The following is a 57671-nucleotide window of genomic DNA, read 5'->3' on the forward strand; positions in this document are numbered from 1 at the left end:
GCCTATAGCAAACTATAGCATTTACATACTCAGAATTATTTTCATATTTATTAGATAACACATGAATAGGAGCAAAGAAAGAGTCTAGCTTTGCAACCACACGCTCAAACTTTAGTAACTTATCCGCAAAAATTGGTTTTACGTTGTTTTTGACCTTATAATTTTGTACAGTAAATATGCGTTTCTCACTAAGTGGGTGAGTGCGGAAATATTCCTCGGTGTTCTCATGCTCAATACTTTTAAAATAATCAAAAATCTCTTTCATACCTGAATTATCATAGCCAGATTCATCAAGGTACCTTAAAGCATAGCTATCTGCTACACTTTCTTGCTCTTGAGAATAGTTAAAAAATATCCTTGAACTGAGTGCTACACCACTAAGCAAAATTGCACCAGCAACCTGAGGGTTAATGATAATACTAGAAACTAATCCTACCATATAACTAATCATTGCTATCGATTGAAAATAACCCATAGCATTACTCATTTGCAATATATGACCAGCAGATATGTGAGCAATCTCATGTGCTAATATACCAAGCAGGACATAAGGTTTAGCCGAGTATTGCAAAAGTCCTAAATGAATGAAGATACTGTTGTTGTTAATTACAAAAGCATTAATCGAATTATCATTAATTATAAAAACTTTCATTCGGTCACTATCAATGTTTGCAGCGAAAAATAAAGGTTGCGCTAGCTCTTTCACTATTGCTTCCACTTCACTATCTCTAATAATGTTAATAGAGTAAGCATTATTATAATATGCAAAAAAGAACAATAAGGTCAAAAACTTAGCAATTCTAAACATGGAAATTCTGTGCTTGTATAATTTATAGGAATTCTATATTTTAACACTTAAATTATATAAATTTATAAACGCTAGTTTAATTTTTTAACGTAACTGATAAGTTTGTCTATGGTAGTTAACTTAATTTTATGTTGTTCAGCAAATTTAAGTAACTGAGGTAAGCGCATCATAGAGCCATCATCATTCACTAATTCACAAATAACTGCTGAATGATCAAACCCTACTAACTTTGCCATTTCAACACTCGCTTCAGTATGACCAGCACGTTGTGCCACCCCACCTTTATGTGCAATTACAGGAAAAACATGACCTGGAGTTATGATGTCATCCTGAGTGCCATCCTTGTTGATAGCAGCATGTATAGTTTTCGTTCTATCCTCTGCTGAAACACCGGTTGTAATGCCATAACGTGCATCAATTGATGTAGTAAATGCGGTATGATTTTCACAAATATTTTTCTTTTCCATGAAATTAAGGCCCAACCTCTTCATGTGAAATTTAGTCATTGCTAAGCACACAACCCCTGTACCGTACCTAACCATAAAAGCTATATGTTCTGGTTTTACTTTTTCAGCTAAGACAACCAAATCACCTTCATTCTCTCTACTTTCATCATCAACTAAAATGAATAATTTACCGGAACGAGCATCCTCTAATACATCTTCCACAGAAGAAATACCGGGTAGACTCATTGAAGCATAAGTGGCCTGTACCATAATAATTTACTTAAATTCAATCTTAACTATTTTATACAATTTCTCTCCATTTGGCACTGTCACTTCCACATACTCACCGACTTTTTTGCCGATTAAGGCACTCCCGAGTGGTGAACTAGTAGATATTAACTGCTTTGAAACATCAGCTTCATATTCGCCTACAACCTTATAAACATATTCCACTTCACCGTTATTATCACTTAACATGCTTAATGTCACAGTTGCACCAAACATTACTGAATCACCAGACAAATTTTTTACTTCTATTACTTCCGCATGTGAGAGCTTACTTTCTATCTCCATTATACGGCCTTCAATAAAACCTAACCTTTCCCGTGCTGCATGATACTCTGCATTTTCAGACAAATCACCTTGATCACGAGCATCAGAAATAGCCTGTATCACAGAAGGTTTTTCTTCCTTTAATTTTTCAAGTTCGGCTTGCATATTCTCAAAACCTTCCCTCATCATAGGAAATTTATTAATAATGGATGAAGCCATAATCACCACCTAAACGCAATTAAATTGAGTAACGAAATTACTCACAATGTTAAAAATATCACCTTTTATATCATTACTCATGTCATTTGACAACTTTTTTAAAACCCCAGGGTGTACAGTATGAAAATAATTAATAAGATCATGTTCAAATTTATTAATGTAACTTATTTGTATTTTACTTAACTGATTATATAGGTTAGAAAAAATATACATCAGCACTACTTGCTCTTCTATTGACATAGGTAAATGTTGTTTTTGCTTTAATAACTCGACAAGATATTTACCCTTATTCAAGGATAATTGAACACTAGCATCAAGATCAGAACCAAATTTTGCAAAATCTTCTAATTCTCTATATTGAGCTAAGCTTAGCTTTATAGAACTAGCAACTTTCTTCACAGACTTTAGTTGTGCAGCAGAACCAACCCGTGAAACTGACAAACCTATATTTACTGCAGGTCGAAATCCTTTATAAAATAATTCAGACTCAAGAAAGATCTGCCCATCGGTAATTGAAATAACATTTGTTGGCACATATGCAGATACATCACCAGCTTGAGTTTCGACAATCGGCAAAGCAGTTAAAGACCCCTGCCCTTTTTTATCAGACATTTTAGCAGCTCTTTCAAGCAAGCGAGAATGTACATAGAATATATCTCCAGGGTAAGCTTCACGACCAGGAGGACGTCTGAGTAATAAAGACATCTGCCTATATGCCACAGCATGCTTAGATAAATCATCATATACAATCAAACAATGCATTCCATTGTCACGGAAAAATTCCCCAATAGTGCAACCAGCATAAGGTGCTAAAAATTGCATAGGCGCGCAGTCAGATGCACTAGCCACAACTACAGTTGTATACTCTAATGCTCCGCTTTCTTTCAGCTTATTTACCACTTTTGCTACTGTTGAAATTTTTTGTCCAATAGCAACATAAACACAGTAAATTTTTTGATTTTCGTTTGCCTCATCGTTAATCTTCTTCTGATTGATAATAGTATCAAGCGCAATAGTAGTTTTACCAATTTGTCTATCGCCAATAATTAATTCACGCTGCCCTCTACCTATTGGAATTAGCAAATCTATAATTTTAATTCCTGTTTGCAGTGGCTCATGCACAGACTTACGATCAATAATGCCTGGCGCTTTAGATTCTATATCCATTCTGTTTTTGGCTCTAATTTCCCCACCTTCGTCTATAGGATGGCCCAACGCATTTACAACTCTCCCTAACAATTCATGCCCTATAGGCACATGCACAACATCACCACTACATTTTACAACGTCCCCTTCTTTCACATCACGGTCATTACCAAGCACAACTATTCCAGCCGTATCATGATCTAAATCAAGAACTATTCCTTCTACACCGCTTGCAAAAAATACCTTTTCACCGAATTTTGCTTTTTCCAGCCCATAAACCAATGCGATACCATCTGTTACTGAAATTACTTCACCTATATTTTCCCGCTTTATAGGATTATCAAACGTCTCAACTTTTTCCCTTATTACACTTGCTATCTCAGAAACATTCATACTGTTCTTCATACAAAATTCCTTACTTTTAATATTTCCATTTTACTTAAGTCAACTAACCTATCTAAGTAACTTTTTAGCGAAGCATCGATCAAATTAAAACCATACCTAACTACGAAGCCACCTAGTATAGAAGGGTCAACCACATTGCTTACTTTTATTATTTTACCAAGAAAGCTCAAAGATTCAGTAATTATTTTTATATCAGATTCCTTTAAAGCTTCTGCTGACTTTATAGTAATTTCGAATTCATTTTCATTTTCTTTTGCAAGACTTAAGAATTTTTCTAATATAAGGATCAATAAACTAGAGCGTTTGTTTGCAAATATAACCATAATAAATTTTACTAAATTTTCACTCAAGTGCTCATTTATAGAAAGCATCACTTCTTTTTTGTGTGCAAAAGAAATCATAGGATGAGATAGGTACACAAAAACATCACGTTGATCCTTAAAAAAAGCCAATAAAAATTCTACTTCTTTCCTTATAATACCTAACCTGCTTCCTGAGACATGAAATAGCACTCTAGCGTAAGATGAAACTAAATTATTGTATTGGGTCTTTTTCATATTAAATCCAGTAAATCTAAATTAATTCAGCTACAAACCTTCCATTCTTCAATCCAAGCATTTTTTATATAAACAGATCCTCTCTTTAAGGAAAGAAAACATAAATCATATCTGACTGAATAATCTAAAAAACTAAGGTTTGTACTTAAGAAATACTTAGAAGAATTTATAATAGACTGACATTGAAGATGAGATATTGGTATTTCTTTTCCAAGTAAACTTGTTTTAACTTCTATAAAAATCAGCTCCTTTTTTTTAGATACAATTAAGTCAATTTCACCGAACTTACAACGGTAACGGCGTTTTATAACATTATACCATTTCATCTTTAAATATACCAAAACTAACAACTCGCCAAAGTAACCTACAAAGTAGCGTAACCTCCTTACCATAAGAAGAACAATTATGATAACAATTAACTTTGTGTAACTACTTTACCTCCTTCTCTATTTTTACTATAAATCTTACCTCTTGCTGCAATATCCCTATTAACCAGTTCTATCACTGCCATTGAAGCGCAATCACCCTTTCGAGTGCTAAATTTTATTATTCTAGAATACCCACCTTTACGATCTTGATAACGGCTGGCTAAGACGTTTAATAACTTATCAACTGCTAACTTACTATTATGAAGGCGTGAAAGCAAAAGTCTTCTACCATGTAAAGTATTCTTATTCTTAGCAATTGTAATAAACTTTTCGACATATGGACGAAGTTCCTTAGCTTTTGGTAAAGTAGTTACAATCTGCTCATGGTTAATTAATGAGATAGATAGATTCTTTAACGTCGATAATCTATGTTCAGTGCAACGAGATAGTTTACGTTTTTTTATTCCATGTTTCATATATCACCTAATCTTCATCAGTATGTTGTTTAGCCAACTCATCTATATCCTTAGGCGGCCAGTTTAGCACATTCATACCCAAAGACAAGCCAAAATTAGCCAAAACTGCCTTAATCTCATTCAAAGACTTCCTGCCAAAATTAGCAGTTCTTAACATTTCACCTTCTGTCTTTTGCACAAGATCACCTATATAAGTGATGTTTTCGTTTTTCAGACAGTTATGAGACCTGACAGATAATTCCATTTCATCTACCTTACACAATAAGACAGGGTCATAACCCAAATCTTTAGCACCACTAGACGAAGAAACCTGCGATTTTTTATAACTTACATCAGAACTAATAAAGGGCTGAAGTTGCTCCTGTAATATTCTTGCAGCAGAGTCAACAGCTTGACTTGGAGAGATTGTACCATCAGTTTCAATTGACAATATCAGCTTATCCTTATCAGTCACTTGGCCAACACGACTATTCTCTACCCTGTACGAAACCCTGTTGACAGGGCTATACAAAGCATTAACTGGAATAAAACCAATTAGATCCTGTTCACTCATAAGCTTCAAAAGTTCATTTTCTTTATACTTAGTTACAGGAAGATAACCTTTTCCGCTAGCCACATATATGGTCATGTTAAGCTCTACATTTTGCCCCAGCGTACATATTAACAAATCTTTATTAACAATAGAGCATTGATCATCAGTTTCTATCATCCCAGCTAATACCTGGCAAGGCCCTTTAGCGTTTAAATTTAAGCATTTATTAGAAGCACCATTTAATTTACACCTCAACATGCCCATATTTAATACTATATCAGTTACGTCTTCTCTTACCCCTTGAATTGAAGTAAACTCATGAGTTACACCTTCAATTTTTATTCCATAAACAGCACTACCTTTAAGAGAAGATAACATTACACGTCTTAATGCATTACCTAATGTTAAAGCAAAACCACTTTCCAACGGTTCTAGGACTATATCACTTTTTTCACTTGAATCATCTGATATTACCTTAACTGAACTAGGTTTAATCAATTTATCTAAATTGCTACAGAGAGAAACATTATTATTATAATACATAAAACAACCTTTTCAAATATCTTATACTCTTCTTTTTTTTCTTAACCTGCACCCATTATGAGGAATTGCGGTTTTATCTGCAATTGAAGTCACAGTCAACCCACAGCTCTGAAGTGCTTTAACCGCAGCTTCGGTACCAAAGCCAGGACCACGAATTATTACAGAGACAACCTTCATACCAAATCTCTCCATTGCATTCTTCGCAGCAGTCTCCGCAGCCTTACCTGCAGCATAAGGTGTGGATTTTCTCGAACCTAAAAAACCACATGCACCCACAGAAGTTTGACATAGCGTATTACCATGAACATCAGTTACATTTACAAAAGTATTATTAAAAGTTGCACGAATATGAACAACACCAGTAATAAACTCCTTTGTACTCTTACCAACCGTTTTGACTTTTTTCATTAAAACTCACAATAATAATAAATTTTATTTTTTCCCAGCAATAGGCAACCGAGATCTACCTTTACGAGTCTTAGCATTAGTATGAGTCCTTTGCCCTCTCAAAGGTAAACCTTTTCTATGTCTCACTCCTCTATAGCATCCCATTTCCACTAAAGATTTTATGTTCATAGCCACTTCTTTTCTGAGCTCACCTTCTATAACATAATTTTGTCTAATGAAACTGCTGATCTTTTCTATATCTTCATCTCGTAATTCTGAAACACGTTTGCGCTTATCAACTTCACAAGCGTGACAAATTACATTCGCAGTAGCAATACCTATACCATATATATAAGTTAATGCAAAAGGAACACATTTCCTCACTGGAATATTTATGCCTGCAATACGTGCCACTGGTACCTCGATACTTTATTAATAACAACTCTTAATTTATACCATAAAACAACTCAGAGTCAAACCAAATTACAAGAAATTTTACTTTCAATCTCTTGCGTTACCTCATCAACACTCAAATTAGCGTCAATTGTTAATAATTTGCCTTTATAATACTCGCGTAAACCTTTCATTTGAAGGTGATATTCACTTATTCTCTTATTAATTGCAGACATATCAGCATCATCAATTCTTTTCTCTAACCTCGTACTTTTACATTTAGCACAAGTAGTATTCTTAAAAGAAGATACACTATATATGCTTTTACAGTCCAAACACGCGAGACGATTTTTTAATCTATCGATTGCAATATTATCGTCAAGCTGCAGTTCAATTACAATATCAACATCCCTATTATATTTTTCTTGCAAAACTTGAGTCAAAAAATGAGCCTGGTTTAAATTTCTCGGAAAACCATCTAATAAGCAACTATAATCCATTAATGCAAGCTGGTCATGCAATAATCCACATATAATTTCATCTTGAATTAAATTACCAGATTCCACGGTACCCTTTATTTTTTTACCTAACTCACTGCCATCAGATATAATATTCCTTAATAAATCCCCCACTGAAATTAATTTTAAATTATATTTTGCTATTAACAAGCTTGACTGAGTACCTTTACCAGAACCTGGAGGACCAAAAATCGTAATGATCATCTTACTTTCCTCGTTTTAGACTCATATTTCTTTATCCAGCTATCGTACCTATTCGAAAAAATATAAGATTGTATTTGCATAATAGTATCAGTAATAACGTTCACTATAATCAGTAAACTCGTCCCACCAAAAATAAATGGTATATTATAATAATATCTCATAACTTCAGGTACAGTACATATGACTACCAAATACGCAGAGCCAATGAATGTCAACTTAAAAACTATATCTTGAAGATAATCAGAAGTATGTTTCCCAGGCCTTCTACCAGGTATAAAACCACCATTTTTTTTAAGAAAATCTGCGTTTTCCTCTGGATTAAATATAAAATTGGTATAGAAAAAATTAAAAAATACTATCAGCACCAAATAGGCTACAATATATACTACTTTATTTGCCATAAAGTAATTTAAAATAAAATCAGAAAAAGCGTGCCCCTTATAGAAATTTGCAATTGAAATAGGTGTCAATAAAATTGCATTAGCAAAAATGGTTGGTACTACACCAGATAAATTAATCTTCAATGGAATATAAGTAAAATCGTCATTATGTAATCTTTTAAATTGCTTTTTAGGATGTTGAACAATAACTTTTCTATAAGAAGACTCTACAAAAATGACTAAGACTAGCAGCAAAAAAAACAATACCAAAACAAAAAGGATAATAAATAACGATACGCTACCGTTTTTATTTAACGTTAACAGAGATGACAAAGCGCTGTGTAACTCTGATATTATGCCCGTGAAAATGATTAATGAGATACCATTGCCTATACCGCTAGCACTGATTCGTTCACCAAGCCATATTAAAAGCATAGTTCCACCTAAAAGGCTGAAAACACCTATTGTACGAAACATAACACCAGGTTCGATTACAACCAATACCCCTTCCCTATTCATCCCTTCCAATCCAACCAAAATTGGAATTGATTGAAATACACAAATTACTATGGTCAGGTAGCGTATATAAGAATTCATCTTTCTACGGCCTGACTCTCCATCATTCTTAACTTCCTTCATTCCTTTAATCGCAGAAGAAAGCAACTGAATAATGATAGAAGCCATTATATATGGCATAACGTTCAATGCTAGAATTGTCATTCTAGCCAATGCACCACCAGAAAATAAATTAAATACTCCAAAAACACCTGAGCCCTCTTTGGGAAATATATCATTAATTACATCAAGATTAATTCCAGGAATAGGCACATAAGTACCCAAGCGATAGCAAATTAAAGCTATTAGCGTAAAAAATATACGTTTTAATAAATCGCCTTTATATAACAACGTAGGATCCAAGCTATTAAATGCGGATTTATTGCCCATGATTTACGATAGTATTTCCACACTACCACCAACTGAAGCTACAGATTTTTTTGCAGCTTCTGACGCAAAATCAACATGAAACACAAATTTTTCGCTCAACTTACCTTTATTAAGAAGTTTAATTTTATCCTTAATAGACTTTATAAAACCTAATCTATACAGCCTCTCCTTATCTATAACAGAGTCTTTTACTATTTTTTTAGCTTCCATTAAGTGCTGTATATCGCCAACATTAATTATAGAATATATGTTCCTACGTATAGGCTTAAAACCTCTTTTAGGCAAACGAGTGTATATAGATTGTTGTCCACCCTCAAAACCATTTATGGAAACCCCACTTCTAGCCTTTTGCCCTTTATGCCCTCTACCGGATGTTTTACCTTTACCACAACCGATACCTCTACCCAGCAACTTAGGCTTCTTTTTCTTAGATAACTTAGTAAATATAGAGTTTAATTTTACAGCATTATTCATACTTTACCTGTTTCCAACTATCTCGCTAATCTTTTTGCCTCTTTTGCTTGCTACCTGACGAGGAGATAACATACTATCAAAAGCCTTAAATACCGCACATATAACATTATGAGGATTATTTGATCTAGTGGATTTAGCTACCACATCCTTTATACCTAACACCTCAAAAACTGATCTAATCGCTCCACCAGCAATAATACCTGTTCCGGCTCTTGCGGTTCTTAAAACTATCTCACCAGAACAAAATTTAGCTTTAATATCATGATGCAAAGTTCTACCTTCACGCAAGTACACTCTAATCATCGATTTCTTTGCAGCATTTACAGCTTTGACTCTTGCTTCAGAAACTTCTGCGTGCTTACCTATTCCACATCCTACCCTACCCTTCCCATCGCCAACAACAACCAAAATTGAAAATGAAAATCTTCTGCCACCTTTGGTAACCGTTGTTACTCTTCGTACCGAAACTAAAAGCTCTGATAAATCATTATTATTTTGTAAATCCTTTATAACCATATTCAAAACCTTCTAAAACTCAAATCCAGAACTTCTTAAAGCCTCAGCAAATTGAGAAACTAATCCTGTATATTTATACGCTCCACGATCAAATACTAGCTTTTGTTCTAATTTCAGACCAGATAAGCGCTCAATCATTAAAGAAGAAACCTGTTTTATAGTTTCAGCATTGACTTTTCCTTTACATACATCCTTAATTTTAGCATCCAAAGTAGAAGCTGAAGTGAGAGTTACTCCTTTTACATCATTAATTAACTGGACATAAAAATGCCTATTAGATTTAAATATGGATATACGCAAGCGTTCAGCGCTCTTGTCAAGCTTCGCTCTATTACGCAACTTCCTTTTTTCATAGTTACTTAAAAAATTATATAACCTTCTCATCTTAATTACTTCTTTTTACTTACAACTTTACGCAACATAAATTTACCCTTTATTACAATACCCTTACCTTTATAAGGATCGTACTTCCTAATCCTGCATATATCAGATGCCACCATATAGACTTTTTGCTTATCCATACCACTAACTACTAAGTGAGTTGGCTTTATGCACTTAATCTCAACATCTTTAGGCACTTTATATTTAACATTATGGCTATAACCAAGATACAAAGTCAAATACTTACCATCACACTCTGCCTTATATCCAACACCATTAATCTCAAGATTAACAGAAAAACCATCAACCATGCCGTTAATAATATTATTAATATTACTCCTATAAGTGCCCCACATAGGCTTTATTTCATCATAATCATCTTTATCTTGATCCACAGAAAGGAGTAGCTGATTATCAACAATCCGGCATACAACATCACTGATTAAGCTAAGCTCTTTTTCAGCCTTAGCACTCTTTATTAACATCCTACCATTATTATATTCAACTGAAATACCAGCAGGAATATTGATAGGAGCAGCACCTATACGAGACATGAATTTCTCCTATTATTTAAAACACACGACACAAAACTTCTCCACCAATCTTTAACTTATGTGCATTATAATCAGTCATCACTCCTTTGGGTGTCGATATAATAAAAATACCAAGACCATTATATGCTTTAGAAATGTCCTTATACTTAGAATAACAACGACAACCAGGCTTTGACACCCTAACTATGTCACTAATTACAGGTGACTTCTCATAATACTTCAATTTTACAATGAAAGAAGGTAAATTATCTACAACTTGCTTTTCATAATCAAGGATATACCCTTCATCTTTTAAAATCTTCAGTATAGAAGAATTCACTTTAGAAAACAACACTCTTGTTGTTCTATGCATTGCCAATTGAGCATTACGTATCCTTGTTAAAAAATCACCAATACTATCAGATAACGCCACAATATACTCCTTATATTATATTTACCAACTAGACTTTGTAACTCCTGGAACTTGCCCAAAAGAACATAAATCACGCAAAACAATTCTACATAAACCAAATTTTCTATATACTCCTCTTGGTCTCCCAGTTAAAGCACACCTATTTCTAATTTTGGTTTTAGAAGAATTTCTAGGCAATTTTTTAATTAATTTATTTTGAGCTGTAAACCTTTCTACAATAGACAAATTCTTATTATTTATTATAGATTTCAATTTCTCTCTTTTTTCTTTATATTGATCGCACAGCTTTATTCTGCGAAGATTTCTTTCTATCATAGATTTTTTTGCCATATATTTCTCCTCTCAATCAATCAAAAAAAGGAAATTTAAGAGCCAGTAATAATTCCTTTGCTTCCTTATCACTAACTGCACTTGTTATAATATTAATATCCATACCTCTAATTTTACTTATTTTATCATAGTCTATTTCTAAAAACGAGATATGTTCCTTTATACCAAAGGAAAAATTACCATTACCGTCAAATTGCTTCACACTAAATCCTCTAAAATCTTTTTCCCTTGGCAAAGCAATATATATCAATCTTTCTAAAAACTCATACATTTTATCTCTACGCAAAGTTACTTTGCAACCTACTGTAGCACCTTTTCTGATCTTGAAGCCAGAAATAGATTTTTTTGCAAAAGTTGATAAAGGCTTCTGCCCAGCAATCAAATATAGGCTATCAAGTGGTTCATTTATTGCTTTACTATCTGTAGCAGCATCTCCAACGCCCATATTGATACACACCTTGACAAGTTTAGGCACTTGCATGATATTGCCGTAATTAAACTTATCCTTTAAGGACTTTACTATGCTATCTTTATACAATTCTTTAAACATATCAACCTAATCTATCACTTCTCCAGAAACTTTTGCAAAACGCACTTTTCTACCTTCTATAACCTTAAACCCCATTCTAGTTGGAGTTTTATATTTAGGGTCCAATGTTGCAACGTTGGATATATCAATAGCTAACTCTTTATTTAATATACCACCACTACTACCAGCTTTTGGTTTAGTGTGTCTCTTATGTACATTTACCCCAGAAACAATTACTTTCTTTTTAGCATCACATACCACAACTTTAATCACTTTACCAATTTTTCCCTTATCTCTACCAGTTAAAACTATAACGTCGTCACCACTTTTTATTTTAGCACTCATTATAAAACCTCAACAGCTAATGACATTATCTTCATAAAAGAACCAGATGATAACTTTTTTACCGGACCAAATACCCGAGTGCCAAGTGGTTCACCTTGATCGTTAATCAAAACCACAGCATTGCTAGAAAAACGAATTACAGAACCATCAGATTTTCTAATAGGGCTTTTCACCCTCACCACAACTGCTCTATATACTTTTCCCTTCTCAACCTTCCCTCTTGGAGTAATAGATTTAGTAGATACAATAACTGTGTCACCTATAGATGCAGACTTTCTACCACCCAATAAACCAATACAAAGCACTGCACGCGCACCAGAATTATCAGCTACTTCCAACAATGTATTTTTTTGAATCATATAAATATCCTATTCAATGTGAGCTATTAACAACAACCCATTTTTTAGTAGTAGAAATAGGCTTGTGTTCTTGTATTAAAACCTTGTCCCCTTGTTTACAACTATTATTCTCATCATGTGCTGTATACTTCTTGTATTTTTTTATAACCTTTTTATACAGCTCATCCTTATACACTTGTAATACCGAAACCTTTACAGTCTTATCACACTTAGCCTTAGTTACAATACCACAAAAAACCTTTTTAGGCATTCTTTTCCTCTCTTCTTCTTTTATTTAATGTAGTTAGAATACGAGCTATGCTCTTTCTTATTAAGCTAAAACGCGAAATATTGTTGCACTGCCCCAACTTCTTTTGAAAAACCAAATTAACAAACTCTTTTCTCAAATTCACAAGAATTTCATGCAATTCTTGTGAAGACCTCGATTCAATGTCAGCTATATCCATTGCAACTCCATTTAATTATGATTAGATACAAATTTACACTTCATAGGAAGCTTAGCGGTTGCCTTTTCAAGCGCCAATCTTGCTAAATACATGGGAACATCACTGCTAATCTCAAACAACATTCTACCGGGCTTAGCTTTAAACACCCAAAATTCAACACTACCTTTTCCCTTACCCATACGTACATCTGCCGGCTTTTTACTAACAGGGGTATCAGGAAAAATTCTTATCCACACTTTACCAGAGCGTTTTAATGTTCTAGATATTACACGCCTTGCAGTTTCAATATGCTTAGACTGAATCCTACCTGCTTCTACAGCTTTTAAGCCATAATCTCCAAAAGATAATGTGCCACCACCTTTTGTATTACCCTTAATTCGCCCCTTAAATACCTTCTTATATTTACTCTTTTTGGGAACAAACATCTCAATATACCTTAATTACCAATATAAACCCAAACCTTAACTCCTATAATACCATATATAGTTTTTGCTTCACAAAAAGCATAATCTATATTAGCACGTAAAGTGTGTAAAGGCAAACGACCTTCTTTATACCATTCAGTACGAGCTATCTCAGCTCCGCCAAGGCGCCCAGAACAACTTACTTTAATACCTCTAGCACCCATCTTCAAACAACTTTGAATAGCTTTTTTCATCGCTCTTCTAAATGAAACCCTTTTTTCTAACTGTTGCGCAATGCTGTTTGATATTAAAGTTGCATCTATTTCAGACCTTTTAACTCCTACTACATTCACTTCCACATTATTTTTTACTTTTTCAGCTATTTTTTGCTTTATCTTCTCAATATCTGAGCCTTTCTTACCTATTATCACTCCAGGTCTAGAAGAATGTATTATTACAGACACCAAATCGATTGTACGCTCTATAATTATTTTAGAAACACCAGCATGCTTAAAAGATTCATTTATATAACTGCGAATAGATAAATCTTGATGCAACCCTTGTTTATAACCCTTCTCAGCATACCAAACAGACAACCAAGTATTAATTATTTTTAACCTAAATCCTTTAGGATTAACGTTTCCCATACTTTTGCACTTTCCTTATTAATTTTCTATTTTTATGAATCATATAATTTCTCCCAATTTTACAGTTATATTACTATAACGTTTACTAACTCTATTAGCTCTACCCATAGCTTTTGGACATACCCTACGCAAAGTAAGAGACTTACCTATTGAAATTTCTTTTATATATAAATTATCGATATCCAATCCATAATTATATTGAGCATTAGCAATCGCAGAATTTAATACCTTCCTTATAAGACCCGCAGCTTTCTTTTCACAAAATCTTAATTGCAAAGTGGCAAAAGAAACTTTTTTATTACGTACTAAACCAGCAACCAAATTCAATTTACGAGGAGTTGATTTTAAAACCCTAGAACCAGCTTTAACTATTACATCTCTGTTTTTCATATCAATTACCTTCTTGTCGCCTTTTTATCACCACTATGCCCAGTAAATTTACGAGTGGGCGAAAATTCACCAAACTTATGACCTATCATATTCTGATCATTAACATTAACAGGAATGTAATCCTTACCATTATAAACAGCAAACTTTAAACCTAAACAATTAGGAAGAATTACAGAAGCCCTGGAATGAACTTTTATAGCCATGTTAACAAACCCCTTGTTTAAAGCATTATTCACCGACTTTAATATAGAAGGATGACAAAAAGGAGGCTTCCACGCAGATCTACTCATAAACTAACCTTTCAATTGTTTTATATACTTATCACTAGATTTATTTTTCTTCCGAGTTTTCTTTCCTTTTGTTGCAACACCCCAAGGAGTAACAGGATGACGACCACCAGAGGTTTTTCCTTCCCCACCTCCATGAGGATGGTCAACCGGATTCATTGCAACCCCACGCACAGTAGGTCTAATTCCAAGCCACCTACTTCTTCCAGCTTTACCCAGCTTTCTATTCTTATGGTCAGGGTTAGATACTACACCAATAGTAGCCTTGCAAGAAGATAAAATCAACCTAATTTGACCAGACCTGAGTCGTAATAAAATATATTGGCCATCACGACCAACGATTTGCGCATAACAACCAGCAGCTCTAGCAATCGCAGCACCATTACCTGGCTTCAGCTCAACATTATGAACGAAAGAACCAACAGGTATATACTTGAGTAGCAAACAATTACCTGGCAAAATATCAGCATCATTTCCAGCTGTAACAATATCACCAGGCTTCATACCTTGAGGAGCTAATATATAAGACTTAATATCATCTTCCTTATATGATATTAACGCTAAAAACCCACTTCTATTTGGATCATACTCTATTTTTTCAACTATACCTTGACCACTTCTATTACGCTTAAAATCTATAACTCTATACTTCTTTTTGTGACCACCACCCCTATGACGAGTTGTAATTCTACCATAATTATTTCTTCCACCACTGGACTTTTTACCGGATGTAAGAGACTTTTCTGGCTCATCTTTTGATAAACCAACTTTACTTACTAACACAGTCCCACGAGAAGACGGAGTAACAGGATTAAAAAATTTCATACCCATATTAAACGCTCATTATATCTAATTTTTGACCATCTATCAAAGAAAAATAAACTTTCTTTTTCTGTTTTTCACAACCAATCACACCCCTGAAACGCCTATATTTAGGCTTAATTCTAACAACATTTATAGAAGAAATTTTAACATCAAATAGAGACTCTATTGCCAACTTTATTTGACGCTTATTTACATTTACAAAAACATACAAAGAATATTTATTAAACTTCTCCCTCAAAAAAGAGGCCTTTTCTGTAATTATAGGAGATTTTATTATATTATTATATTTGATCATAACAATCTACCTTCAAGATGCTTTAAAGTATCCTTTGTCAACATCACGCATTCGTGATTCAATATATCAAAGACATTTAACCCAATAGGTTTGATTAAGTCTACATAATGCAAGTTTCTAACAGCATGCAACAAATCATCTCCATAATCACCAACTATCAAAAAGGAAGAAAATTTAAAATTTTTAATACATTTACACATTTCAGACGTTTTCTTCACATCAATATTTAAATTATCCAGAATAATCACTTGATTATTTAAATACTTTAGAGATAAAGCAATTTTTAACCCAAATTTGCGTACCTTCTTATTAAGAGAATAAGTATGACTCCTCACAACAGGGCCGAAAATAATCCCACCACCTCTAAATTGAGGAGATCGCAAGCTCCCTTGTCTTGCCCTACCGGTACGTTTTTGACCATAAGGTTTAGCTGTTGTACCAGAGACATCACTGATACCTTTTGTTTTATGAGTACCAGCTCTTCTCTTCGCTAATTGCCATCTCACTATATCATGCAAAATACTCAATTTTTGCTTAGCAGAAAATATCAAAGGATTGAGCTGAGCAGTACCTACATTATTATTAGATAGATTAACTAAATTACATTCCATAACTAACTTACCAAATTACTAGCATCATCATTTACATCTAACAGTAAACCTACCGGAAAAGGAACATCTTTATGTAAAGATTTTTTAACTGCATCTCTTACAAAAACATAGGAATTTTTAAACCCAGGAACATTATTACCCTTCACAGCAATTATACTATTTTCATGATCAATGGATAATATCTTCATATTTTGTGCAGTTATTCTGCTGTTACCTAAATGACCAGCCATTTTCTTTCCTTTGAATACTCTACCAGGATCCTGACATTGACCAGTGGAACCTTGTGATCTGTGAGCAATAGAAACACCATGAGATGCCCTAAGCCCACTGAAGTTATGCCGCTTCATCACACCAGCAAATCCTTTACCTATAGAATAACCCGTAATATCAAGATATTGACCAACCACAAAATGATTGATTCCCACTTTTTTACCACATTCTATTCCCGACAGGTCATTTAATCTACTTTCGTATAACTTACATTTATTATTTATACCCTTTTTCTTTAAATATTCCAACTGAGGTTTTGCTATATTTTTAAAATCTCCTGTGCCTAAAATGATTGAATTATAGCCACATTTATCTTGTCCTTTTATATCAACAATATGAGTTTCGCTGAGATGCAATAAAGTTACAGCCATGCGACTATTGTCAGAGTATATAGCAGTATGACCAATATTCGTCATTAATAAACCAATTCTCCTCAGTGAATTTATTCTCTTCATTTCCTTCTCCTAAACCTTAATTTCCTTGACTTTTAAATCCACTTCTACGCCAGCAGAAAAAGATAAACCTGTAAGCATCTGCATCATAGTAGGAGTAAGATCATGTAAAACAATCAAACGCCTAGAAGTTCTCATCTCAAACTGTTCACGAGATTTTTTATCAACGTGAGGAGATCTATTAACAATAAATTTAGAATCTTTTCTTGGCAATGCAATCGGACCAGATAATTTTGCATTGGACCGCTTTAATTCATCAACAAATTTTCGAACACACTCCTCCAATAAAGAACAATCGAAAGCCTTAATGTTAATATATATATCTTGCTTCATCTTAGTTACTACTCTCACTCCAAAATTTCAGAAACAACACCAGAACCAACAGTTCTACCGCCTTCTCTTATCGCAAAACGCAATCCCTTATCCATTGCTATCGGTACTTGCAATTCTACTTCTACACTCACATTATCTCCTGGCATTACCATCTCCTTCCCATCTAGCAATTTTATGCTCCCAGTTACATCCGTTGTCCTTAAATAAAACTGTGGCTGGTAATTTGCAAAAAATGGTGTATGCCTTCCTCCTTCCTCTTTCTTTAATATATAAACCTCCGCCCTAAACTTTCTATGCGGCGTTATCGTCCCCGGTTTTGCTAATACTTGCCCTCTCTCTACTTCTTCTCTTTTTGTTCCTCTTAACAATATTCCTACATTGAGTCCTGCACTCCCCTTATCCAGCAACTTCTTAAACATTTCCACACCTGTGCATATCGTCTTTTGCGTCGCTTTCAGACCTATTATCTCTATCTCTTCTCCCGTCTTTATCTCTCCCTTCTCTATCCTTCCTGTTACCACCGTTCCTCGCCCCGATATCGAAAATACATCCTCGATTGGCAATAAAAATGGTAAATCCACAGGCCTTGGTGGAACCGCCACATACTCATCTAACTTTTCCATCAATTTATCTATTGATTTCTTTCCATATTCGCTACTGTCATCCTCCAGCGCTTTCAATGCAGACCCCACTACCACAGGCACTTCATTCCCTGGAAATCCGTATTTATTCAGCAATTCCCTCACTTCCATTTCCACCAAATCTATCATATCAGCATCAGCAACATCAGCTTTATTTATATACACCACGATATATCCAACACCTACCTGCTTCGCTAGCAATATATGCTCTCTCGTTTGTGGCATTGGCCCATCAACCCCGGACACTACCAATATCGCCGCATCCATCTGGGCTGCACCTACTATCATGTTCTTTACATAGTCAGCATGTCCAGGACAATCAACGTGTGCATAATGCCTTTTTTCCGTCTGATACTCAACATGCGCTGTTGCTATCGTTATCCCCCTTTTCCTTTCTTCTGGCGCCTTATCTATCTGATCGTACGCTACAAAATTTCCATAATGCTTTGTTATCGCCGCTGTTAACGTTGTCTTCCCATGATCCACATGTCCTATTGTTCCCACATTTACATGCGGCTTTCCAAATGCTTCCACTACTGCTGTCATAATTTAAACTTTTCTACCTAAAATACAAATACATCAATAAATAATATGTTGATTTTATAAAAATACAAATACATCAATAAATAATATGTTGATTTTATAAAAATACAACAAAAAAAAAGAGCGGATAGTGGGAATCGAACCCACGTCACTAGCTTGGAAGGCTAGAGCTCTACCATTGAGCTATACCCGCACAATGGAGGAGGTAGGATTCGAACCTACGTACGCAATGCGGACAGATTTACAGTCTGTTACCTTTAACCACTCGGTCACTCCTCCACAAAAATTTGTTAAGAGAACGCTATTTTAGTACCTTAACTCAAGCTTTTATTGTATTTAATACTAAACGCCTAAAATTAAAAAATCAAGCAATAAAACCTACCCTGATTAAAATCATGCAGATTTCATTTTATACAACACAATATTGCCAATAAAACGTCTAAATAAATAATGCGAATCATGCGTACCTGGCGCTTCTTCTGGATGATATTGCACAGAAAAGACTGAGTAATCCTTCATCATTATTCCCTCTACACTATTATCAAATAGAGAAATGTGAGTAATTTCAACATTACTTGGAAGAGAAGCTGAATCAACAACAAAACCATGATTTTGGCTAGTGATCTCAACTTTTCCACTAATTACATCATAAACTGGATGGTTACTCCCTCGGTGACCAATATCCATTTTGATGGTCTTTGCTCCCAAAGTAATCGCAAGTAATTGATGACCCATGCATATGCCAAAAATTGGTATTTTAGATTTTATAATAATGTCTATCTCTGAAACTACACTTTCTCCTATTTCTTGCGGATCACCAGGACCATTTGAAAGCACTATACCATCTGGATTCATACTCAACACTTTTTGAGCAAAACCTATGCTTGGTCTGATTAATTCAACTGTACAACCAAGTTCTGTTAAGCGTGAAACTATACTGATTTTTACGCCAAAATCAACGATTACAACCCTATATTTTGCATTAAGGTCACTTTTAAAATTACTATGCAAGCTGACTTTATTGGTTATTTCTATCCCATTTACAGATTTGTATTCCTTCAATTTGTCCAACACATGCGTCTCGCTTGACGGGCATATCATTCCACTTTGAGATCCATGTTTTCTCAAATGTCTCGTTAAAGCTCTAGTATCAATTCCTGATATCCCAATCACGTTATTTTTCTCTAACCAATCATTTAAACTGATATATGAAGAAGGGTGGGACATAGAAGAAAGTTCACGCATAACCACACCACTTGCAAAAATTTTCTCTCCTTCATTATCTTTATGGTTTATTCCAATGTTACCAATATGAGGAAAAGTGAACGTTATAATTTGATCAGCAAAAGAAGGATCAGTTATAGTATGCTGATAACCGGTCATACCAGTGGTAAAACAGACCTCACCTATGCACTTGCCTTTTTTACCTACTGATTTTCCCCAAAAGCACTTGCCATCTTGTAAAACTAAAACCGCATTCTGCACTTAACTCTCTCTTACTTAACTCATTTAAAGTATTATATAAGAATTTTAAATCACAAGTAAGCAAATACTAAAGTTTTCTTTAATTTATATAATTAAAAAAATTCAAAATTATAAATAGCTTTCCTTTTTTATTATTTAGCCAATATTATAGCAAGTTTAACTTGTGTAAATAGGCAATAGCTGTTATAGTTCATGTCTCATGTTAGGTAAATCTACATGGATAGAAAGGTTTGTCTCATTACAGGAACATCGTCTGGCATTGGAAAAAGTTTAGCACAATTACTCATTAAAGATGGATGGTTTGTGGTTGGCATTGCAAGGCACACTGAAAAACTGGAAAAATTAAAAGAAGAATTAGGTAGTAATTTTTTACCTGTAATGTGTGATGTAGGTAATTGCGAAAATATTAGAAATTCGTCTGATTTTTTAAAAAGGCAAAATATTACACCAAATCTCTTTTTCCTTAATGCAGGATGTGGTGAGATAGAAAATGAATTTCATACCGACACTCATAGAAAAACATTTGAAACTAATTATTTTGGGGTTATTAACTGGATTGAAGAATGGCTTAGTTACAACCATTCAGCAACTTTTGTGATAATATCCTCTCTTGTTGCTGTGCATGCAACGCCACATGCTTCTGCATATTGTGCAAGCAAAGCAGCACTAAGAAGTTGCTTTGAATCACTAAAAATTCAATATGCTAATAGCGCTACAAAATTTATTACCGTAATGCCAGGACCAGTAAAAACCGATATGCTTAAATCTAATAAACTGCTTCCCTTTACATGGGAACCACAAAAGGCTGCAGCATATATTTTAAAAAGTGTATTTAAAGGAAAGAAAGTTATAGCGTTTCCAATTTTTTGGCAGTTATTTTTTCATATTTTACGAATTCTTCCCACTAAAATGGTTGTAAGAATCTTACGATAATCACTAGATATTCAAAAACATCTTGTAAAGCTAAACCCTCTCTCTAAAATTCCAAATTTAACCACGAGGCGGCGAAGAACAACATGAAAAAAACTTTTAACGTGCCCTTTCATAAAATATGTTGACTATCTCCATATTTTATATTAGGTATACTCCGGGAGTTATGAAATGGAGGTTTATTATGTCAAATGAAATCCAACCTAAAAATAAGTTACTAATTCTAGGAGCTGGCTTACTATTCTTTGCGATGGTGTTCCCATCATTTTTTCTCTTAGCAAAAATAGCCATAGGATTAGCTATGATCGCAATTGCAACAATCGCGGTAAAAATTTTCTCAAAAACAATATCAAACGCTCTTGAATAAAGAAAAAGTAGATCAGAATCAGGCAGCAAAACAAACAACACAAAGTAAAATTATAAACCTAGCTATTGGATTAATATTTATATTTGCAGGAGGATTATCAATGCTCATTATAACAAAAACTGGCTTAATTGCAGCATGTGCAGCTATAACTGCTTTAGCTCTACACGAATATGTTAAAAATGAAAAAATAGGAAAAGAGATAAATGATAAATTCGATAAGGCAGCTGACGATACAATCAATTTTATTGTTAGCAATGTTGAAAAACTTATTCCAACAAAGCCGCCAGGCATAACAGCCTAAACTGTCTCCGTTCAGCAGAGTGGTTTAAGAAACAATAGATAGAAGGTTTTGAAAAGGGTTCAGCCTTCTTTTTATGTCGGTCTTGAGGAACTTCTTGTACAATTAGTTTTTCTTGAGAAAATGAATCTAACATTTTAACACTCCCTTTAACTCTTACATAATATATTGAAAAATAATTAATCTAACTTATAACTTGCAGCTTTATCAGCTTGTTAGGTAGAATTATTAAAGAACTAGTTGAACAGACGTTATGACTAAATTCAACTCCATCCACAAGTTCTCCGCTTGTTACTCCAGTTGCAATAAACACTGATTCACCTCTTGCCATATCTTTTATGGTGTAGATTTTTTCTGGGTCATCAATATTTAAATTTTTTGCTCTTTCTCTTAACTGATCTGTATCAAATATTAATCTTCCCTCCATCTGTCCACCGATTGAACTCAGCGCTGCAGCCGCAAGCACCCCTTCTGGTGCCCCTCCTATTCCGATATACATATCGTGATTGCCATTTACTAGTGAAACTACGGCCACAACATCACCATCATCTATTAGTTTAACTTTTACTCCTAACTTTCTGATTTTCAATATTAATTCATCATGCCTTTCACGATTAAGTATAGTTACTGTAAGATCATTTACTTTACATCCTTTTGCCTTGGCTAAATTGTCTAGATTCTTTTCAATGCTATTTTTTAGTGAGACTACACCCTCTGGGAGATTTTTTCCTACTGCTATCTTTTCCATATAAACATCAGGTGCGTGTAAAAAATCACCTTTTTTCGTTGCAGCAAGAACGGACATTGCCCCTTGTTTATGGTGAGCGCAGATTGTAGTGCCTTCAAGTGGGTCAACAGCAATGTCGATTTCAGGACCATTTCCAGTGCCAACCTTCTCGCCAATATATAGCATTGGTGCTGAATCTCTCTCACCTTCACCAATTACGATAGTACCATTTATTTCCATTGAATTTAATACTGTACGCATTGCATCAACTGCAACCTGATCAGCCTTTTTTTCGTCACCGAAGCCTGCTAGTTTATATGCAGCAAGTGCTGCAGTTTCGGTCACTTTAACTAATTCATAGGCTAAATCTTCCATCATTTGCTTTAAGAACTATAAATAAAGCATTCAATATATATCATGCTACTTGAAACTGCAATATGTCTTGACTGGTTGTGGGAAAGTTGCTATAATAAATTAGATAGTAATAGTGGTAAAATTTGACATGACTTATGAAGAGATAAAGGAAATTGTAACTCAAAATCCTGATATAACTGCTGAGGAGTTTGGTGAGAAGTTAAAACAAAGTGGGACAACGGATACAAAGATTTGTGATTTATTTATGGATATCATCCGTTCAACTTTAAACGATCGTAATACATTTCTAAAAGCTGTTGAATTGCTCGCGAAGTCAAACATTAAAATTGATATTGGAGATACTGTTTCTAAGACTGTATTGGATTATGCTGTGGTATGTGGACAACCTGACGTTATAAAGATATTTTTGGAAAGCGGTAAGTTTGATCAAAAAAGAAAATTGAATGCTTTCTCTCTTGCTATTAATGGGGAGAAAGTCCAAGAATTTGAGGTGTTTTTAGACTACATAGATCATGCGGCAATACTAGATGCTCTCAATATAGCTTCTTGCAATGAGCGCACTAACATTATGAAGGTGCTCTCGGATAATAAGATATTTACTGAACAAGAAAAAGTTGATGCTCTGAGTAATGCTTGTATAGATAGTGATCTACCAAAAGTTAGGTTACTTTTAAAGCATATGACAGGTATACCAGAAGATGGTATAAGAAATATTTTAAAAATAATTAAAGAAAGTAAATCACCATTTGAGGAAGAGCTTAGAACAGGTTCTGAGTTTAAAGTGGACTTCAGCAATTCTGATCACTGCACATACCTCTCAAACCGAGTAATAATTGCACTGCTTAGATCGGCAATAAACAAAAAAGAGGAGCGAAATACACCTGACGCAGGAAAAAATGGAGCTGGGTTCAGTAGCAGTAATATAAGTACTGATCAGACTACTACACTAAATAATGTTGAGGACTTATGTGAAAAGATAGATAAGAATATAAAACTTGCAATTCGTTATGATAATGGAATCGCTGATCTTGAAGGCTTGCAAAAAAGATTAAAGAGAGAGATTAATTTTCAAGATAAATGTGAGCAAGGTGCTGTGCTAGGAAATGCATTGTTAGAGCATGCAATTAAAAATGAAAGATTAAACACTATAAAATTTCTCCTACAAAATGGAGTAACCATTATTAGTGCAATCGGTCAAGAAGGAAGGTGTTACGTTAGCAAAATTGAAGAAGACAAATCTATATTATGCTCTGTTGTTCATTATACTGATAACAGTAATGCTGAGATTCTAAGCACGCTACTGCGAAATATTAATGCAGAGCAATCAAAGTTAAATCATGAGGACGAATTATACATATTATACCAACAATTAAAAGATGATGCGTTCTGCACTGCTATTGCAGAAAATAATTCTGTAGCAGCGACAGTGCTAATACAGAACGATCAAGAAACACGCGCATCAGCAGTAAACAAGGATGAAACACCTGTAGTAACAGGGACTGAACAGGTTATTACTACGCCAAGCGTAGAAGAAAATAGAACAGAACCTAACAAAAATGTTAGTAATAAACCTACGGCAACAGTGCCTCCTATATTAACAAAGAAGACAAATCCAACTACTGTACCAAATAGTGGTAACGGTAGGAGTGTTAGTAATAAACCAGTATCTCCTGTAGTATCAACAAACGCCGGCACACCCGCTATGTCAAGCGGTAATGATAAGTCTAGCAACCTCACAAATGCTCAATTTTCTGTGCCAAATGAAAAAGAAGCTAAATATAAAGAAAGCAAGGAAAATTTTTACACCTCATTAACGAAAGATGCTGTTGGAGTTGTTATTACAGGATTATTCATTGCTGCTGCTGTAATGGTTCCATTTGCGGCTGGTGCAGCAATTTGCGGTATTGTAGCTGCTTTGGTTGCAGTATGTACCGGATTGCATATAAAAAATTCTACATTACCAAGCTATAGAGAAATGGAAGAAAATAAAGTTGAACACGTAAGTTCATATATGCAAAAGGTGTGATTTAAGAGAAATCTTTGCTAAGCAGGATGTCATCCCAGTGCCCTGACTACTTGGATCCAGAAAACTTAACTTTAAATAAGTGGCTGCATAATAAAGACTAGATTCCAGTGTCAGCTACTTGGATGACACCTCTCTTGGGCTCTTTTAACCATAAACATTTAAGAAATTTACCAAATGAAAAGAAAGGCAAAAGAAACCCCGGTTAATATCTATTTAAAAACATTGGCGTTTTTTTATGTTTTAAACGTCTAATAACCGCGACTCAGATGCTTTTAAATGCAACTCACCTTAGTTTAAATGTTTAAGAAATTTACTAAGTAGAAAAAAAGGCAAAAGAAATCCCGTGTTAGCTAGTTGTCACTCTCTAATCCTGCAAATTGGCGTTCTATACTGTCTTAAACGCTATATAAGCGCGTTTCAGCTTATATAGCTAGAAATGTTGTGAAGACATAAGGTGCGCATAGTACAAAAAATTAAAAATAAGACGCCAATTACGTAATACTGGACTCCTGATATAATGTTGAACATTTTTTTTCTGCATTTCCGCCAGGGCAAGTTCTTGAAATCGAAACACTATATGTATATTATCGTGATCAATTTCAACGCGTTTGACTAATGCTCTAATTATATTAAGCTTAGCCTCCCAATCTGCTTGACCAAGTTCTGATTCAACCACAGAGGCAAAACCTTTTATACTACTTATGATAAAATCTATTTCCCTCTGTAGTTCCTTTTCATCAACCACCTCTTCCTTCTGGTTTCTCATTGCTTTTAACTTCTTCTCTATTTCCTCAGCTTCTAGATCATATTCCTCCTGAGTTATGCGTTCTCAAACATAGACATAATTTAGTCTTTTGATACCTTGTTCTAATTTGCTTATTTCTTTTTCAATCTCATCATTTGGTTGCTTATTTCTATGTTCTAAAAGCATAAGTTGATGTTCTTTTGCAACTTTATCCGTGTCTTTCAATACCTTCTTCATTTCTTCCCATATAACTGGTTCTAGTATCTCCATGCGTATTAATTTGTTGCTACATACTCTAGTCCCGCCAAAACGGCTTGCATCTGTACCAGTACAACGATAGCAGCTCCTTCCTCCCTTAGCGTTTTTTGCTGCATAGTAGGCATATTTGCAACACTGACATACCATTAGTCCTTGTAATAGGTGCCTTCTTCCACTTCGTTGTATTCTTGATCTCTTTCTATTTTCATCAAGTTGTTTTTGTACTATATCGAATAATTCCTCTTCAATTATCCTTGGTATTGTTATTTTTATCCAATTCTCCTCATCAGTACGATAAACAGAATAGTTCCTTTTGCGCACTTTCCATCTTGCCCTCACTGCTTTTCTTATTGGCCCTACCTTCGACTTACCAAATGCCGCTTCTCCTTTGTATGCTTGATTTCTTAATATTCTATAGATTGTACATACGTTCCACACTCCCTTGCCCCTTGGGGAAGCAGTACACCTCTCTTTTAGTCGTCGTACTGTTTCTTTTATACTTATTCTTTCTTGACCTACCCACTCAAACAGGTCTCGCACTATTTTTGCTTCCTCTTCATTTATTTCAAATTTTGTCTTTTCTCTATCTACATGCTCTATACGATCATAACCAAAAGGCGCAATACCTATTACACTGACACGACCTTTTTTTGCTGCATGGAGTTTTCCTCTACGACTACGTTCCATAATCTTTGTACATTCATTCTCTGACCCAAATGCCCTTATCCCTTGCACTTCCTCAGGTAACACTACATCATCATGGGGAATATGTGGTATCGTAAATGTTCTTATTTTTCGTTTTCCACGTTTTCCCACTGTTGCTGGTGCTCCGGGGACTTGCGTTGGTAATAAACTCAATACTCCGTTTTGCTCTTCTATCGTAATATGTCGAAATCTTACCGATCTACTTGGAAATAAATTTAAACTTTCTGTTCGACCATAATTTATCGGCAATATGTTTATTGCTTTAGTTAATTCCGTCATACTAAATGCTGGATTTATAAATGGATTTTGCATGTTTTTTCCCCTTAATGCTGTGTGTTTTAAGATGTTTGGTAGCTCTGCTCTTCAGTTAGGCAGTTGGCGTTTAAACTCCCTTGCGGATGATGATTCCTCGTGCTTCAAGTTGCTTTATTGCTGCAGCTTTTTGCTCTTCAGTTATATTTGTTAACTGTAGCCTTTTATCCTCTCTTAGTTCTTTTGATAATATTTGCTGTTCTGTTTTTTGCTCTGCAGCTTGCATAAAACACCTTATCTTGACAATTAATGCCATTTATATTGAACAATTACATAATGTGCAAACATTTTTTTACATAATTTAATTTGTAGAAAGTTTTGCCTCAAATGCTTTTTAATTGACTCTCTTCTACAGGGTAGTCATAACGTATTATTTAATTAAAGAGAGAGGGTGATTATGGAGCCGCTACATGAAATACTGGAAGTATTAAATAATGATCAAGATTTAAACTCGAATAATATAGTTAAAAAGATAAAGAAAAAACTAGAAGAGAAAAGCAAACTAGATAGTGGATTTGAAGGAGCATTAGCAAAGGAAGAATATAATGTATGGAAAGAAAGTAAGTTTTCATTAGACTGCCAATTTACTACTAATATTGCTAGTTGGCAAGGTACATTACTGCATGTGGCTGCTAAACATGGCCATACGAACATAATAAAAATTCTGATAGAAAGTGGTGCAGATGTTGATGGCAAGCATAGCCATACTCCTTTACATGCAGCTGCTAAAAGTAATCAGCTAGAAGCAGCAAGGATTCTAATAAAAAACGGCGCAAATGTTCATACAAAAGATATCTGGGAATGTACTCCTTTACATTATGCTGCAGTTAGTGGTAGTGAATCTATAATACGGCTTCTCATACAAAACGGTGCAGATCCTTGGGTGAAGGATAAAAATAGTGAAACTCCAGTATATAGCTATGTATACGGGCGTGCATGGCTCCTTTCACCTGGGTATGGTGATGGGTGTTTAGCACAATTTGAAAAAGCACGCAATGGAGGCCTCTTTGTTCGTTATTCAACACTGTTACTGGGTGCTGTAGCAGCAATAACACTTTTCACAACTGGCAACATTACACCAGATGCACCACGTATAATAGGTGCAGCGGCTATAGTTAGAGTAGCAGCACTTGCAGCTGGTCGTATTACATATGAAGCGTTTAAACCCAGTACTAAAATAGCAAAAGTAGAATATGAGCGTTTTGTAGCAGCACAGCAATCACCACAGTAGTCTATTTCTAAATAAAAAAACTGTTGCATTATATCTCATATTATGGTAAGCCTAGCGTTAGGTGGTTCATATGAGATAAAAATGAAAAACATTATCATCGCAGGCTCTGGTCCTGTTGGTTCATCTGTCCATCTCAGCCATAATTCTTGCACTTTTTTCCGAAACTCTGCATCTTTAGCTTTTGATTGCGGTTTTATTCCTGTTCCAACGCAATTACTCACTATCGTATCGATGATGTTTGCCGCATAGGAGTTCTTTCTTACCATGTCACGTGAACGACTACGCAGGTGTTCAAGGCTTTGAGACAGCAAATTGTTTATGCTTCCTGACTCTGGTTGAAAGTGCAATAATCTCCTTCCTGAACCTGATGCATCCCAGGCTGAGCTCTTGATTTTTGGTTTGCGGAATAATTGTTTGAATGATTTTAGTAGCATTACTTTTCCTTATCTGAAACTTTCGATAATTCAGCTTCTAACTCTTCTATTGTTGGCAGAGCTGTTTTTACCTCTTCTGGTAGATTTTCAGTGATTTGATACTCTGCTAACCCTATTGGCTTGTTCATGTCTTTGAGTGTATATTTAACAAGTACATCGTCTTTAGATTTATATAAGATTAACCCTATAGAAGGTTGATCTGTCGAGTGCTTCAGTAAATCGTCAGCTGCAGAAAGATAAAAATTCATTTTACCTGCATACTCTGGTTTAAAATCTTTATCTTTTAGTTCAATTACTATGAAGCAACGTAACTTTAAATGATAGAATAATAAATCAATATAAAAGTCTTTATTACCAACATCTAAATGAAATTATCTACCAACAAATGCAAATCCCTCACCTAGTTCTAACAGAAATTTTTCCATATGCCCTACAAGTCCCTTTTCTACTTCTCTTTCGTGAGCATCCTTACCTATACTTAAAAAATCAAAAATATATGGATCTTTTAATGTGTAATGTGCTAGATCGGATTGTGGAGATGGTAATTTTTCTTCAAAGTTAGTAATAGCTTTCCCTTGACGTTTATGTAGACCAAGCTCTATCTGCATCACCATAATGTTACGTGACCAGCCATGTTCAATAGCTTCTTTTATGTAGAATAGCCTCGCTTCTTTGTCCTGAACTAAGTCCATTAGAAATACATTATGTCCCCACGGCAATTGGGCAACAAGTTGTTGCCCAAATTCAATATCTTGATACTCCACTGCAAATTGACGCATATATTTCAAGTTTCTCGTGCTAAAACCTTTCATTTACGGGAATTCAGCCTTTAAGTCTCTATTTAACTGCTCAATTACTTTAGATCCCCAACTCTGACTCTTTTGTTTTTCTAGAATCCGCGTTCCAATATAATGATAAAGCAGTAGCAGTTCTTTATTTACTGTTCTTGCTGCCTTATAACGGCTTGTTGCAATACGATCTTTCAACTGCTCTAAAAATTCTGTATATTCTTTTCCTATAATTTTTGTCATAGTGTTCCTTTCAACGATTTTTATCATTATATGATCCCTTTATTCGTTGAAATAACAATCTTTCTCTTCGGCTTCACACCTGCGATTTTCAATTCAGATTTAATGCGTTGCCTGAGCTCCAATAAATCCTTTATTTGAATTTCCCCGTACCGAACTACATGGTCACCATATGCAATTAAGACAACCCTTTCCCCGCTTTGCAGCTTCTTTATCGCTTCTTCAACTTGGGCTAAATATTTACTGCTGTACATTCTTCTCACCCAGCCATCTACTCTTTCTTACCTTTTTAGGCTTTTTAGTTTTTTCACCTACTAAACTCTCCCATTTACTCTCTGGCCATCTATCAATCCCCAGGGCAATAGACGGAGCTCTTGCGTAAACTCTGCAACCTAGTACTTCATTTCGGTCTCTTATCTTTTGCCACTCTTGTTTGGTATATCCTTTTACTACTTTGGTAATTAGTTGCTCTGCGGTTAGCTGTTTAAAATACTCAGGTGTATAATCTGGAAAATGACAATACCCCGGCGCCCCTTCTGTTAAAACATTCAGCAACTGAAACAATTCTGACTTTAATATCGATACTCCAACTGGCCACAGCTTCATTCCTCTCTTTAGCTTTTGTCCGCTAACTGTTACATCAACTCTACTTGGGCTGCTCAGTGGCACTAGCGCTTTGTTTGCCCCTTTTACTGCCATTAGCCTTGGTGACCTCTTACCCAGTTGTATACCTCTTGCGTTGCATACCCAGCATCTACCGCCATCATGCTTATCATGTATTCAAGACCATTTTCACCGATAAAATGATGATTTAATAACTCCGAAAGTTTTCCCCATACTTCTTCTCCTCCCGGATCTCCTTCAAATACCTGGTAGTCTATTGACCAACTTTCTCGGTTTTTCCCCATGCTACTACTTCTACTTCTAACCGATCTTTTTGCACATCAACCCCTGCCGTCAACACTACTTTGCCACACTTGCATTGCCTTTACCGGTGATAAAACGTTTTATCGCCTTGACAGGTACACCTTGATAAGGTATATGATGCTTTTCACACCAAGCAGCTAAAACAGCAAAGAAACCACCATAACAATGCGCAGCATCAGTTCCAAGGTGTCTCCTTACCTCCTCAAAGTACACTGTAGAAATGTCTTTCAAGGAATTAAGCCAATTACTAAAACTTAAAAAGCACATGCCACCTCCGCTGAAACGGCTAGAGTGAAAACTCTCACTGCCACTTTGGATTACTCCATCTGTAAGAATTGCCCAGCCGGTTTGCTTGCCGAGGTCGAGTGTTAGGATTGACATAACTGGAAATTTTCATCTAGAGACAGCAAATATATGCATGTAATATATATACGTAAATTCTCAGAAATTCGTCCAAAAAATGTGAAAAAAAGTTGAAATAATTTTAAGGCAGCTAATTACTTTTTTTACAACAGAAGTCTTCGCTATTTGAGTTGTTTCCATTTTGGAAATAACTGTTTGTCGGGATTTTAAAGAGGTTACATGGGTTTTTGATAAAGGTGCTATCTCTCTATCCAAATCACTAATAACGCTATAACAATCCTCTAAAACGTTTTAAAGAATTGGGTTGCAGTAGAGACAATTGAAATGGGCTATGTAAAACTGTATCTTTTTGGTTTTAATTTCAAGAGCCTCCCTTCAGAAAGCCCTATATCTCTGCTTTTTTTGACTACTACAAAAGAAGCTTTTCTGTTGGAGACGTACATTTTGCTCTTTGTCTCCATTTTGAATTATTGAGCGGTAGTTATCTGGTTCTTTACATTAAATAACTCAGATATATTATAGTGCATTTTTTATATTAACTAAATCTCTTAACCGTTCATTGTTAAATTCTGTAATCCAACTCTCGCCACTACTTATAGTTAGGTTTGCCAATTCCTTCTTGCTTTGAATCATCTCATCAATACGCTCTTCAAATGTACCTGTTAAAAGTAGCCTGTACACTATAACATTACGTTCTTGCCCGATACGATAGGCCCGATCTGTTGCTTGTGCTTCCACTGCTGGATTCCACCACAAATCGTAATGTATTACATGGTTTGCTGCTGTTAAATTAAGTCCTGTTCCTCCAGCTTTTAAAGACACTATAAGAATGTTGGACTGGAATAAGTTTTGAAAGTCATTAATCATTGTATCACGTGCTTTTCTAGAAAGTCCTCCATGTAAAAATGGCACTTCTGATTCAAATCTTTCTTCAAGTAGCCTAGCTATAATCTCACCCATTTCAGTGTATTGAGTAAATATCAATGATTTTTCTGCAACTTCACCAATACTAATCAATATTTCCTCAAGCATCTGCATTTTACTGGATTGTTCAATACTCGCACGCTTTTTCTTGCCAAACTGTGATGGATGGTTACAAATTTGCTTTAAAGCATTGATAAGTTTAAAGATTAGTCCCTTACGTTCAATTCCTTCACTTTTTTCTATTTTTCCCATATTCGCATCAACAACTTCTTGGTAAAGAGCCGCTTGCTCTGGAGTGAGAAAACAATAACAATTACTCTCAATTTTATCTGGTAAATCCTGAATAATGCTTTTATCGCTCTTAAGTTTACGTAACATAAAAGGGCTAGTTATTTTCATGAACCTTTCTAGGCAAGATTTCTCTCTCTCTTTCTCAATTGGTATTGCAAAGTTGGTCTTAAACTGGGTAGCACTACCTAGGTAAGATCTATTGGTAAAATCAAAAATACTCCAATACTCTAGCAGTCTATTCCCAACAGGTGTACCACTTATAGCTACTCTACATTTTGCTTTTATAGCTTTAATTGCTCTGGTTTGGTCAGCGTCACGGTTCTTAATATTTTGTGCTTCATCAATTACGAGCAAAAACCATCCAACTTTGTCAAGTTCTCTCTTATCGCTACGTGCAATACCATAAGATGTTAGAGCCACATCATAATCACTTGCTAATTCTCGATTTTGTCCGTGATAGACGAAAAGCTTTAACTCTGGTACAAAACGTTCCATCTCTCGTTACCAATTACTTAATATGCTTGTTGGAGCTACTATCAAAACTCTATCCCGATTTAAAAATCCTGTATTTTTACAATATAAAATAGCTGCAATAACTTGTATAGTCTTACCAAGACCCATATCATCAGCAATTATGCTACCAAACCCACTTTCTATGTTCTGTACAAGCCAGCTAAATTCGCGTTCTTGATATGGGCGCAATTGTGCTGTCAGATTGTTTGGCGTAGTTACAGGTGTATAAGTGTTAAGTTTTTTAAACAAGCTTGTAAGCTGCTGGTCAAATGCTACTTTAGTTTCATCCAACTCACCTGTTAAAACAGCTTGCATGAGTTCTGCTCGATTGAGAGAATTAGGTAGCTTATCAAGTTTCTTTAGTAAACCTCCTACTTGTTTGTCATCTAGAAGTACATACTGATCCATAATACGCACAAGTTTACGAGAGTTTTTAGTAGCCTCTTAAACTCTGAAATACTAAACTTCTTATCACCTATTGCTACTCTCCAATCAAACTTTAATATGTCCTCAAACATCATGAAGATTTCGTGATTATCATCATCTTCTTCTTTTATTTCATCTTTAGTAGACAAGTTAAGACTTAATTGCGGTTTGAAGACTTTTTGCAAGGATTCTGGTAAAACAACTACAATGCCAATCGTTCTTAATATCGGCAAAGTGTCTGTAAACACTGATGAGAAACGATCTAAGTATAGAAATAATGTACGATTACTGTTGATTGATTTTTCTAATTCTGGTATATGCTCAAGCAAAAATGCAAGGTCAGATAAAATACTCAGTCTTAATTCTTTATTTTGACTAGGAAGTGCCTTATCTAATTTCATCGGTAGCTCTGTACCGTCCAGAGATATCTGTACGTCAAGTTCAAATCTGTCATAATGATCCCGTATAATTAAATGAAATTTGTATGGTTTACCTGCTAAGTAAAGGTGTGACAACTAGACATTAATTATTTGCGATTTTTCTTTGTCGATTAGTCCATGAAACTTTTGATACTTGCCAGTGAAAAACAGTCTAAAGATGTTCACATATTTATATTCATCAAGTGATACAGGAAAATTGTTTGTTATATATCCTAAAAGGATGAGAGAAGTAGCAACATTTACCTGTTCGTCTGGTTCTATAGCACGTCCCTTGTACTGCACCAATAGAGGAGGACAAATAGATGATATCTTGCTATGAATTTCCTTAACTGATTCATTAAACAACGCAGGAATCCATCTCATTATAATTTCTTCTCTTTTGTTTTGTAATACTTGTGGTATTAGCGCTGACTTTTCCATCAGCATATGTGCAAACTGTGAAATCATATGCATGAAGCGAAGTTCAGGATTAAGCCTGTGAAGTAACGAATTAGGAATGTCGTTTAAAAATTGTGCTACATTTTTTGGTAAATTTTTATCGGTTGCAAATAACTTACTTATACCATTGTTTACCTGAATCAGTTGATAACGATCATCAATAAATAGTTGAAATGTTTGCCAATGTTCGATATGCACCCATTTCTCAATAAACAGTTCTTCTTCTGTAAAAGACTGATTTCCTGTGGGATATCTTTGCCAATGCTTATAAGCCGTTTGCAAGGTATGGCAAAAGTTTTTCTCAAAAAAAAGCGGATTATTCGTCAAAATACTGCAAACACAATTAGCAAGGTCAGGAATAGTTGATAAGTCAATGTTATCTAAAATTACTTGATTGGAAGTTGCTTGATCGCATGGTTTAAATACATCATCAAGCGTTAAGATTTTTTGAACATCTCCTAATTTTCCATCCCAAAAATCATCGATGAATGCTAGTAAGTTACAATTACGAATATTAAAAGCCAATAAAGGATTTCTATCAATCTCTTTAGCAATAAGATAAATTACAGCAGCAATATGCTTACAAGGTACAGCCCAATCAGGACAATTGCATCTTGCATTTATTTCTTTCCGCTCTGAAGTAAACAATTTCGTACCAAGATCATTGAGCTTATCAAGCAAATTGATCGTTCTTACTTCTCTCCATTTTAAAGAAAACAATTTAGTGTAAAAATTATTGAGTTTATCAAACAAGCTGATTGTTTTTATTTCTTTCCATTTTGAGGGAAACAACTTAATGCCAGAATCATTGAGTTTATCAAGTAAGCTGCTCGGTAACCGTCTGTTTATTAACCGAGATAATATAGCTGGTGAAGTTTTTATAATTTGATGAATGGTATGCTTCTCTGAAGCATTGAATTCTCTTAGTATAACTTCAACTCTATATGATTGACCCGAACCATAAACTTTAGCTACGATTACATTACTATTAATTTTAATACCAGAGACTCTCCCATCATTGGAATAGGTTCTACCACGTTGTAATCGATTATCGCAGTCAACTCCACCAAGGCATTGAAGCCACTTCTTACCCCACCATGTTCTTCGATAAACAGTCATTTTATAAAATCGTATATTTCAATATAAATAAATTGAATATTAATCTTATAGATAATTTTTCTAAATATATCAAACCCACCTTAAACAACTATAGTGTTTCTTCAGAGCAAGCTACCAATTTTAGAACGGGTTAACATCAATTACTACTATAAAACGCCAACAGAAATAAGTTAAAATAAGCATTTGTTTGTTGCTATAGATCAAATTTACTTATGTTAAGCTGCATAAAAGTGCAACCAAGACTATACAAAAAGACTTAAAACTCTCAAAACCTTATGAATTTATATGTAACCAGTGCTCCTAATTTATTTACAATTCATCACCCTCTGGGACCATACACCATAAATTGGGGTTAAAAGGTTGAATAATTTGCTTGGCAAAATCAATGTTTAGTGGTATACTTAAGAAGTTATATTAATAGGGGTAATATATTGGTTATTCAAACTAATTCTTTAACATCAAGTACTGCAAGTTTGCCAACTGAAGATTCAAGTTGGGTTAATGTAAATCAAGAGGAAGCTGAAGTTAAGGAGCATCACCATTCTGAAGGTTAAGATATTGAAGTAGAAGAAGAGTCCGGAATTTTAGGCAGTGGAAATCAAGTGGCACCAGCTATTCCACTTAGTAGTGGGGCCACGTGCAATGATGATCTAAGCCTAGAGAACGCTATTCTTGCAAATACTGATCCAGATCTCAAGTCTCTTCTTATTACCAAAGATGCTCAAATGCTCCCGAGTATATCACGCATTCAGGCTCTTATAGATATCCTAAATGACGAAATGAACGAAAATAATTTCAAAAAACTAGATGAGGTTGTAGAAAATATTAAAAGTTATGAAGATTTATTTGTTGCTGATCTCGATGTTAAAAGATTCAAAAATTTTTGTATAGATCACCTTGGTTTAAAATTAGAAGACCAAAGGGTAGGAAGCTTTGAAGAAAGACAATCTAGAGGCGATCATTCGTGTATATTTAGCAATATACTTTCTCACAGGTATGATACAGAAAAAAATAACTGTAATTATTCGGCAAAAGAGTTGTTACTTCTGGCAATTGCAGCCAATGACAAGCTTACAGAAAAATATCAAGATCTACTTTTTACTGAGAGAAACTTGAGTCTTTTGCCTCTACTTGTTGGCAGTCAAAAATATATTGCAGCTTTTATAGAAAAATTCCATGTTATCGATGGGATTTACGAGAAATTAAAAAATCAGGTTGTACAACTTGTTGAACCTAATAAGATTGGCTTTTTCTCAGTTATAGCACTAAGAAAAGAGCAGAATTTATTAGATACAGTTCTTATTGAGTACGTCTTAAAAGATCTTAAACAAGTGTTGCAAGCAAGTAGCTCTGACTCTTTATATGGCGTGCTTGAAACAGCGTCATTAGTACAAAATGAAAAATTTATCGAGAGAGTATTAGATGTAGTTGAAAGAGATGTTAAGTTTTTTTCAAATGACCTAACTAGAAAAACTTTATTAAAGAACAGTTTCATCACTCTTTTGGAAACTGCAATAAGTCAGGAGCATGATTCAATTGTTGAATACTTGTGCAAAAAATGTCTTGAGTGTAGTGATCGTACTCTCCGAAAAATCTACCAAGAAGTATTTGAAGACAATAAAATTATTGAACAAATTGAAAAGCAGCTTCTAAAAAATATTGATAGTGCAGATGATAGACGTAAGGAAAAAAAACAAAACATTCTTACTCTAGTCAAGAAGACTGCTTTAGATTTAACTAGTCTAGGGATTAGTAAGGAGGATTTATTACGTGCTGCAGAATTTGCTAATATAAGCTATTATGTCGGTGATGGTAATCATAACAACAAGAACTTTGCCAAGCTGGAAAAAAGAGGGTATAAAACTCTTGCTCAATTTGAGGAAGAAGGCTAAACAGCTATTCAATTTTCCCTGGGTAACCTATTTTGGCAGGCCGGTTATGTTTTTATAAAAGATGACGACATAATTATAACTTATCGTGGTACTGATGGTTTGTTTTATATTCAAAAAGATCTTGAAACTCAATTGAGACAAGTTGAATTTTTGCCTAAAAATTGCAATCTTCACTCGGGGTTTTACGATAGGTTTGAAAGTTCTTGGGAAAGTCTTTATGAGATATTAAGAAGATATGCTAATGATCGCAATGTAGGAATTGAAGAGTTAAAAATTACTGTTACAGGCCACAGTATGGGTGGTGCTGTTGTTAACATAGCTGGCTTGTATTTAAAGCTAAGAGAAGATGTAAAAAATTTGCGTGTTATAACTATTGCCGCACCAAGAGCTGCTGACAAAGCTGCTGCTGAATTTTATGATAGCCTTCTTTGGAAGGATACTGTTAGAGTAGATAATTCATCAGACCTGATAACTATGGTAGCACCTGGTTTTATGGGTTATAAGCATGTAGGCCGAAGACTAAAGTTAGGTTTTGGTGCTATAAACGGTCATGAAATAGAGAACTATATCGATCTTATTAGAAATACCAAACCTGAAGATTTTAAACTGGATGACAGTGTATCTCCCTTCCACCCGCTTTCTCGTTTTGCCAAAACTTTTTATGACCTAATACCAGGCAACTCTGGCGGTCTACCAAATAGTAAGGAGAGGCATTTTGAGCAAGTAAAAGATAAATATAAGAATGCTTCATTTTCTGAAATAATGGAAAGGTATAATCCATGTAAAGTAGAGTACAGTGAAAGTTCTGAACAGTCTCTAGGAAGCTTGGTTATTTTCAATAAGGTGAATGAAACAGAGGATGTGTCCACTAATGAACATGTTGAAGGTATGGCTGAAACTGTTAGTAGGGAACAAAATGTATCTTCTTTAAGTGCTAGCAATGGACTTGTAACTGAGAGCGATCTAGAAGTTTTACCTACAGTACCCAACGACAACCCTAATAATATATTCGTTACAATTGAAAATATTGAAACACCAACTTTAGGACAAGAAAATGACACTCAGGTTGCAAAACAGCCCTTTGATATTCAAGTTGATTCTACACAACCGGGAGTTTTATCTGCAGTATTCAACAGTAACTCTAATAATCCAGTTATTCAAAATAACAACATTAAAATGCAAGTTTCGGAGCAAGAAAATAATACTCATATAAATAAAGATGATCTTAGTAATACTACAGTTCAACCTTATACCAGTAATACACCAGCAATTGTGGTGAAAGGGGCTGGTGAAAACAATACACAACAAGCAACAGCTGAGGAAAGTATTAACGGTCAATCAGGCGATCAAAAAAGTTCAGAACCTGAAAGTACTGGCAACCAACAGGTGGAAAAAAATGTTCTTTCATCAACAAAAGAAAGTAATACAATAAATAATGTAGGGGCTTCAATGGAGGAACCTGTAAGCAATGATCGTAAGGAGGGTAAAAATGAAGAAAGTAGTTCCGGATTACAAGAGAAACTTAAGAGCGCAGAAGCTCAGCTTGCAGAGAAGGAAAGAGAACTTACTGAAGAAAATATTCAATTAAGTGATACTAAGGTCAGTGGTGAGCATTCGACTCATCTAAAACAAGCTGCATCATTAGTAAATCAAGCTTCTACAAGTAACGACAGTTTGCCAGGTTCGGACCAATCTGTAAGTAAGGGTATTGATTTAAACACTGATGCTAAAAATACGGATAATAGCAATAGTAAGGATAAACAAATTCCTGTTCAACAAGCAATTCCTATAGTTCCCAAGAAATCAGAAGAACTTGCTGCACAAACTGCTCAAGATATATCAGTTGGAGATGATGTAGCAGCTTCCGTTATTAGTAATGATAATCATAGTGATTCAAGCGAAATTCAGTTACAAGCTATTGTTCAACAATTTATTAATAAAGATGGTACTGCACCATCTGTTCAACTAGCTGCACCTAAAAGTTTAGATAAGAATAGTGGTAAAAAAGATACACAACCAAAACTAATACCAACAGGGGTACCTTTAGTAGCTAGTAAAGACTCTAACCGAGTAAATAATGTTCAAGGTAACAGCAAACAACCTAGTTATCCAGACAAAAACAACCCTGCTCCACAAAATGCAAAAAGTAAGTTGCCTGTGATAGCTGCTGCTATGTTAGCAATAACCGGAGTTGCTACAGGGATAGCTATTGCAGTTTACTTGGAAATGCTAATGGTAGGAATAGCAGTTGGAGCTTGTTGTCTAGTTGCAGCTACAATCATATATTACTATAACAGACCTTCAAATTTAGTTGAACCTCCAGCTAGTTGTAATAGGCCTTCAAGTTTACTTGAGGGTAGTAATGTTAAACCTCCAGCTAGTGCATCCATTGTATAATAAGTTGAAGAATAAATATAGTAGTTTACCATTTAATAATTTATTATCATTATGTTAATTATTGTAAAATAAGAACCAAAGCCTGATTTAAAATGCGTACTCGATAAATACTTCGGCGAAAGTACTCAGGTACTTTGCCTATTCTTTAATTGGTGGAGCAGAAAAGACTCAATTTAAAGTATTAAACAAGTTAAAAGAGCTAGGATTCTGTGTTAATGAGTATAAATTTTTAGCAAACAATGCAGATGAAATGTTGGAGTTCTACAATCAAATCTATAGTAATCGTCATAATTTAGGCTATGATATCGATGGCGTAGTCTATAAGGTTAATGATTTGAAATTACATGATAGATTAGGAAATACCAACAAAGCACCACGCGGGGCTATAGCACACAAACTTCCTGCAGCTCAAGGAAAAACTAAAATAAAAAAAATATCAGTACAAGTAGGCAGAACAGGTGTGCTGACACCAATTGCAGAATTAGTTCCGATAAATATAGGAGGGGTTCTCATTACTAGGGCAAATCTGTATAATAAAGATGAAATTAAGCGCAAAGACATAAGGGAAGGTGATATCGTAGTAGTAGAACGAGCTGGAGATGTTATTTCCCGCATTGTAGAAGTGGATAAAAAGTCTCGTTCTCGGAATACACCAAAGTTTATATTTCCTGATACTTGCCCGGAATGCGGAAGTGCAGTAGATATATTTAAAGATGAAGCTACAGCTAGATGTTCCGGAGAAAACGGTTGCCAAGCACAGCGAATAGGAAAGTTAAAATATTTTGTGGAAGTTCTTGACATTAAAGGTTTTGGCAGTAACCAAGTGGAGTTCCTTTATGACCTTGGTTTGATAAGGAAAATATCTGACATTTTTGCTCTCGAAGAAAAACTCAAAAATTTCAACTTAAGTGAACAAGAGGGATGGGGTGAACAATTGATATCTAATGTATTGAACTCTATCAATAACAGAAGAACTGTAACACTTAAAAAATTTATAACTTCTTTGGGAATTAGACTTGTAGGACCGCGTGCAGCAAAAATACTAGCTAATCATTACAAATCTTATGATGGTTGGTATGAAGTTATGGCTCAATTACCTTATGATAGAGAAGCTCCTGATAAATTAATGAGCATAATAGGCATAGGCGAAGAAACTATAACTTCCTTGGAGGAATTTTTCTCTGATGAGGATAATATTGAAATGGTAAATGACCTTGCTGCTCAGTTAAATATTCTGCCTGTGGTTGCTAATACTAGCAATTCCATTTTTAATGGCAAAACAGTAGTTTTTACTGGAAAACTTTCAAAAATGGAAAGAAATGAAGCGTAAGCACTAATGGAATCTTTAGGCGCGATTGTGAGTTCAAATGTATCGCCTAAAACGGACTTCTTGGTTGTCGGTGAAAAACCTGGGTCAAAGTATAAAAAAGCTTTAGAACTAGGTGTTAAAATTTTAACTGAGAAAGAATGGCTTTTTCATCATAAAAGAAACACTTAGACCAGTTCAGAATGGCCTTTATATGTATAACTTCAATTTTGGGGGCATAACTACTTAATTTCATCGCCAGGTTAGTCTCTTACACCCAAAATAAGTGTTTTTAGAGCTCTTTATAGCTACTAAATTCATGAATTCATTTGCCGGGGTTTTTAGGTATTTTATAGCGTGGCTTATAAAAAGATCTACAAAAACCTCTAAGGTGCGTAGTAGCATTCTAAAGCCATCTATGGGAGACATTTTTTTCATCAACGCATTCAAAACTTAAAAAAATAAACTAAAAATAAAGAAGTTGAATATTTTTTCAGAATTATGTATAATTATTAATGCTTTTTAGGTTAATTCGTTATGGCTCTTTCTAAGTTTCTCGATCCCAAAAATGATGTCGCCTTTCGCCGTATCTTTGGTACTGAAAAGAATAAAGATATCTTCATTCACTTCCTGAATGATATTCTGGGCTTTACTGGCAAAAATGCAATACAGGATATAGAGTTTTTAAGTACTATTCAAGACCCTGATATTGCCTCTAAAAAGCAAAGCATTGTTGATGTGTTGTGTAGGGATTCCACAGGAGTGCAATGCATAATTGAGATGCAGGTCGCTAAAACTAAAGGATTTGAAAAACGTGCCCAATACTATACTGCCAAAGCCTATTCAAGACAGGCTGACAAGGGCGATCAATACCATGACCTTAAGGAAATTATCTTTATTGCTATAGCAGATTGTATTTTATTTCCTGATAAGTCTGAGTACAAATCAAAGCATACTATTCGAGATGAAGACACTAATGAGCATGATCTAAAAGATTTTTATTTTATATTTATTGAATTGCCAAAATTTCCGAAAACAAAAGAAGATCAGTTAGAAAATATAGTTGAAAAATGGATATACTTCTTTAAATATGCAGATGAGACTAGTGAAGAAGAGCTGTAAAAAATAATAGGTAGTGATGTAATAATTAAAAAGGCCTATGAAGAGCTAAATAGATTTAACTGGTGAGAAAAAGAATTTATTGCCTATGAACAAGAGACAAAACGTATTCTTGATGAACAGGCTGTCCTCGCTCAAAAACTTGATGATGCTACTGAAAAAGGTAGAGAAGAAGGTAGACAAGAAGGCATCCAAATCGGTCATGAAAAAGGCAGAGCGGAAGGTCGAAAAGATAGGGATATTGAAGTCGCAAAAAACCTACTTAAGGCTGGTATCTCGATTGACGTCATTTCCCAAACAAACGCTCTTCCTAAAGCTGAAATAAAATAACTTCAGGAAGAAAATACTTTTTAACCATTTTTGTTAAGCTCTTCACAAAAGAGGGATTTCATAGCCCTAAAACATGCTTTATGCCTTTAGCTACTGATGTATCGCTTAAGAAGGTATCAGGCTTTTTAGATGGCTCCATTGCAACTACTTTCCTTGAAACACTAGATGTTGGCTGATCTGCAGTCTGCTTTTGTTGTAGAAATACAGTTTCCTTTTTAGCCAAAAACTCTTCTAGATGGCTTTTCACATGAACTAGAAACTCACCAGTTTGTTCAAACTCTGGACAAGCTTCTTTTGCAGATGAGTATAAGGTTTTTGATATTTCAGAGAATTTACCACTTCTTATTTGCCCGGCCACCTTTAAGAATACTTCTACAGGATTAAATTTTAGATTTGTAACTGGTATTCCTGATTCAATAGCAGCACTCTCTAATGCTTGTTCAAATTCTTTTGCAATAGGTAATGCATAAATTTGCGCTTCCTGTTCAGAAATACTCCTTATATCGTTAGAAATATACTTTTGGCCTGTAACTTTTCTTATAAATACATCTAATAAAAGAAGTGTACCATTTGTATCAATACCTTGAGCTGTAATAGCTTTAGAAGGTTGGGAATGCTTCATATCTATAGCTGGCTTAAAAGGAGAAGAGATAAACTGAGAAATACCTTTAACAGCATCTACTATAGTATTAGCAAAAACATTTATCCATAAAGATGGCTTGCTTGCTGCACTTGTAGCTTATTACTCTCTATTGCAGAATTATCATTTTCAATACTACGACTAGCCCCCTTTGATTTGAGGTGGATAGGACGTTCTCCCTCTTGTAAATACTTTTGTTCTCTATCATGATGACGGGAATGGTCTCCATGGTGATGACGGCGTCTACGTTGTATCAATCTTTCGTCTTGTTTCTCTCTTAAAAAGCTTTCCACTTTTGAACCAGGACGTGCCAGATCTAAAGGTGTCTTGCCAGTAGCGTCTGTGGCACTAGTATCAGCACCTCTTTCTATAAGAAGTTTAGCTACATCAAAACTACTTTCCATGGCAGCCCAATGCAAAGGTGTCTTATTATAATGATCTTTAGCGTTAACATCAGCACCTCTTTCTATAAGAAGTTTAGCTACCTCTAAATTGTTACTCATAGCAGCATAGTGCAAAGATGTCCAATTACCCCTATCTTTAGCATTAACGTCAGCACCACGGCCAAGAAGACCTCTAAATTGATCAAGATTATCATCTTTTGCAGCTTTAAGTAAAGAACTATTGTACTTACTTACAAGTTTTGCCTTCTCTTTTTCAAATTCTTTCACTGTACCTTCTGGATTACATGTAGAAACTACACACTTTCCATTAAAAACTGCTGTGTTACTAAAAGCAAACATCATTTTTCTTGCTGGCTGGTAAATGCTCCAATTCTTAACTGTTGCAATGGCCTTACCTCCGAACGATAAAATTAAATCCCTACCAATGATTTCTACACTGCAATCTAATATAGACCTACTCTTTAGATCCATTAAACCAATCTGACGTTTATTGGTAGGTTGGTTATGATAAATCTCTAATCCTTCTTTACTTACTTGATAATATCTAAAAAAATTAGTGTTACTCATCGGGATAGCAGTAACTAATTGATCTACTTCTGTTAGGTTTAATTGACAATTATCCGGGTAAAAGTATAAATCAGTACTTCCTTTTTGAAAAAATCCTGGTAAATTAACTGTCAAATTTTTGTCTTTATTAGTTTCCATAAGTACAAGATTGTCGTGAACACGATAGAATGACGTATTGTTTAAATGTGCACCAATTGCAATCATTTGATGGCTTCTCATCTGATCTTCTGTTACATTATAGAAATTCCTTTTACTTGTAGCATGATAAAAAGGTATAAACTGCACAGATTGTATATCTGGTGCTTCCCATGTTCCTTCTACTATTTTATCGCAACTTCTCTTCCCTTGCGCAGATGGTACAAAAAACCTCTCTCTCTTACCGTCCATAAGCACCAAATGTCTATACTCATCACTTAAAAAATAATCTCTTATTTTTATATACGTGTTGTTTAATTGACCAAGCAGAAGGTGACATCCATATACTGTAGCTTCAGGAATTATTGGCATCTCTAGTATATCTAATTCCTTGTCTTTTGCCCCATTATCAACTTCTATAAAATAATTTAGATCCTGCTTAACATTTCTGGCAGAAAATATATAAAGATCACCGCCTTCTCCACCACTAGCAAACCCGCTTCCTTCCAGAAAAATAACATCAGATACCGTAGAACCTAGTATGCTCTCATTAGAAACCTCCGTATTAAAACTGCTCTCCTTTATTGTGCTACACACTTTGTAACCATCATAACTCTTGGCAATCTTTTCATGCCAATTTAAAAGCGCACTTCTATCTTTTACCATTGCATAATAAGCCACATATAATTGTTTTTTATCTTTAATAGTTGATATATATCTCAATTTTTTATTCTTTTCTTCATTCTCTTCCAATTTCTGCAATTCATCTACCTTTTTACTTACTTCTTCCCCTGTTATTCCTGCTTCATTCAATGACGCCTCGAATTTTGATGCTGTCTCTTCTTTCATTATTGCCTTTCTTGCCTTGGCCAATTCTTCCCGTAACCTTAACCTTGCTTCAAATTTTCCTTTTCCTGTTTGCTTTGTCTTCTCCACCTCTATTTTTGCATCCAATACTTTTTGCACTGCTACCAATGCAAATTCTGATCTTCCACTTTTTACATCAGACTCTTCTACACCTTCCTCTACTATTTCCTCTATTCCATCATCATTTGCCTCTTTTCTTGCTTTAAATTCTTCGTACTCTGCTTCTTTTTTTGCACAACCCAATATTTTTAACATATCAGATAATCTGTTTTTTTCTTTATATGCATTACACCATACTTCTAGTTTTTCTTTTGATGACTGACCTACCGAGGAAGCCACACCCAAGCATCCTCCCTTTGTTTCTGACACTCCATTTATTCCTGCCGCACGAATGTCAAAGTATTTATCTAATTCTCTTGTAAATTTTTCTTGCAGTTCTCTAACTTCACCTTTCACCATTTCCAATGCTTTTTCTTCTACTACCTCTTCCCATGCTTTTTCAGCTTCTTCTGTTTCCTTATTCCACAAATCCTCCCTTTTTTTCTTCCATTTCGTTTCTATTGCATCACTTCTTGCCTTACATGCCTTGACTAACTTCTTTAATGCTTGATCTTTTTCTCTTTTTGCCGTTCGAAATCCAGCATCCGTATAGTCAAATGTTTCACGCACCGCATTTTTATCCTGTGCCGAACACTCTTCACTATTCAATATCTCTTCACGCGCTTTACGCAGTTTTGACTAATCTAACTCCTTAACTGCATTTTCCCCCAACACTATCTGTGAATGTTCACTTTTTGCTGTATCATTATACAACTTCTGCTCCTCCTTTAATATTGTTCGCTTTTCTTCCCATATTTCTTCTAGAGTCTTCTCCATAATTCCTTCTATCTTTTCTTTATTCAGAGTTATGTCTGCACTGAGAGCAAATGAATCAACTTTTACGGCTTTACCACCTTTTCCATCCAAGTCAATCAATGGCACAATTGTGCTACCATGCTTGTCAACTAACGTAAAACGGCCAGCATTTTGCTTGTCTAAATAGTTTAAAATATCAAGAGTGAATTTTTCTTCATTTGTATTCAATAGTATCTCTAAAGATAGGCTACCGTTTACAGTATAAGTAATATTATGACAATCATTTAACAATGCAGTTTCAGGAAAAATTATTACTCCTTTACCTTCAATGTCAATTGATGAATGACCAATACTTGGTATTACGTAAAACTTATGATCACCATCACGTTTACTCCTTACTTGAGTATTTCCATAAATAGCTGCTTATCTGCAATCATTAATATAATCTAGACCATGCTCAGCTCCTCTACTATCTACCACCATATCATCTTGTGAGCAATTTACCGTCTCTGATTTTTTTTTGCTACCAATCAAGTAATTAATCTTCTTCATTATTATATTAAACAATACGCCGTTTTCACTGTCGTACTGAATGTCACGCTCCAAATGACTAACATTTATTATGTTAGTTGCGTTATTACCACCAAAAATTCTACCCCTAAACCCTGAGTCCACTAACGTAAATATGTTGACAGTACCATTACCACCATAAACTTCTATTGTTCCTTCGCGAATAACAAATTCATTTTCCCATTTACTGCTTCCATATATTTTTCCAGAACTTACTAAATTAAGATCAAAAAAAACTCTTCCATCGGTATTTTTCCTTACAGCATTTCTAACTCTTCCTGCATGGACTATTACCATCGCGTTTTCACAGTGAAACATACCTTTAGGATCAATAACAGTAGGCTGCATTCCTCCCGAAGCGCCACTACCAAGTGTACAATCATAACCGTACTTTTCCTCTTCACTTGGGCATTCAGGCAGACAAATACGATAATAGTTACTATCATTTCCAATGGGATTGAAGCCAGCAAAACGAGAAAATTTATCGGCGTAGTGCAATTCTGCCATATTAACTACTGCATGCGCTGCTTTTGTATAGGGTCCTCTTGGAATAGGAGCGGGTCTGTTAGGGTCTGAGGGCGGGCATCCCAGAAAAACTTCCTCCAAAATGACAATCATCGTCTGGACGACTATTATCTCCTTCAACAGTAGTATGCCCAAGACCCATCATGTGAGCAAGTACAGAGCTACTGTCATTGCCTAATGCTTCACTTTTTTGACGAATCAGAGAATCCACTACTTGTTTCCTAAATACAATATATTCCACGTTCTCGGGTAGGGGCTGGAGAGCAAAAGTATGCCAGAATGTGCGAAGTTCCTCATCAGCAGTTAGGCGATATTCCCGCAGCTCAGCTAGCATACTTGCACCGCTGTAAAATCCTTGACCCATAACCATTGTAAATCCAAAGATAGTTCCAGCTATTGGCATTGAGAATACGGCAAAAACCACACCTGACAGAACCGATACAGAAGAAAATGTGACCCCCGCAATAGCATCCCGCAATTCTTTAGAGCCTTTTTTTGCCTTAAAGAGATCAGTTAATGAAATAATCAAATCAACAATATCAAACACATTACTAATCGATCCGCCAACACCACGTGCAATATAGGCCCCACCTTTTATTTGCCCAATCGCCTTGGAGAGATGATTCACTATACTATTTTCAATAAGATCTGAAAGTGGAGAAAAGGCCATTTCACCAGCACCTAGACCAAATTCCAGCATATCTCCTTGGCTTAGAGCATACAAAGTACCATGAATACTTCTAATAAAACTGATTCTACCTGCAGCATTAACTAACATATTAGATATTTTAGGTTTGCTTAAAATATCTTTCGTTCTCTTTTTGTCTATTTTTCCATCGTTTATACTTCCTTTTATCTCTTCTACAATATTTCTAATCTCTGGATCTATTAAATCTAGGTTTACATCTTTAGTTCTTGCCACAAGTACTTTTTCAATGTCTTGACTTAAAGTCCCTCCTTCAGATATCTGCTCAGAAGCCTTAAGAAGCACATCGTAAAGTTCAGCGACCCCCATCTCTTCTCTAATCTCATTACTATCAAATAACTCCCTAATCAGTGCTTCCTTTTTTCCTTGCTCTTCAGCATTTTCTTCATCACGTGAGTCTATGCATGATCCTTTTGTACTTCTTTTCTTTCTATTACCTTGTCCTAAACAACCATCTAAATCTAGCATCTCGATATTATCTAAATCACCTGATAATGATGCATCAATCTCAATATCATCTAAATTACTTGGTTGTGATTCCTTCATATAGTAATCGATAAAATCCTCTACACTAGGATTCTGTCTATTTGTCTGCGCTAAGACTAATTGACGGTCAATAATAGGTTCAATATTCGGATTCCCAGCTACTCTATCGATATTATTTAGTACAACTTGTTGTACTTCCATACTTGATACACCTTGTTGTAGTGTATCATCTATTGGGTGTAATATTTGATTGGATGACCACATAAGACTGCGTGCACTCCCTTCTGAATTAAGCCGTTGCTTTTGCTGTTCTCCGATTTCCTGCAGTCGTCTCTTCTGCTCATCATTAAACAATACTATTCTTTTTTCTTCGCTCTTAGAGAAATCCTCTCTATATATTGGATATAAATACTCGCCAGTTTTTTTTGGCCATAAACTCAGATTTATCATCGCAGCTCTTGAACTAATACTCTTATCAGGATGATTGGGAGTAGCGTGCACTAATTTCCTGTCTTTCACAACGTATACCACTCCTGGCAGTAAGGATCTAGCTACGTTAATTGAAATAACATTAACCCTTGCAGAATAATGATAGATCTGCTTTAAAACTTGATTAATGTTATTATCAGACACTAGATATCTTCCACTTTCATCAAAAGTGGCACGATCTCTTCCTCCATATACATGTATGTCTATCTTATTTTGAGAAGGAAATTGTTCCAGTATTTGCTCAATAAATTTAAGCGGTCCTGAATATCTATCAAAATGAGACAGAGCAACTTTGTCTGTTTTTGTATCGTGAGCAACTACCGCTACACATTGCTGAATATTGTATGTGCCAATATTTTCATTGTAAGCTATTCCCATTTCACGTTGTAACACTACATGAGCACTATTATCCAGATTACCTTGAGTAAGTTTATATGCCTCACTATAATGAAAAGATTGTTTCCACTTGACATGTTCTGGATTTAATCTGAGGCTTGATTCTAATTGTCGTTCTGTTACTACTGAGTAAATTCCAGCTAACGCCAAATGGGAACACAGCTTGTCTATACGTGCATTACTATCCTCTATGGTTTGTATATGACCATTCATATAGCCCTTCACAATATCATCTAAATCTAGATGTATCCTTGCTAATTGCTGATAAGGATGCTCTAGAAGATCATACCGCTCTGCTGATTTATACCATTTAATACTTTCCTCTATATTGGGTTTTGCTTGTTTAAGTTGAGAAGATCTCATATATACGAAGCCTAATAACCAATAGGTATGACCTAGTTCAACTTTTTCATCAGGTGAGTTCAATCCATTTGCTTGATAATACCCAATAGAATATGTTAGTGATATGATAGCACTCGAATATTTTCCTCTTTCGTTGAAGAGAAATCCTTCTTGATAAAATCTTCTTGCTCTATCTAGATATGCATTTCCATAGTCTTGAGGCACATCAGGAAGGCTTGGAAAACTAGATTTTGAACCTAATTCTCTTGTCTTCCAACTTTGATAGTCTGATTGTCTTAAAATAGACAGTGTTCTTTCATACTCAGGACTTGTCTCTAATCCTTGTACTGCTTCCTCAATTAATTCAATCGCTGTTCTTCCACCTCCATCTCGAATATCTAAATCCTTTTGTGTAGCAACACGGACTAAAAGCTCTAAAATCTCGTGTTCATTTCTAGCAGCAGCTTCGTGAATAGCAGTCCTACCTTCCAAATTCTGTATGGATAAAATTTTCATTTGAGGAAACAAGTAATCCCTTTTAAGGAAAAGCTTAACTATATACCTATTACGATTTATTACCGCTTCGTGCAGCGGAGTATTCCCTAGATAATTTTTTTTACTGATATCACCCATAGCTCGAGCAAGAACTTCAGCTAAATCGCGTTCTTGTCGCATCTCTTCATTTGTTTTTCCTTCATCATTTATACCTATACTTTTAGCAATGTAGTGTAATGGTATATTTTTACGACTAAAATCCAATCGCTCTAAACCCACTTTATTAATCATGTCTAAAAGCACAGATGTTCTTCTGTGAAGAACAACAAAAGTAAAAGGGGTGTCAGGATTAAAAGGCCCTACATATTCTTGATTAACTTCCTCTGGAAGTGAATCATCTGAAAATGGTCCATATAGAGATAGTTTACCATAACTTACTGCTGAACCCAGAGTTGGTTTATTAGGATCTGCTCCTTTAGCAATAAGCTCTTTTGCAATTCTATTCATTGAATAATTGATTTCTCTTACGATCTCATGCTCCGAATGAATAAGCTTTACTAAAATATTCCTTTCAGCTAGAGCAAGTTCTCTATTAATGTACCTTTCTATAGGATTAAGGATTTCGATAAAAAAACTTCTAGTAATACTTGATTGTCCACCAAGAGAAGCAACATGCAGCGGTGTCCAACCTTCACCAGTAATAGCAGCGCTAATATCGATTCCTTTATGAAGGTAGTAGTTTATTAGAGAAATAGCATAATCAGCTTTACCTTCGATAATTGCTTGACCTAAAAATGTAATTCCTTGCCCTGGATCACGAGAAGTAATGTCAATTTCATTGTGATCTAAGAATCCTTCAATGTCTTGATTGATTCCATCGGGATCTTGATTACCCCTTATAATGTTTAGTAGATCCTCATACAACCTTCTTGAATTGTTGTCTCCTAACCCACCCATATCTCTCTCCTTAGCGGATAGCTTTTTATATAGATCTATACCATCAAATAAACTTCGAAGCGCTTCTCTTTCTATATCAGAAAACTCATCGATTCCACTATTATGATATAGTCCAAGTTTACCTAGCAAATTCGCTCCATCAGATGGTACAGGTATACTAAGTAATTTCCGCAATCCACTTAAAATTCGTCCCTCCTTCTCATTATCTATATTTCTCACCTCCTCCATACCTTCTTCTTCAGCATGTTCAATTGCTTTCCTACATCGATCTATAATAGATTCAGAATCTCTTTCTCGACTCTGTCCATAACCAAGATAATATCTTAATACTATCATAAAATCTTCTCTTATTTCTTGTAGCTTTTCTCTACTTGGACGATAATCCTCCATCTGAAACATTTGTTCAATATCACCAGATCGTATACTTTCACTCATTATTCTCATATTTTCTAAAGCAAAGATTCAACAGTTAAATGAATCTTCTTGCTGTCTTATAGGAAAACTAAGAATACTATGGCCCTCTCCCATCACTACCTCATTAATCCAACTAGGAGCGTTATTTCCAAGAGAATCAATATAATAAGCTGAAAGAGATTGTTGATTGTGGGAAGTAACAACCAATGTTACCCAGTGACTTCCTTCTGGATTGGCCTCACTTCTTCCTAAGTTGATAATAAGCGCCAGTGATCGTCTATTATGTCCCACTAATTTATCTTTGTATTTTTGTAATTGTCGCTTCAGTTGTTCTGCTGATCCAACTACTTCAAATATCACGTTGCCATCATCTCCATACCATCCATATCGAAACTTTGCTATATTAGCAATGTCTTCTTGACTTAACCAATAAGTGTAATCTCCTCTCTCAGTTGCGCTGATGAAAGCACTAGATCTAAGATCAGAGTTTTCATTCCTAGAATCTGCCTGCCCAGGAGAACGACGAGATCTACGTCCTTGTAATAAAAGCTTACGAAAATCTTGAGTATGATTTCTTGGACTTACTGTTGTTTCAACGTTTAAATCAGTTTTGTTACCTACATCGGAAACATTATTAGAATATCGTGCATTGGCCTTATTAAAAATATAAATGGACTTGCTTATTACCAGAGACTAAGTCCATTTTCAACAAGAATATTCTCTTGCAATATATATTTTCACTTTTTTACCACAGTTAGATCAAATAAAGCATTAATAGCAATACTCAAAGGATAATCTCATTAAGAAAAAATGGTCTTATTGCATAGCAAGTTGATAAATAAGATAATGCTTTGATTTTTGAGAAAGTTTTAATTTTAAATTAGATAATTCTTCCTTCTTTTTACTCCATTAACTTGAGCATATAGATTTTTTAACATCTTCTACTAAAAATTATCGTGCTTTCAAAACAAAAAAATTGATTACTACTTCTTCTGCAATAAATCCATATGGTTATTCAGAAAGAACGTGATAACCAGCTGCTAAATGTTGCTCAACGTTTGGATTATCAAGTCTTCTGCTTTGTTTTATAGCTTTTACAAATGCTTGCAACTCCAATCTAGGAACATGCCTCTTTTAACATCCTTAAAATCCACAAATTCAATCAGAGATTTTTCTATTTTTAGGAAATCTACTACAATATTATTCTTGTAAATTTCAAAAAAAGCTTTTATACGAGTAGATGTCATGCCCACACTTTGTCAACAAAATATCAACTAGTGGTTTGTGATTATATAGAAAAATTTCTTTTTTTACTTCATTAGCTTTGTGAATTAAAATATGAGCATACTCTGGATATCGCTCTTTTATGTCTGTATCTCTTTCATTGTTAAATTTGTTGGATATATTTTCATTTGCTTCCCATATACTAACTAGTTTATTGATGTTGCTCTCCTTCAAAAACTCATATAATGACTTATCTTCTTTTGCAAGTTTTTCAACATCTTTCTTACACTTTTGCAAACTTGCTTCATAGCTATTAGCTATAGTCCTATTATACTCTGGTTGAACACGATTTATAAGTTTATTTTTTAATTGCAAATTCGCTTGATTAATATGTAAGCCAGCAACTTCTAGTTTCGCTATGTGACTTACTATGCACTGACAAGCAGCTATTTCGTTTGTTCTTATGGCAGGATGTAATGCAACGCATCCTACTCCATCTCCTTTATTAATATCTGCACCTTTATCTATTAGAGCTTGTACTATTTCTACATAGCCAAGTTCAGCAGCTATTATCAAAGGAGTATACCCATCTTCAGTTGGTTCATCAACATCTACTCCTCCGTCTATTAGAACTTTCGCTATTTCTAAATGATGATCGATAATAGCCAAAACTAATAAGGGCGATCTAACATATCCGAGTACTTTACTAATAGTTTTTCCTTTGTATATTAAAACTCTTAATATTTCTACATTGCCACTTTCAATAGCTAACAGTAATGGAGTCCATGTATGCTTACATGCTTTGTTAATATCTGGGCCTATACTTATTAGAACATTTACTACATTTGTACAGTTACTTTTAATGGCTAAGTTGAATAATGTATGATCCTCAATATTATTACCGTCAGTAACTTTAAACAGATGACCTACATCGAAATTGGTGTCTTTCCACTCACAATATTCCTTCAAGCTCTCCAAGCTTAACTTTTCTTTTATTCTTTCAACTATGTTACCTTTATCTAGATCATTGTCAGCATTTATAGCACTTAATATCTCTTTCCATATTCCCTCAAAAGAAAATGCTACTTATATCATATATTAGCAAAATAGTCAAATCTTTTCTTCTAGAGGTAAGCTTTGTCAATACTCTTACAAAACGTTACTGTAGTAAATATGTAATGGGGTTATCATAACGCTAACTATATCTCAAATGAATTATCATTACATAATATTAATAAATTAATAATATAGTCATTTCCAGCAACCGAAACCAGCTAGCGTGAGAACAATTTTGTTGGGAATGTGTTGGTCTACCGCTTGTTCTGTGTGAACTTTTCTTTATAATAATTCCACCATACCGTAAAGTCAGCTACACTAGCCTACTTTAGCCACATTTATATACGAATTAATTTGCCTAGCTTTGTTGCAATAATTTTACGTTTTTATTTTCACAACCCTATTTTTACGCAACGCGTTCTCACAAAGGTAGGTACTATTTTCGGAGAAAGTAAATAATTAAAATTTTTGTGGTGCTACAGAATCTAGTATTTTCTATAAGTTTTCACATAATTGACAATCACTGAAATACTGGCTAAAATATTTATATGATAATGTTTGGTAGAGAAAAGAATGAATTTTGACGAACATGTTAAGGAAGTTGTCCTTTATTGTCAGTACACTATAGATATAAGTGAACTAGTGAGCTTTTTACAAAATAGAACAGACAAGAATGGGGAAGTTTTTGGTATCATATTAGGAGTATAGCTAGGAACTCATTCAAACTTGAGAATGTAGAACGGAAGGTTTGAACCACACAAGTTTGTGGGCTGATGTAGTGAATAATGTAAGGGGCTTTATTAATAATGTGCCAGAAGAATTTGATAGATTTAGGGTAGGTGGACGTTTTACTGAAAGCTTTCGTGATATAGGGGTTGATAAGCTACCAGGTAATTCTTTCGTTGTTTGGGCAAAGACTACTAAAGCTGAAATGAAGATAATCGATGAAAAAGAAAAAGAGAAGCTAAGAGAGGAAAATAAACAAGCAGAAAAAAGGGTTGGGCAAGAAGCTCAAAGGGCTGAACAAACTAAGGAAGTAAGTGCGGTTCTTTCAGAAGCGGTATTTGATTCGGATATGGATAAAGATCTAAAGAAAGCAACAATTAAAAGCCTAGTTGATATCACAAGCGCAATTGTACAACATGTTATAGAGTATAATTCCTCTCCAGAACAAGTAATAAATTCAATAATTGAAGAGATAAAATGTAATAAAGATCAGGTATTGAAAGATAAGACGGTCAGTACTCAGCTGATAGAAATAGGTATAAGTAAAGGTGTAAGTGCAGGAATAGGAAAATGACTATGGTAATCCCTGAGAGGATATGCGAAAGTTCTATACAGCAGGATAATGTTATAAAGTTTCTATCGAGCCATAAAAAATATCGGATATTTGGGTGGGAATTTGGTCCTACACTATTGGACCACTTATACAGGGTAAAAGAGGGTAACCATCCAGACTATACAAAAAATGGTTTGATTTTAACTTATAGTATTGCTTCTATTGCTGCATTTGTTTCGCTTGCATCGACACGTAGAGCAACAGTTGCCGCGGCAGTAACTTTAGGAATAATATTATTAGGAATAGCTACAACTGCTACCATTGATTATCAAAAGACAAAGAGAAAAGATAGTGATGAGTTGATTGATCAATCTGAGTTATTAAGGCTGCTAGGTAAAACACGACAATATTGGTGGTAGCCATGGAGTTCCAAGATTAGTGAGGTTACTCTGACTGAAAATAAAAAAGAAAGAGCAGAAAAGTATTCAAGCTATTCTTTCTTGTATCGGGTAATATTGGTGCTGTTTACATCAGTACTTACCCATCGTCTTATTCTTTTTCAACAAAATGGGGGTTATATGGGAAAAAGCGATCTAAAACGTAGTGTATCTGATTCTGAACTGGTTGTTAGATCACGTGGTGTAGGTGTACCTTTATCTAGAAGAACGGAAGAAACAACAAAACAGCAGCCAGGTCCTTCGGGTTCAACAGTACAACCTGGTGCTTTATGGAATATTGAATCTATCAATTTTCTTGAATTCGCAATGGTTTATAATATGAATTTAGAATGGGCATTATATTCTCTTGGCTTTTCTTCTCAAACTTTAACTAAACTAGATGAAAGTTTAGCCCGTGTCAGAGACTTAGGTTACAGTAAAGAAGCAAGAGAGGAATATGACTCATCGTTTAAAGAAATATTCATGAAGCAATACAGGCAGTTAGCGCTAAAATTTCATCCAGACAAGCAACATGAAGAAACAAAGAACTCATCAGGTGCACAAGGGAAGAGTGAAAAAATGGATAATCTCAATAAGATGAATCAAATTATGGAAAAATTATATGAAGTTTCAAAAGAAAAGGATAGTTTTAGATATACACTATTTTCTAAAATAGCATTCGACTTACTACACCAAAAGAGAGAAGAATGTGCAACTTTGATAAATGGTAATGTAGTAGCAGAGCTAGAAAACGTGACGATTTGGCGCCAATCTGGCTTAATGTATAGTCGTAATGAATTCTTAAGTAATGCGCAAAAGTACCTTGGTCAGTATGGGAATAATTTACATGAAAATAAGAAATTGGAAGATGATTTTCGTAAGCTACAGGAGCAGTACATTAGGGAATATGAGCAATTATGGCTTACAGAGTTGAGAGGACTAAACAATAGATGCAAGAAAAAAGACGAGCTAAAAGTTATAATGGATGAAGTTGATAATCTTGTGAACAAAAGCACCAGGCAACTTAATATATTGAATAGTATAATAGGAAAAAAAGGTAAGCCTGATTCATTCTGGGGAAGCGTGTGGAGTGTTATAACTAGACAGAATGATAGTGCAGGCAAAGAGTTTAATGAACAACAATCAAAAATTCCCGAAAGAGAACAGCGTAAAAATGGGGATATTGATGAATGTTTTGTACTACCAATATTAGAGTACAGCTATGTTATGGGTATGTATAAAAAACTATCAAAGGCAGGTATTCCGAAAAGTCTAGTTGTTGAATTTAGAAGATATGCAAAAGTAGAAGGAACTGAGGAGTTTAATATTCAGGAAAGAGTGGGCAAACTATCATTTGAAGAATTACAGAAAGAGATTGAAGTATTGGAAGACTTTCTGTTTAATCAAAGAGACCTAAACCTGCAGGAACAGGAGGCAATGAAGTATATTAACCACGATAAAGTAAAAGCAAAAGTAATATTAGTACAAGCACTAGAGGAGTATGGAAAGTTTTTAGAAGATAAATTTAAAAAGGAGAAGACATTGTTTCAAAGAATGGAAGAAGAGATAAAAGAAATACAAAGGGATAAGAGAAAAATAAAGAAGGAAACCGAGAAGATGCAAAAAGTAGCAGAACAAGCAAAATTAAGGGCTGAACAGACTGGAATAGTAAGTACAATTTTTTTAGAGATGATGCTCGACTTCGAAATGGATAGAGAGTTAGAGAAAATAACATTAAATAGTCAAACTATTATCGTGCAGGCAGTCGTACAATGTGTCATAGAACACAGATTACCTCCAGAACAAATACTGAACGCAATAATTGAAGAAATAAAATCTAATGAAGGCCAAATTAAAAAGGAAGGTAAAGTTAATGTTGAATTGATTGAAAATGTAGTAAGTGGTTTTGTAATTGCAGTAGATGAAGAGCAAACTGAATCGAGCATGGACGTAGAAGGGGCTTGTAAGTCTGAACATGAGAAGAATTTGGAACCGCAGTCAAAAAGTACGTTTGATAGTCAAGAAGATGAATTAGAGGTTGAAGAATTTTTTAGAGAACAAAGAATTAGTAAAGAAATAAATGCTGATTACATTGATCAAAATGGATTATTACACCGTGCAGCATGGGAAGGTAAGTTAAAGGTTGTAGAATTTCTAATTTGCAAAGGTGCTAGTGTTAATGCTGAGTATGCTAATTGTGGAAAGCCTATACACATTGCTACAGCAGCAGGTCATAGGAATATCGTAAAGTTTTTTCTACTTAATGGTATAAATGTTAACGAGGCCGACAAATCTGGTTATACACCGCTACACTGTGCAGCATACAATGGTCAATTGGAAATGGTGCAGTTTTTGATTGCTTGTGGAGCAAATACCCACACTAAAGCTCAGAACGGTGCAACACCTTTACACTTTGCTGCTTATTATGGTTACTTAGATACAGCCAAGTTTCTTGTGGAAAAAGGGGCTAATATTAATGTTGAAGATAATTATAAAAA

General features: G+C 34.8%; 61 protein-coding genes, 2 tRNA genes and 8 pseudogenes (2 of these 71 cut by a window edge). 15 read left to right on the forward strand and 56 right to left on the reverse strand.

Going from position 1 to position 57671, the window contains the following annotated elements:
- The 36 genes from AAGD91_RS03130 to carA all read right to left on the reverse strand — a co-directional run.
- Positions 1 to 808, reverse strand: partial view of a M48 family metalloprotease gene (locus AAGD91_RS03130; protein ID WP_341820573.1) — the 5' portion only. The gene continues 473 nt to the left of window position 1, outside the view; the window shows 808 of its 1281 coding nt (coding positions 1-808); it begins with the start codon at positions 806 to 808; its stop codon lies beyond the left edge, outside the window.
- A 71-nt stretch (positions 809 to 879) separates the two neighbouring features.
- On the reverse strand, positions 880 to 1524 hold the full coding sequence (gene ribB, locus AAGD91_RS03135; protein ID WP_341820574.1) for a 3,4-dihydroxy-2-butanone-4-phosphate synthase: 645 nt from the start codon (positions 1522 to 1524) through the stop codon (positions 880 to 882).
- Positions 1525 to 1530: 6 nt separating this feature from the next.
- The gene (gene greA, locus AAGD91_RS03140) at positions 1531 to 2025 is read right to left on the reverse strand and encodes a transcription elongation factor GreA (RefSeq protein ID WP_341820575.1); all 495 of its coding nucleotides are present in this window, start codon (positions 2023 to 2025) and stop codon (positions 1531 to 1533) included.
- A gap of 9 nt (positions 2026 to 2034) precedes the next feature.
- A complete protein-coding gene (gene atpA, locus AAGD91_RS03145; RefSeq protein ID WP_341820576.1) occupies positions 2035 to 3576 on the reverse strand; it encodes a F0F1 ATP synthase subunit alpha in 1542 nt (513 codons plus the stop codon).
- Positions 3573 to 4133, reverse strand: a complete 561-nt coding sequence (gene atpH / locus AAGD91_RS03150) for an ATP synthase F1 subunit delta (protein WP_253309075.1) — start codon at positions 4131 to 4133, stop codon at positions 3573 to 3575. The genes atpA and atpH overlap by 4 nt, the downstream gene beginning before the upstream one ends.
- A gap of 26 nt (positions 4134 to 4159) precedes the next feature.
- Positions 4160 to 4525 (reverse strand): YraN family protein, encoded by a 366-nt coding sequence (locus AAGD91_RS03155; protein ID WP_341820577.1) that lies wholly within the window; start codon positions 4523 to 4525, stop codon positions 4160 to 4162.
- Positions 4526 to 4548: 23 nt separating this feature from the next.
- Positions 4549 to 4977: a 50S ribosomal protein L17 gene (gene rplQ, locus AAGD91_RS03160; protein WP_341820578.1), complete on the reverse strand. Its 429-nt coding sequence runs from the start codon at positions 4975 to 4977 to the stop codon at positions 4549 to 4551.
- 7 nt (positions 4978 to 4984) lie between these two features.
- Positions 4985 to 6052 (reverse strand): DNA-directed RNA polymerase subunit alpha, encoded by a 1068-nt coding sequence (locus AAGD91_RS03165; RefSeq protein WP_341820579.1) that lies wholly within the window; start codon positions 6050 to 6052, stop codon positions 4985 to 4987.
- A gap of 21 nt (positions 6053 to 6073) precedes the next feature.
- Entirely contained in the window at positions 6074 to 6460 is a 387-nt protein-coding gene (rpsK, locus tag AAGD91_RS03170) for a 30S ribosomal protein S11 (protein WP_341820580.1), read from the reverse strand.
- A gap of 24 nt (positions 6461 to 6484) precedes the next feature.
- Positions 6485 to 6853, reverse strand: coding sequence for a 30S ribosomal protein S13 (rpsM, locus tag AAGD91_RS03175; protein WP_341820581.1), 369 nt, complete (start codon positions 6851 to 6853; stop codon positions 6485 to 6487).
- A 59-nt stretch (positions 6854 to 6912) separates the two neighbouring features.
- Complete coding sequence (locus AAGD91_RS03180) at positions 6913 to 7554, reverse strand: nucleoside monophosphate kinase (RefSeq protein ID WP_341820582.1); 642 nt, start codon at positions 7552 to 7554, stop codon at positions 6913 to 6915.
- On the reverse strand, positions 7551 to 8879 hold the full coding sequence (gene secY / locus AAGD91_RS03185) for a preprotein translocase subunit SecY (protein ID WP_341820583.1): 1329 nt from the start codon (positions 8877 to 8879) through the stop codon (positions 7551 to 7553). Before secY ends, AAGD91_RS03180 begins: the two co-directional genes overlap by 4 nt.
- A 3-nt stretch (positions 8880 to 8882) precedes the next feature.
- Positions 8883 to 9353 carry a 50S ribosomal protein L15 gene (rplO, locus tag AAGD91_RS03190; RefSeq protein WP_341820584.1) on the reverse strand — a complete coding sequence of 157 codons (471 nt, stop codon included), beginning with the start codon at positions 9351 to 9353 and terminating at the stop codon, positions 8883 to 8885.
- Positions 9354 to 9356: 3 nt separating this feature from the next.
- On the reverse strand, positions 9357 to 9869 hold the full coding sequence (rpsE, locus tag AAGD91_RS03195; RefSeq protein ID WP_341820585.1) for a 30S ribosomal protein S5: 513 nt from the start codon (positions 9867 to 9869) through the stop codon (positions 9357 to 9359).
- A gap of 12 nt (positions 9870 to 9881) precedes the next feature.
- Positions 9882 to 10253, reverse strand: coding sequence for a 50S ribosomal protein L18 (gene rplR / locus AAGD91_RS03200; protein ID WP_250294835.1), 372 nt, complete (start codon positions 10251 to 10253; stop codon positions 9882 to 9884).
- Positions 10254 to 10258: 5 nt separating this feature from the next.
- Positions 10259 to 10804 (reverse strand): 50S ribosomal protein L6, encoded by a 546-nt coding sequence (gene rplF, locus AAGD91_RS03205; protein ID WP_253309084.1) that lies wholly within the window; start codon positions 10802 to 10804, stop codon positions 10259 to 10261.
- Between the two features lie 16 nt (positions 10805 to 10820).
- Positions 10821 to 11216 carry a 30S ribosomal protein S8 gene (rpsH, locus tag AAGD91_RS03210; protein ID WP_187296901.1) on the reverse strand — a complete coding sequence of 132 codons (396 nt, stop codon included), beginning with the start codon at positions 11214 to 11216 and terminating at the stop codon, positions 10821 to 10823.
- Between the two features lie 21 nt (positions 11217 to 11237).
- Positions 11238 to 11546 (reverse strand): 30S ribosomal protein S14, encoded by a 309-nt coding sequence (gene rpsN / locus AAGD91_RS03215; RefSeq protein ID WP_064124653.1) that lies wholly within the window; start codon positions 11544 to 11546, stop codon positions 11238 to 11240.
- A gap of 16 nt (positions 11547 to 11562) precedes the next feature.
- Complete coding sequence (rplE, locus tag AAGD91_RS03220; RefSeq protein ID WP_010962750.1) at positions 11563 to 12096, reverse strand: 50S ribosomal protein L5; 534 nt, start codon at positions 12094 to 12096, stop codon at positions 11563 to 11565.
- A gap of 6 nt (positions 12097 to 12102) precedes the next feature.
- Entirely contained in the window at positions 12103 to 12420 is a 318-nt protein-coding gene (gene rplX, locus AAGD91_RS03225) for a 50S ribosomal protein L24 (protein ID WP_410541911.1), read from the reverse strand.
- Complete coding sequence (gene rplN, locus AAGD91_RS03230; protein ID WP_006279348.1) at positions 12420 to 12779, reverse strand: 50S ribosomal protein L14; 360 nt, start codon at positions 12777 to 12779, stop codon at positions 12420 to 12422. The genes rplX and rplN overlap by 1 nt, the downstream gene beginning before the upstream one ends.
- 13 nt (positions 12780 to 12792) lie before the next feature.
- Positions 12793 to 13029 carry a 30S ribosomal protein S17 gene (gene rpsQ / locus AAGD91_RS03235; RefSeq protein WP_341820586.1) on the reverse strand — a complete coding sequence of 79 codons (237 nt, stop codon included), beginning with the start codon at positions 13027 to 13029 and terminating at the stop codon, positions 12793 to 12795.
- The gene (rpmC, locus tag AAGD91_RS03240) at positions 13022 to 13225 is read right to left on the reverse strand and encodes a 50S ribosomal protein L29 (protein ID WP_006279350.1); all 204 of its coding nucleotides are present in this window, start codon (positions 13223 to 13225) and stop codon (positions 13022 to 13024) included. The genes rpsQ and rpmC overlap by 8 nt, the downstream gene beginning before the upstream one ends.
- An 11-nt stretch (positions 13226 to 13236) precedes the next feature.
- Positions 13237 to 13650, reverse strand: a complete 414-nt coding sequence (gene rplP / locus AAGD91_RS03245) for a 50S ribosomal protein L16 (protein ID WP_341820587.1) — start codon at positions 13648 to 13650, stop codon at positions 13237 to 13239.
- 11 nt (positions 13651 to 13661) lie between these two features.
- Complete coding sequence (gene rpsC, locus AAGD91_RS03250) at positions 13662 to 14276, reverse strand: 30S ribosomal protein S3 (RefSeq protein ID WP_341820588.1); 615 nt, start codon at positions 14274 to 14276, stop codon at positions 13662 to 13664.
- Positions 14277 to 14315: 39 nt separating this feature from the next.
- Positions 14316 to 14666, reverse strand: coding sequence for a 50S ribosomal protein L22 (gene rplV, locus AAGD91_RS03255; protein ID WP_341820589.1), 351 nt, complete (start codon positions 14664 to 14666; stop codon positions 14316 to 14318).
- A gap of 5 nt (positions 14667 to 14671) precedes the next feature.
- Positions 14672 to 14956: a 30S ribosomal protein S19 gene (rpsS, locus tag AAGD91_RS03260; RefSeq protein WP_006279181.1), complete on the reverse strand. Its 285-nt coding sequence runs from the start codon at positions 14954 to 14956 to the stop codon at positions 14672 to 14674.
- A 3-nt stretch (positions 14957 to 14959) separates the two neighbouring features.
- A complete protein-coding gene (gene rplB, locus AAGD91_RS03265; protein ID WP_341820590.1) occupies positions 14960 to 15784 on the reverse strand; it encodes a 50S ribosomal protein L2 in 825 nt (274 codons plus the stop codon).
- Between the two features lies 1 nt (position 15785).
- On the reverse strand, positions 15786 to 16073 hold the full coding sequence (locus AAGD91_RS03270; RefSeq protein ID WP_064124642.1) for a 50S ribosomal protein L23: 288 nt from the start codon (positions 16071 to 16073) through the stop codon (positions 15786 to 15788).
- Complete coding sequence (gene rplD / locus AAGD91_RS03275) at positions 16070 to 16684, reverse strand: 50S ribosomal protein L4 (RefSeq protein WP_341820591.1); 615 nt, start codon at positions 16682 to 16684, stop codon at positions 16070 to 16072. The genes AAGD91_RS03270 and rplD overlap by 4 nt, the downstream gene beginning before the upstream one ends.
- A 2-nt stretch (positions 16685 to 16686) precedes the next feature.
- Positions 16687 to 17409, reverse strand: coding sequence for a 50S ribosomal protein L3 (gene rplC, locus AAGD91_RS03280; RefSeq protein WP_341820592.1), 723 nt, complete (start codon positions 17407 to 17409; stop codon positions 16687 to 16689).
- A gap of 9 nt (positions 17410 to 17418) precedes the next feature.
- Positions 17419 to 17739 (reverse strand): 30S ribosomal protein S10, encoded by a 321-nt coding sequence (gene rpsJ / locus AAGD91_RS03285; protein WP_341820593.1) that lies wholly within the window; start codon positions 17737 to 17739, stop codon positions 17419 to 17421.
- A 14-nt stretch (positions 17740 to 17753) separates the two neighbouring features.
- Positions 17754 to 18926, reverse strand: a complete 1173-nt coding sequence (tuf, locus tag AAGD91_RS03290; RefSeq protein ID WP_341820594.1) for an elongation factor Tu — start codon at positions 18924 to 18926, stop codon at positions 17754 to 17756.
- 119 nt (positions 18927 to 19045) lie between these two features.
- Positions 19046 to 19116, reverse strand: a tRNA-Gly gene (locus AAGD91_RS03295).
- A 4-nt stretch (positions 19117 to 19120) separates the two neighbouring features.
- Positions 19121 to 19202, reverse strand: a tRNA-Tyr gene (locus AAGD91_RS03300).
- Positions 19203 to 19316: 114 nt separating this feature from the next.
- Complete coding sequence (carA, locus tag AAGD91_RS03305; RefSeq protein ID WP_341820595.1) at positions 19317 to 20408, reverse strand: glutamine-hydrolyzing carbamoyl-phosphate synthase small subunit; 1092 nt, start codon at positions 20406 to 20408, stop codon at positions 19317 to 19319.
- A 216-nt stretch (positions 20409 to 20624) separates the two neighbouring features.
- On the opposite strand from carA, the gene AAGD91_RS03310 reads away from it, so the two are divergent.
- From AAGD91_RS03310 to AAGD91_RS03320, 3 genes are all read left to right on the forward strand, one after another.
- Positions 20625 to 21341: an SDR family NAD(P)-dependent oxidoreductase gene (locus tag AAGD91_RS03310; RefSeq protein WP_341820596.1), complete on the forward strand. Its 717-nt coding sequence runs from the start codon at positions 20625 to 20627 to the stop codon at positions 21339 to 21341.
- A 181-nt stretch (positions 21342 to 21522) separates the two neighbouring features.
- Positions 21523 to 21705 carry a hypothetical protein gene (locus AAGD91_RS03315; protein ID WP_341820597.1) on the forward strand — a complete coding sequence of 61 codons (183 nt, stop codon included), beginning with the start codon at positions 21523 to 21525 and terminating at the stop codon, positions 21703 to 21705.
- Positions 21698 to 22006 (forward strand): hypothetical protein, encoded by a 309-nt coding sequence (locus tag AAGD91_RS03320; protein ID WP_341820598.1) that lies wholly within the window; start codon positions 21698 to 21700, stop codon positions 22004 to 22006. The genes AAGD91_RS03315 and AAGD91_RS03320 overlap by 8 nt, the downstream gene beginning before the upstream one ends.
- A gap of 181 nt (positions 22007 to 22187) precedes the next feature.
- Here AAGD91_RS03320 and glpX read toward each other — a convergent pair whose 3' ends face one another.
- Complete coding sequence (glpX, locus tag AAGD91_RS03325; protein ID WP_341821505.1) at positions 22188 to 23105, reverse strand: class II fructose-bisphosphatase; 918 nt, start codon at positions 23103 to 23105, stop codon at positions 22188 to 22190.
- Positions 23106 to 23217: 112 nt separating this feature from the next.
- Here glpX and AAGD91_RS03330 point away from each other — a divergent pair, with 112 nt between their 5' ends.
- Entirely contained in the window at positions 23218 to 25131 is a 1914-nt protein-coding gene (locus AAGD91_RS03330; protein ID WP_341820599.1) for an ankyrin repeat domain-containing protein, read from the forward strand.
- 430 nt (positions 25132 to 25561) lie between these two features.
- Here AAGD91_RS03330 and AAGD91_RS03335 read toward each other — a convergent pair whose 3' ends face one another.
- The 3 genes and pseudogenes from AAGD91_RS03335 to AAGD91_RS03345 all read right to left on the reverse strand — a co-directional run.
- On the reverse strand, positions 25562 to 25897 hold the full coding sequence (locus AAGD91_RS03335) for a hypothetical protein (RefSeq protein WP_341820600.1): 336 nt from the start codon (positions 25895 to 25897) through the stop codon (positions 25562 to 25564).
- A gap of 270 nt (positions 25898 to 26167) precedes the next feature.
- Positions 26168 to 27151: pseudogene (locus tag AAGD91_RS03340) on the reverse strand (major capsid protein); the annotation flags it as partial.
- Positions 27152 to 27221: 70 nt separating this feature from the next.
- A pseudogene (locus AAGD91_RS03345) lies at positions 27222 to 27299 on the reverse strand (head decoration protein); the annotation flags it as partial.
- A 249-nt stretch (positions 27300 to 27548) separates the two neighbouring features.
- Here AAGD91_RS03345 and AAGD91_RS03350 point away from each other — a divergent pair.
- Positions 27549 to 28382 (forward strand): ankyrin repeat domain-containing protein, encoded by an 834-nt coding sequence (locus AAGD91_RS03350; protein WP_341820601.1) that lies wholly within the window; start codon positions 27549 to 27551, stop codon positions 28380 to 28382.
- A gap of 119 nt (positions 28383 to 28501) precedes the next feature.
- On the opposite strand, the pseudogene AAGD91_RS03355 reads toward AAGD91_RS03350, so the two are convergent.
- The 9 genes and pseudogenes from AAGD91_RS03355 to AAGD91_RS03395 form a co-directional block, all read right to left on the reverse strand.
- Positions 28502 to 28816: pseudogene (locus tag AAGD91_RS03355) on the reverse strand (phage portal protein); the annotation flags it as partial.
- A pseudogene (locus tag AAGD91_RS03360) lies at positions 28816 to 29847 on the reverse strand (PDDEXK nuclease domain-containing protein). The pseudogenes AAGD91_RS03355 and AAGD91_RS03360, both read right to left, overlap by 1 nt.
- Positions 29848 to 29873: 26 nt before the next feature.
- Entirely contained in the window at positions 29874 to 30098 is a 225-nt protein-coding gene (locus AAGD91_RS03365; protein WP_341820602.1) for a hypothetical protein, read from the reverse strand.
- Positions 30085 to 30814 (reverse strand): annotated as a pseudogene (locus tag AAGD91_RS03370) (terminase gpA endonuclease subunit); the annotation flags it as partial. The gene AAGD91_RS03365 and the pseudogene AAGD91_RS03370, both read right to left, overlap by 14 nt.
- Positions 30815 to 30819: 5 nt before the next feature.
- Positions 30820 to 31152 (reverse strand): annotated as a pseudogene (locus AAGD91_RS03375) (Holliday junction resolvase); the annotation flags it as partial.
- 498 nt (positions 31153 to 31650) lie between these two features.
- Positions 31651 to 32172, reverse strand: coding sequence for a C-terminal helicase domain-containing protein (locus AAGD91_RS03380; RefSeq protein WP_341821506.1), 522 nt, complete (start codon positions 32170 to 32172; stop codon positions 31651 to 31653).
- Between the two features lie 105 nt (positions 32173 to 32277).
- Positions 32278 to 33270, reverse strand: a pseudogene (locus AAGD91_RS03385) (DEAD/DEAH box helicase); the annotation flags it as partial.
- A complete protein-coding gene (locus AAGD91_RS03390; RefSeq protein ID WP_341820603.1) occupies positions 33249 to 33689 on the reverse strand; it encodes an SNF2 helicase-associated domain-containing protein in 441 nt (146 codons plus the stop codon). The pseudogene AAGD91_RS03385 and the gene AAGD91_RS03390, both read right to left, overlap by 22 nt.
- A 114-nt stretch (positions 33690 to 33803) precedes the next feature.
- The gene (locus AAGD91_RS03395; protein WP_341820604.1) at positions 33804 to 35285 is read right to left on the reverse strand and encodes an SWIM zinc finger family protein; all 1482 of its coding nucleotides are present in this window, start codon (positions 35283 to 35285) and stop codon (positions 33804 to 33806) included.
- Positions 35286 to 35716: 431 nt separating this feature from the next.
- On the opposite strand from AAGD91_RS03395, the gene AAGD91_RS03400 reads away from it, so the two are divergent.
- From AAGD91_RS03400 to AAGD91_RS03425, 6 genes and pseudogenes are all read left to right on the forward strand, one after another.
- Positions 35717 to 35839, forward strand: a complete 123-nt coding sequence (locus AAGD91_RS03400) for a hypothetical protein (RefSeq protein ID WP_341820605.1) — start codon at positions 35717 to 35719, stop codon at positions 35837 to 35839.
- Between the two features lie 48 nt (positions 35840 to 35887).
- Entirely contained in the window at positions 35888 to 37177 is a 1290-nt protein-coding gene (locus AAGD91_RS03405; protein ID WP_341820606.1) for a hypothetical protein, read from the forward strand.
- Positions 37178 to 37252: 75 nt separating this feature from the next.
- Positions 37253 to 39574: a lipase family protein gene (locus tag AAGD91_RS03410; protein ID WP_341821507.1), complete on the forward strand. Its 2322-nt coding sequence runs from the start codon at positions 37253 to 37255 to the stop codon at positions 39572 to 39574.
- 148 nt (positions 39575 to 39722) lie between these two features.
- On the forward strand, positions 39723 to 40904 hold the full coding sequence (ligA, locus tag AAGD91_RS03415) for an NAD-dependent DNA ligase LigA (protein ID WP_341821508.1): 1182 nt from the start codon (positions 39723 to 39725) through the stop codon (positions 40902 to 40904).
- Between the two features lie 6 nt (positions 40905 to 40910).
- Complete coding sequence (locus AAGD91_RS03420; protein ID WP_341820607.1) at positions 40911 to 41072, forward strand: BRCT domain-containing protein; 162 nt, start codon at positions 40911 to 40913, stop codon at positions 41070 to 41072.
- A 345-nt stretch (positions 41073 to 41417) separates the two neighbouring features.
- A pseudogene (locus tag AAGD91_RS03425) lies at positions 41418 to 42329 on the forward strand (Rpn family recombination-promoting nuclease/putative transposase).
- 58 nt (positions 42330 to 42387) lie between these two features.
- Here AAGD91_RS03425 and AAGD91_RS03430 read toward each other — a convergent pair.
- The 7 genes from AAGD91_RS03430 to AAGD91_RS03460 all read right to left on the reverse strand — a co-directional run bounded on the left by AAGD91_RS03430 (position 42388) and on the right by AAGD91_RS03460 (position 53370).
- Positions 42388 to 42951, reverse strand: coding sequence for a latrotoxin-related protein (locus tag AAGD91_RS03430; RefSeq protein ID WP_341820608.1), 564 nt, complete (start codon positions 42949 to 42951; stop codon positions 42388 to 42390).
- A gap of 80 nt (positions 42952 to 43031) precedes the next feature.
- Complete coding sequence (locus tag AAGD91_RS03435; protein ID WP_341820609.1) at positions 43032 to 45650, reverse strand: ankyrin repeat domain-containing protein; 2619 nt, start codon at positions 45648 to 45650, stop codon at positions 43032 to 43034.
- Between the two features lie 30 nt (positions 45651 to 45680).
- Positions 45681 to 46025 carry a hypothetical protein gene (locus AAGD91_RS03440; RefSeq protein ID WP_341820610.1) on the reverse strand — a complete coding sequence of 115 codons (345 nt, stop codon included), beginning with the start codon at positions 46023 to 46025 and terminating at the stop codon, positions 45681 to 45683.
- A gap of 195 nt (positions 46026 to 46220) precedes the next feature.
- The gene (locus AAGD91_RS03445; RefSeq protein ID WP_341820611.1) at positions 46221 to 46985 is read right to left on the reverse strand and encodes a hypothetical protein; all 765 of its coding nucleotides are present in this window, start codon (positions 46983 to 46985) and stop codon (positions 46221 to 46223) included.
- Positions 46933 to 51198, reverse strand: a complete 4266-nt coding sequence (locus AAGD91_RS03450; protein ID WP_341820612.1) for an ankyrin repeat domain-containing protein — start codon at positions 51196 to 51198, stop codon at positions 46933 to 46935. The genes AAGD91_RS03445 and AAGD91_RS03450 overlap by 53 nt, the downstream gene beginning before the upstream one ends.
- Positions 51199 to 51225: 27 nt before the next feature.
- Positions 51226 to 51537, reverse strand: coding sequence for a hypothetical protein (locus tag AAGD91_RS03455; RefSeq protein WP_341820613.1), 312 nt, complete (start codon positions 51535 to 51537; stop codon positions 51226 to 51228).
- An 855-nt stretch (positions 51538 to 52392) separates the two neighbouring features.
- Positions 52393 to 53370 carry an ankyrin repeat domain-containing protein gene (locus AAGD91_RS03460; protein ID WP_341820614.1) on the reverse strand — a complete coding sequence of 326 codons (978 nt, stop codon included), beginning with the start codon at positions 53368 to 53370 and terminating at the stop codon, positions 52393 to 52395.
- Positions 53371 to 54030: 660 nt separating this feature from the next.
- Here AAGD91_RS03460 and AAGD91_RS03465 point away from each other — a divergent pair.
- The 4 genes from AAGD91_RS03465 to AAGD91_RS03480 all read left to right on the forward strand — a co-directional run.
- The gene (locus AAGD91_RS03465; RefSeq protein ID WP_341820615.1) at positions 54031 to 54165 is read left to right on the forward strand and encodes a hypothetical protein; all 135 of its coding nucleotides are present in this window, start codon (positions 54031 to 54033) and stop codon (positions 54163 to 54165) included.
- Positions 54166 to 54205: 40 nt separating this feature from the next.
- Positions 54206 to 54757, forward strand: coding sequence for a hypothetical protein (locus AAGD91_RS03470; protein WP_341820616.1), 552 nt, complete (start codon positions 54206 to 54208; stop codon positions 54755 to 54757).
- On the forward strand, positions 54754 to 55155 hold the full coding sequence (locus tag AAGD91_RS03475) for a hypothetical protein (RefSeq protein ID WP_341820617.1): 402 nt from the start codon (positions 54754 to 54756) through the stop codon (positions 55153 to 55155). Before AAGD91_RS03470 ends, AAGD91_RS03475 begins: the two co-directional genes overlap by 4 nt.
- 159 nt (positions 55156 to 55314) lie before the next feature.
- Positions 55315 to 57671 carry the 5' portion of an ankyrin repeat domain-containing protein gene (locus tag AAGD91_RS03480; RefSeq protein ID WP_341820618.1) on the forward strand. The gene runs 88 nt beyond the window's last position, so only the first 2357 of its 2445 coding nucleotides appear in the window; the start codon lies at positions 55315 to 55317; its stop codon lies beyond the right edge, outside the window.

The organism is Wolbachia endosymbiont (group A) of Myopa testacea, assembly GCF_964027115.1.
Classification (GTDB): domain Bacteria; phylum Pseudomonadota; class Alphaproteobacteria; order Rickettsiales; family Anaplasmataceae; genus Wolbachia.

Excerpts from the sequence above, each read along its gene's own strand:
- rplN (WP_006279348.1), bottom strand. The coding sequence starts at position 12,779 with ATGATTCAAAAAAATACATTGTTGGAAGTAGCTGATAATTCTGGTGCG.
- rplR (WP_250294835.1), bottom strand. The coding sequence starts at position 10,253 with ATGAGAAGGTTATATAATTTTTTAAGTAACTATGAAAAAAGGAAGTTG.
- AAGD91_RS03310 (WP_341820596.1), top strand. The coding sequence starts at position 20,625 with ATGGATAGAAAGGTTTGTCTCATTACAGGAACATCGTCTGGCATTGGA.
- rplQ (WP_341820578.1), bottom strand. The coding sequence starts at position 4,977 with ATGAAACATGGAATAAAAAAACGTAAACTATCTCGTTGCACTGAACAT.
- AAGD91_RS03445 (WP_341820611.1), bottom strand. The coding sequence starts at position 46,985 with ATGATTGTCATTTTGGAGGAAGTTTTTCTGGGATGCCCGCCCTCAGAC.
- rpsQ (WP_341820586.1), bottom strand. The coding sequence starts at position 13,029 with ATGCCTAAAAAGGTTTTTTGTGGTATTGTAACTAAGGCTAAGTGTGAT.
- rpsC (WP_341820588.1), bottom strand. The coding sequence starts at position 14,276 with ATGGGAAACGTTAATCCTAAAGGATTTAGGTTAAAAATAATTAATACT.
- AAGD91_RS03430 (WP_341820608.1), bottom strand. The coding sequence starts at position 42,951 with ATGAAGCATTCCCAACCTTCTAAAGCTATTACAGCTCAAGGTATTGAT.
- AAGD91_RS03155 (WP_341820577.1), bottom strand. The coding sequence starts at position 4,525 with ATGGTAAGGAGGTTACGCTACTTTGTAGGTTACTTTGGCGAGTTGTTA.
- AAGD91_RS03420 (WP_341820607.1), top strand. The coding sequence starts at position 40,911 with ATGGAATCTTTAGGCGCGATTGTGAGTTCAAATGTATCGCCTAAAACG.
- secY (WP_341820583.1), bottom strand. The coding sequence starts at position 8,879 with ATGGGCAATAAATCCGCATTTAATAGCTTGGATCCTACGTTGTTATAT.
- AAGD91_RS03380 (WP_341821506.1), bottom strand. The coding sequence starts at position 32,172 with ATGCAGATGCTTGAGGAAATATTGATTAGTATTGGTGAAGTTGCAGAA.
- rplP (WP_341820587.1), bottom strand. The coding sequence starts at position 13,650 with ATGTTTGTTCCCAAAAAGAGTAAATATAAGAAGGTATTTAAGGGGCGA.
- rplE (WP_010962750.1), bottom strand. The coding sequence starts at position 12,096 with ATGTTTAAAGAATTGTATAAAGATAGCATAGTAAAGTCCTTAAAGGAT.
- atpA (WP_341820576.1), bottom strand. The coding sequence starts at position 3,576 with ATGAAGAACAGTATGAATGTTTCTGAGATAGCAAGTGTAATAAGGGAA.
- AAGD91_RS03465 (WP_341820615.1), top strand. The coding sequence starts at position 54,031 with ATGAATTTTGACGAACATGTTAAGGAAGTTGTCCTTTATTGTCAGTAC.
- rpsJ (WP_341820593.1), bottom strand. The coding sequence starts at position 17,739 with ATGAAGCAAGATATATATATTAACATTAAGGCTTTCGATTGTTCTTTA.
- rpsE (WP_341820585.1), bottom strand. The coding sequence starts at position 9,869 with ATGGTTATAAAGGATTTACAAAATAATAATGATTTATCAGAGCTTTTA.
- AAGD91_RS03475 (WP_341820617.1), top strand. The coding sequence starts at position 54,754 with ATGACTATGGTAATCCCTGAGAGGATATGCGAAAGTTCTATACAGCAG.
- rplF (WP_253309084.1), bottom strand. The coding sequence starts at position 10,804 with ATGTCTCGTATAGGTGCTGCTCCTATCAATATTCCTGCTGGTATTTCA.
- rplD (WP_341820591.1), bottom strand. The coding sequence starts at position 16,684 with ATGGAATGTAATTTAGTTAATCTATCTAATAATAATGTAGGTACTGCT.
- AAGD91_RS03365 (WP_341820602.1), bottom strand. The coding sequence starts at position 30,098 with ATGTACAGCAGTAAATATTTAGCCCAAGTTGAAGAAGCGATAAAGAAG.
- AAGD91_RS03270 (WP_064124642.1), bottom strand. The coding sequence starts at position 16,073 with ATGATCAAATATAATAATATAATAAAATCTCCTATAATTACAGAAAAG.
- rpsN (WP_064124653.1), bottom strand. The coding sequence starts at position 11,546 with ATGGCAAAAAAATCTATGATAGAAAGAAATCTTCGCAGAATAAAGCTG.
- AAGD91_RS03335 (WP_341820600.1), bottom strand. The coding sequence starts at position 25,897 with ATGAGAAACCAGAAGGAAGAGGTGGTTGATGAAAAGGAACTACAGAGG.
- rplX (WP_410541911.1), bottom strand. The coding sequence starts at position 12,420 with ATGAGTGCTAAAATAAAAAGTGGTGACGACGTTATAGTTTTAACTGGT.
- AAGD91_RS03390 (WP_341820603.1), bottom strand. The coding sequence starts at position 33,689 with ATGAAATTAGATAAGGCACTTCCTAGTCAAAATAAAGAATTAAGACTG.
- tuf (WP_341820594.1), bottom strand. The coding sequence starts at position 18,926 with ATGACAGCAGTAGTGGAAGCATTTGGAAAGCCGCATGTAAATGTGGGA.
- AAGD91_RS03315 (WP_341820597.1), top strand. The coding sequence starts at position 21,523 with ATGTCAAATGAAATCCAACCTAAAAATAAGTTACTAATTCTAGGAGCT.
- AAGD91_RS03450 (WP_341820612.1), bottom strand. The coding sequence starts at position 51,198 with ATGAGTGAAAGTATACGATCTGGTGATATTGAACAAATGTTTCAGATG.
- greA (WP_341820575.1), bottom strand. The coding sequence starts at position 2,025 with ATGGCTTCATCCATTATTAATAAATTTCCTATGATGAGGGAAGGTTTT.
- AAGD91_RS03165 (WP_341820579.1), bottom strand. The coding sequence starts at position 6,052 with ATGTATTATAATAATAATGTTTCTCTCTGTAGCAATTTAGATAAATTG.
- atpH (WP_253309075.1), bottom strand. The coding sequence starts at position 4,133 with ATGAAAAAGACCCAATACAATAATTTAGTTTCATCTTACGCTAGAGTG.
- rplC (WP_341820592.1), bottom strand. The coding sequence starts at position 17,409 with ATGAAGAGAATAAATTCACTGAGGAGAATTGGTTTATTAATGACGAAT.
- rpmC (WP_006279350.1), bottom strand. The coding sequence starts at position 13,225 with ATGGATATAGCTGACATTGAATCGAGGTCTTCACAAGAATTGCATGAA.
- rpsS (WP_006279181.1), bottom strand. The coding sequence starts at position 14,956 with ATGAGTAGATCTGCGTGGAAGCCTCCTTTTTGTCATCCTTCTATATTA.
- ribB (WP_341820574.1), bottom strand. The coding sequence starts at position 1,524 with ATGGTACAGGCCACTTATGCTTCAATGAGTCTACCCGGTATTTCTTCT.
- glpX (WP_341821505.1), bottom strand. The coding sequence starts at position 23,105 with ATGGAAGATTTAGCCTATGAATTAGTTAAAGTGACCGAAACTGCAGCA.
- rpsK (WP_341820580.1), bottom strand. The coding sequence starts at position 6,460 with ATGAAAAAAGTCAAAACGGTTGGTAAGAGTACAAAGGAGTTTATTACT.
- rplO (WP_341820584.1), bottom strand. The coding sequence starts at position 9,353 with ATGAATAATGCTGTAAAATTAAACTCTATATTTACTAAGTTATCTAAG.
- rplB (WP_341820590.1), bottom strand. The coding sequence starts at position 15,784 with ATGGGTATGAAATTTTTTAATCCTGTTACTCCGTCTTCTCGTGGGACT.
- AAGD91_RS03180 (WP_341820582.1), bottom strand. The coding sequence starts at position 7,554 with ATGATCATTACGATTTTTGGTCCTCCAGGTTCTGGTAAAGGTACTCAG.
- rplV (WP_341820589.1), bottom strand. The coding sequence starts at position 14,666 with ATGAAAAACAGAGATGTAATAGTTAAAGCTGGTTCTAGGGTTTTAAAA.
- AAGD91_RS03350 (WP_341820601.1), top strand. The coding sequence starts at position 27,549 with ATGGAGCCGCTACATGAAATACTGGAAGTATTAAATAATGATCAAGAT.
- AAGD91_RS03395 (WP_341820604.1), bottom strand. The coding sequence starts at position 35,285 with ATGACTGTTTATCGAAGAACATGGTGGGGTAAGAAGTGGCTTCAATGC.